We start from the raw sequence: 56552 nt of genomic DNA, 5'->3' as shown, positions 1-56552 counted from the left end.
TTCCGTCAGCCGCCCCTCCAGTTCGGCAATGCCCTCGACGATGAAGGCGATGATCTCGTCGGGCATGGGGTAGGCATAGATCGTGCGAACCTGCATCCGGATCTGCCCGACGAAGTCCATCATCGCCAGTTCGGCACTGCGTCGGCCGATCTTAAGGCCGAAGGAAAAGACGGCATCGGGGTTCAGCCGCATCGGCGTCGAGGGCTGGCCGACCTTGCCACGCGTCGGCTCGCCGCGGACCAGCAGGCCATCGGCTTCGAGGGCTCGCATGATGACGGTGACGGTCTGGGCGGAAAGGCCGCTGCGGCGGGCGATCTCGGCCTTCGACAACTCGCCGTGCCTGCGCACGAGCGACATGACCAGACGCTCGTTATAGGCCCGCACGCCCACCTGGTTCGCCCCGCCGGACGGGTCCAGTATTCCTCCCGGCGACATTGCCGGTGCGGCCCCTTGAGCCATGCCTGCCTCCTCCCGAAGCCCGGCTGCGGGCTTCAACCGAGCTTCGATCCGCGGCCCCGTGGGGCGGCGACCAAGCTCCGGAGCTATGCCCCGTTTGTGAAAAGCATGCCACATCGAATTAATAAATCAATTCGATTTATTTATTGACACAAACTTTCTTCGGTGCTTCTCTTAGATCCCGGAAGCACGGCCCGGCATGCCAAGGGCGGCAGCGGGCCCGGCCTCCGGATGGCAACGAGCCATACTTATTGTCCTTGGGAGGATTACATGAAGAAATCGATTGTGAGCGCCGCTTTCGGCGCACTCGCGCTCGGCGTGGCCTTCGCCTCGCCCGCCGCGGCTGAAGACACCACGGTCTGCCTGATTACCAAGACCGACACGAACCCGTTCTTCGTCAAGATGAAGGAAGGCGCGACCGCGAAGGCGACCGAACTCGGCATGACGCTGAAGGCCTATGCCGGCAAGATCGACGGCGACCACGACAGCCAGGTCGCCGCGATCGAGTCCTGCATCGCCGATGGCGCCAAGGGCATTCTGATTGCCGCCTCCGATACCAAGGCCATCGTCGACAAGGTGAAGAACGCGCAGGATGCGGGCATCCTCGTAATCGCGCTTGACACCCCGCTCGATCCGCCCAATGCCGCCGACGCCACGTTTGCCACCGACAACCTGTTGGCCGGCAAGCTGATCGGCCAGTGGGCGGCCGCCACCATGGGCGACAAGGCCAAGGACGCCAAGGTCGGCTTCCTCGACCTTACCCCATCGCAGCCGACGGTCGACGTGCTGCGCGACCAGGGCTTCATGATCGGCTTCGGCATCGATCCCAAGGACCCGAACAAGATCGGCGACGAGGACGACCCGCGCATCGTCGGTCACGACGTGACCAACGGCAACGAGGAGGGCGGCCGCCGGGCGATGGAGAACCTCCTGCAAAAGGATCCGGACATCAACGTCATCCACACCATCAACGAGCCGGCGGCCGTCGGCGCCTATCAGGCGCTGAAGGCGCTCGGCAAGGAGAACGACGTGCTGATCGTGTCGGTCGACGGCGGCTGCCCGGGCGTCCAGTCGGTTGCCGAAGGCGTGATCGGGGCCACATCGCAGCAGTATCCGCTGATGATGGCCGCGCTCGGCGTCGAGGCCGTCAAGACCTTTGCCGAGACCGGCGAGAAGCCGAAGCCGACCGAGGGCAAGGACTTCTTCGACACGGGAGTCGCCCTGGTTACCGACAGGCCGGCCGACGGCGTGGAGTCGATCGACGTCAAGACCGGCATGGACAAGTGCTGGGGCTGACGTTCCACCCTGTGCCGGCCAGACCAGCGAAGGGCGGCCTCGGCCGCCCTTCGCACAAGAGGACGGCGACTTTGACAACATCGCAAAAACCGCGCAGCGTCTAGCGGTTGGCGGCCCGTCCGTTGCGGCCGGCCGCCGAAAACGGCAGCTTTTGCACACCCCTCGGGAGCGGGGTCACGGGAGGAAGGTCCATGGGCGAGCCCAACGCCGCACAACCATCCCAGGAATTCGAAAAGGTCCTGGTCAACAGCTCGACGCAAGTGGCGTCGTTCGACACGCATGACAAGACAGCCGTCCAGAAGATCCAGCATTTTCTGCATTCGACACCGGCCGCGGTGCCGTTCATCGTGCTGGTCGCGGCGATCGTCGTCTTCGGACTTGCCATCGGCGGAAAGTTCTTCTCGTCCTACACGCTGACGCTGATCCTGCAGCAGATCGCGATCGTCGGCATCCTTGGCGCCGCGCAGACGCTCGTCATCCTGACGGCCGGCATCGACCTCTCGATCGGGGTGATCATGGTGTTCTCCGCCGTGATCATGGGCAATTTCGCCGTCAGCTACGGCCTGCCGGCGCCAATCGCCATCCTCAGCGGCTTCGCCGTCGGCGGACTGTGCGGCTTCCTCAACGGCTTCCTGGTCTCGCGGGTGAAGCTGCCGCCCTTCATCGTCACGCTCGGGACGTGGTACATCATCATGGCCACCAACTTCATCTACTCCGCCAATGCGACGATCCGCGAGGCCGATGTGACGGCGGTGACCTCGATGCTGCATGTCTTCGGCGTGAGTTTCAAGATCGGCGCGGCGGTGTTCACGCTCGGCGTGGTGATGATGGTCGCGCTGGTGCTCGGCCTCTGGTACGCGCTGAACCACACCGCCTGGGGACGGCATCTCTACGCCGTCGGCGACGATCCGGACGCGGCCGAGCTTTCCGGTATCCGAACCGACCGCGTGCTGCTCGGCGCCTATACCCTGGCCGGCCTGATCGCCTCGCTCGCCGCCTGGGTCTCGATCGGGCGCAACGGCTCGATCTCGCCCTCGGCCGCCGTCACCGACTACAATCTGCAGGCCATTACCGCAGCGGTCATCGGCGGCATTTCGCTGTTCGGCGGCCGCGGCTCGATCCTCGGCACGCTGATCGGCGCGATGATCGTCGGCGTGGTGTCGATGGGACTGAACATGCTCGGCGCCGACCCGCAATGGAAGGTGTTCCTCACCGGCCTCCTCATCATCACGGCTGTCGCCGTCGACCAGTGGATCAGAAAGGTATCAGGCTGATGGCAAACGAACCCATTCTCACCGCCCGCGGCCTGGTCAAGCGCTACGGCCGGGTTACCGCCCTCGACCGCGCCGACTTCGACCTCTATCCGGGCGAGATCCTCGCCGTCATCGGCGACAACGGCGCCGGCAAGTCGACGCTGATCAAGGCGATTTCCGGCGCCGTCACCCCGGACGAGGGCGAGATCAGGCTCGACGGACGGGCCGTGCATTTCCGCTCGCCGATCGAGGCCCGGCGCGCCGGCATCGAGACGGTGTACCAGAACCTCGCGCTGTCGCCGGCGCTGTCGATCGCCGACAACATGTTCCTCGGGCGCGAGCTCCGAAAGCCGGGCGTGCTCGGTCGCTGGTTCCGCAAGCTCGACCATTCGGCGATGGAGAAGTTCGCCCGCGACAAGCTGTCCGAGCTCGGGCTGATGACGATCCAGAACATCAACCAGGCGGTCGAGACCCTTTCCGGCGGCCAGCGCCAGGGCGTCGCGGTGGCACGCGCTGCAGCGTTCGGCTCCAAGGTCGTCATCCTCGACGAGCCCACCGCCGCGCTCGGCGTGAAGGAGAGCCGCAGGGTGCTCGAACTGATCCTGGACGTTCGCGCCCGCGGGCTGCCAATCGTGCTGATCTCGCACAACATGCCGCATGTGTTCGAGGTGGCCGACCGCATCCACGTCCACCGCCTCGGCCGACGCCTGTGCGTCATCGACCCGAAGAAATACACCATGTCGGACGCAGTCGCCTTCATGACTGGCGCGAAGGAGCCGGAAGAGGCAGTGGCCGCATGAACGCGACCGTGGCGGAGATCGCGCGCGAGACGGTCGGGCGCGCCGGCGCGGCGCGACGCTTTCTGATTGCCGTCGCCGGCCCCCCCGGGGCCGGCAAGTCGACCATGGCGGATGACCTGGCCGCCGCGCTCGGGGCCCTTGGCGAGACGGCCGCGGTCCTGCCCATGGACGGTTTCCACATCGATGACGCCATCCTCTCCGAGCGCGGCCTGCTTGCGCGCAAGGGGGTACCGGAAAGCTTCGACGTGCGGGGCTTCCTCGACATCATCCGCGCCGTCCGTCCCGCCGACCAGGAAGTCCTTGTCCCCGTCTTCGACCGCGCGCGCGAGATCACCATCGCCTCGGCCCGCGTCATCTCGCCAGCACATCGCTTCGTCATCGCCGAGGGCAACTACCTGTTGCTCGACCGCGGCCGGTGGGCGGAGCTCGCGGCGCTGTTCGACTATTCGATCCTGCTGGCGCCGCCGCCGGCTGTGCTGGAGGCGCGCCTGTGGGCCCGCTGGCGCGGCTACGGCCTGAGCGAGGACGAGGCCCGGGCCAAGGTGTACGGCAACGACCTACCGAACGGGCGTCTGGTCCTTGAACACCATCGACCGGCCGACCTGACGCTGGACGACGCCTGAGCAGCCGCACCTGGAGCATTGGCGTCGCTCGGCGTGCGTGGTCTGGCAACTGCCGCGCGTCGTCGGGCTCGCGGCGTTGAACCATCGGCGGCATGCGGTCACTCGCTCTGGCTAGAACCCGGCGGCTGCTCGATCATTGCGATCCACCGGCATGCGGGCGTCGGCCGGCCCGCTCTCTGGCGTTCCGCCAGCCGCCAAGGCCGTCGGCGGTAAAACGTTTGCCACGGTGCGCGTCGGGATGATAATGCGCGGCAATCCCATCCAGCCAGCCGCGGAGTCACAGCCCATGCAATCGATCACCCTTCGCCGCCCCGACGACTGGCACCTGCATCTGCGCGACGGCGCGATGCTGAAGGGCGTGATCGGCGACACCAGCCGCCATTTTGCCCGCGCGATCATCATGCCGAACCTTGTCCCGCCGGTCGTCACCACCGCCGATGCGCGCGCCTATCGCGAGCGGATCATGGCGGCGCTGCCGGCCGGCGACCGTTTCCAGCCGCTGATGACGCTCTACCTGACGGAGCAGACGAGCCCCGACGACGTTGCAGCGGGCAAGGACAGCGGGCTGGTCACCGCGGTGAAGCTGTATCCCGCCGGCGCCACCACGAATTCGCACGGCGGCGTGCGCGACATCGAAAAGGCCATGCCGGTGCTGGAGCGAATGGCCCGCATCGGCCTTCCGCTCTGCGTCCACGGCGAGGTGACGACGCCGGAGGTCGACATCTTCGACCGCGAGGCGGTGTTCATCGAAACAGTGCTCGATCCGCTGCGCCGGCGGCTGCCGGAGCTGAAGGTCACGATGGAGCACGTGACGACGAAGGATGGCATCGACTACATCAAGGCGTCGAAGGCCAACCTCGCCGGCACGATCACCACGCACCACCTGATCATCAACCGCAACGCCATCCTCGTCGGCGGAATCCGGCCGCACTATTATTGCCTGCCGGTGGCCAAGCGCGAACATCATCGCCTGGCGCTGCGCGCCGCAGCCGTCTCCGGCGATCCGCGCTTCTTCCTCGGCACCGACTCGGCCCCGCATGTCGACCCGCTGAAGGAATGCGCCTGCGGCTGCGCCGGCATCTATACCTCGATCAACACCATGAGCTGCCTGGCCCACGTGTTCGAGGACGAGGGTGCGCTGGGCCAGCTCGAGGCATTCACCTCGCTGAACGGCCCTGCCTGGTACGGCCTGCCAGTCAACGAGGCGACGATCCGCCTCGTACGCCGGGACGCCCCGGTCGCCTTCCCCGCCAAGATCGATACCGGTGCCGGGCCCGTCACCGTCTTCGACCCGATGTTCCCGCTGCACTGGGACGTTGACTGAACGCCCCGTTCAAATAAACGGGCGGGGCGTTTCCTGCGGTCCTTCCCACCCGGCGACCTGCAGCAACTCGCTGGCCTCCAGCACCTCGCAGCCGCCGTCCTGCCATCGGACCAGCTTGCGGTCGGAGAGCTTCTTCAGCGTCTTGTTGGTGTGAACCAGTGACAGGCCGAGCGTGTCGGCCAGATGCTGCTGCGTGACCGGAATGACCTTCTTCGTCCCGTTGAGGACGCCGACGGCGCTGGCCCGCCGGTGGATGTAGGACAAGAGATAGGCCGTGCGCTCGATCGCCGAGCGCCGGCCGATGCTCAGGAGATGCTCATCAAGGATGCGTTCCTCGTGCGCGGCGATCCAGGTCAGGTCGTAAGCGAGCGAGGCATGGCGCTCGAACAGCCGTCCCAGCCGCGAGCGCTCGAAAACGCAGAGCGTGACCGGGGTCATGGCCTCAACGGAATGGTCCAACTCGCCCATCAACACACCCTGCAGGCCGAGCAGATCCCCGGGAAAGACAAAGTTCATGATCTGCCGGCGCCCGTCAGCCAGAAGCTTGTAGCGAAAGGCCAGCCCGGCGAGCACGGTGTAGATGTGCGGACTGTGGGTCCCCTCGACGAGCACCGTCGCGCCCCGTTCCACCGACAGCTCGCCGACCTTGAACTTCGAGACGAACTGCAACTCGTCGGAGGAGAACTCCCGGAAGTGCTTCAGCCCCCGCAAGGGACACTTGCTGCAAGGTGTCTGCCACTTTCCGGCCTCACCCGGAGACTGCACTGTCGGCATGAATCCCCTCCCTTTTCCGGCGGCGGCACTTCACCAGCGCCATTCTCCCCGCTCCGGTTGTATCGGCTCGAAGGACAACGCCCGTGGCTCCGCGCGGTTCCACATTGGACGGCTATGTCTTTTTTAAATGACGCTGGCCGTCGGTGGTACCACATTGACGCGCCGGTGGAGCCGAGCGGCCCTGCCGGAAGCTCGCCGGGCGAATCCCATGCCCATCGGAAGGCGCGCCGAATGACAGACACAAATCCGCATATCGCCATCGTCGAGGAAGAGTTCCTCATTGCCGTCGATGCCGAGTATCTGATCCGCGAGAAGATGGCGTGCCGAACGACCCTGGCCCGGCCGGACCAGCTTGCGCGCTGGACGGATCGCGAACTTTCGGGGCTGGATCTGTGCCTGATGGACGTGCCCATGCGGGCGGAGCGCGTGCTCGCAATCGCCCAACGGCTGCGAGCGCTTGGCAAACCGCTGCTGTTTACTTCGGTCTCCGAACTGCATCGCCACGGCATCGAGACATTCGAGGGCGTTCCGGTCATCATGAAGCCCTATGACGGCGAGCACCTGCTCGCCGTCATCGCAGCAATGCTGTCGGCGACGAGCGAACGTCAGAACTGACGCCCGATCCGCGCATCGACCGACTGGCCGTTGGCGCCGCGAACAGCGAAGTAGAGCATGATCGCCGCCCACAGGATCGACTTCTCCGCGCCCATCAGACCTTCTGCCTTGACCACGGCGTGGAAATAGATGGTCACGCAAAGGACAATGGCCGACGCCACGGCCGCCGGCCGGGTGAGGAGGCCGACCGCAAGCAGCAAGCCGCCGAAAAACTCCGTCGCGGCCAAAAGCGGCGACCAAAGCACGCCGGGATAGAAACCGAGGCTCTCCACCAGCCCGGCGGCGCCAAATGGGTCGAGGATCTTGCCGTAGCCGTGGGTGACAAGCAGCAGGCCGGCGACAACACGGAGCAGGGTCTCGGCGCTCTGGCCCAGGGACGCATAAGCGGGACCGAGGGCGGGCAGCAGCAGGCGGGTGCGTGGCGTCGTAAAGTCGCTCATGAATTTCTCCGGGAATGTTGCGCCGCACCATTTCCGTGCTCCAGCCGACGGAAGCAAGGGGCGCTCCGGTCAATACCTGATGAAATCAGTTGACATATCCGTGAGCGGCGCGCCATCGAAGATGGGGGTGCGTCCGGTCGGACGCGCGGCGCAAAGCGGCGGCCGCCGCCACCGGAACAGGTCTAGCGATGAACGAGACAAAACCGCGGATAGCGATCCTCTACTGCACCCAATGCAACTGGCTGCTGCGCGCCGGCTGGATGGCGCAGGAACTGCTGCACACCTTCGGCGACAGCCTCGGCGAGGTCGCGCTCATCCCAGGAACCGGCGGCAATTTCGAGATCCGCGTCGACGACGCGGTCATCTGGGAACGCAAGCGCGATGGCGGCTTCCCGGGACCGAAGGAACTGAAGCAGCGGGTACGCGACGTCATCGAACCGGGCCGCGATCTCGGCCACGTCGACCGCAGCTGACCGAGACCCGGGCCACCGCCATTTTCCGGCCGTGGCGTTCCTCAGCGATAGGGCGAGAGGCAGTATCGATAGATACCGCCGCCGGCATGGTACTGGTTGGTGGCCGGATTGTAGGTGCGGTAGCGGCTCAGGCAATAGCTGACATGCGCGCTGCGGGCGGTGTAGGCCGGCACCGTCGAGCGGTAGTAGGGGCTGTCCTCGCCGATATAGAACGGCCGATAGGGCGGGTAGTACGGCATCCGATAGGGGCCGTTGTAGGAAGGCCGGTAGTAGGGGCGGTAGGCCGGCCAATAGTAGGGCCGGGTATAGGGACTGTAGAGCGGCGCGTAGTAGGGTCGATAGACCGGGCTGTAGCGCGGCCCGTAATTCCAGCAGCTATAGGCATTGCAGGCAACGCCGATACTGAGAACGCCGGCCCCCGCGAAGGGCGAGGCCAGGGCCAGCGGCATCGCGGCACCGGAAACCGGCACCAGGGCGGCGACGAGGCCCGTTGCACCAGCGAAGGCGAGACTGCTGAACCTGGACATTTCCATCCCCCTTTGTCTCTCGGTGAACACCGTCGGCTTGCGTCCCATGGCGATTCGACGCAGTTTGAGGCCGCTTTATTCGCAGCGCGGGCGGGAGGCCGGGACCTATGGCCCGATCCTCGGACGGACAGGCCGTCAGCAACGCGCACGCGCAAGGATACTACAACTCGGAGCATGGCATGAGTCTGAAATTCGGTACCAGCGGACTGCGGGGACTCTCGCGCGACCTCGAGGGCCGCGCGGCCGCCCTCTATGCCACCGCCTTTGCCCGCTACCTGCAACAGTCGGGTCTGGCCGCGCCCGGGGATGCGGTGCTGGTTGGCCGCGATTTCCGGCCGTCCAGCCCGGCGATCGCCGCCATCGTGATCGGCGCGCTGCGACGGGCCGGGCTGAAGCCGCTCGACGGCGGCGCGGTACCGACGCCGGCGCTGGCCCTCTTCGGGTTTGACCGCGGCGCCGCGAGCCTGATGATCACCGGCTCGCACATTCCCGCCGACCGCAACGGCATCAAGTTCTACCGGCCCGACGGCGAGATCGGCAAGGCCGATGAAGCGGCCATAACGACGCTTGCCGAGGCCATCGCCACCGAGGACAGCATCGCGGCCGACCCGGCCGCGGCCGTCGATGTGTCGCGGCAGGTCGAGGCCCTGTTCGTCGAGCGCTGCATCGGCCTGCTGCCGGCGAACGCGCTCAAGGGGCTCCGGATCGGGGTCTACCAGCACAGCACGGTGGCGCGCGACCTGTTCATCACCGTGCTTTCCGCGCTCGGCGCCGATTGTATCGCGCTCGGCCGTTCGGACCGTTTCATCCCGGTCGACACCGAGGCGGTCCCGGCCGCGACGATCGAGCAACTGCGCGGCTGGGCCGGCGGGCAGCGGCTGGACGCGATCGTCTCGGCGGACGGCGACGGCGACCGCCCGCTCGTCGCCGACGAGACCGGCACCCCGCTGCGCGGCGACCTGATCGGACTGATCGCGGCGAGCTTTCTCGGCGCCGACACGGTGGCGACCCCCGTCACCTCCAATTCCGGCATCGAGGCCGCCGGACGCTTCAGGGTGCTGCGCACCCGCGTCGGCTCGCCCTACGTGATTGCGGCGATGAACGGGGCGGTCGTTGGCGGCGCGCGCTGTGTGGTCGGCTTCGAAGCGAACGGCGGCACGCTGACGGGCACGCCCGCCACGGTCAACGGCCAGACGCTGGCCGCGCTGCCGACGCGCGACAGCTTTCTGCCGGCACTCGCCGCCCTCGCCCTGATGGTCGAGCGCGGGCAGCCGCTGTCGGCTGCCGCCGCCGCATTCCGGCTCAAGGTCGCGGCCGCGGACCGGCTCGAAGACTTTCCGGGCGAGACGAGCGCGGCACTGATGGCGCTGCTGCGCTCCGGCCCGCAGGCGCTTGCCGGTTTCCTCGCGCCGATCGGCACGCCGAAGGAGACCAGCAACATCGACGGGCTACGGGTGACGCTGACGGACGGACGGGTCATCCACTTCCGCCCCTCCGGCAATGCGCCGGAGATGCGCTGCTATGTCGAGGCCGGGGACGAGGGGGCGGCAGAGGCGCTCCTCGACCACGGCCTGAAGCTGATCCGGGACTGGGCCGCGAGCCACAGCTGAGGAAAACGGCGGACCGTTGCAAAAACTTCAAAAAGCCAGTTGACACCAACGGCGGCGCCCCTTACACCCGCCTCCGTCGCCCAGATGGCGGAATTGGTAGACGCGCAGGTTTCAGGTACCTGTGCCGCGAGGCGTGGAGGTTCGAGTCCTCTTCTGGGCACCATTTCCCTTCCCTTCCGGATGCTGCAGAGCAGCCGGAGCAGTTCGAAAAACCCCGGTCTTCCGGGGTTTTTTCGTTTGCGGCGGCACGATCTTCCTGCGCCTCCTTCAGCTCTCCAGCCCGTACGGCACGATGCGGCGGACGTGATGATCCACGTTCAGCCGGCGCTTGAACGGCGGGACGGCGCGGCTGGCGCAGTTCGAGCGCTCGCAGATGCGGCAGGAGATGCCGATCGGGTCGAAGGCGCCGGCGTTCTCCAGGTCGAGGCTGTCGGCGTAGACGAAGGCGGGCGCATAGGAGACCTCGCAGCCGAGCGCGAGCGCGTATTCGGGGCGGGCGGCGCGATAGCCACCGCTGCCCTTCGAGGCGTGGGTGGCAAGGCAGAGATAGCGCACCCCGTCCGGAGTTTCGGCAAGCTGGCGGAGGATGCGCCCCGGCCGCTCGAACGCCTCGTGCGCGTTCCAGAGCGGGCAGGCGGCGCCGAACCGGGCGAACTGGAACTTGGCGGCGCTGTGCCGCTTGGTGATGTTGCCGGCGCGGTCGATGCGGGCGAAGAAGATCGGCACGCCCTTGCGGCCCGGGCGCTGCAACGTGCTGAGGCGGTGGCAGACCTGTTCGATCGAGGCGCCGAAGCGGGCGGCCAGCAGTTCGAGATCGTGGCGCAGCTCCTGTGCCGCCTCGAGGAAGGAGCCATAGGGCAGAAGCAGCGCGCCGGCAAAATAGTTCTGCAAGCCCATGCGGCAGATCTCCAGCGCCTCCTCCGAGCGGAAGCCGGCGCCGCGCGCGACCGCATCGATGTCGCGGCCGGCCCCCAGCTGGGCAACCTGCAGCGCCAACTGGAAATCCCGGGTAGAAGCGGCGGCATAGGGATTGATGGTCAGCACCCGCGCGTCGGGATCGTAGCGGCGGATCGCGTCGTCGCCGGCGGCGCCGCGGGCGATGCGCACGCCAAAGGTCTTTTCCAGGTGCTCCGACAGTGCGGCGTGGTTGTCGCCGCGGCCGATGCCGAGGCCGCCGGCCAGCTGCTCGGCGAGGAGATCGAGCTCGTGGATGTAGTTGTCGACGAAATGAAAGAAGTCGCGCACCTCCTCGTAAGGCGTCGTCTCCGCCGGCCCCCCTGCCCTTCCCAGCGTCGCGTCGAAGCTCGCGAGCCGCTCGCTGTTGCGGCGATAGGCCTGGTGGCAGGCGATCAGCGCGTGCGCCAGGCCGGGCGCGTTCTGGGTGACGAGCTTCAGTTCCTGCAGGCTCGGCGTGTAGGTCTCGAACAGCGGATCGGTGAGCGCCTCCGACAGGGCCGAGAGCAGCCGGTCGCTCTCGCCGACCGACAGCTCGGAGAGATCGAGGCGGAACTTGTCGGCAAGCGCGAGCAGCACGGCGGCGGAGACCGGCCGCTGGTTGTTCTCGATCTGGTTCAGGTAGCTGGTCGAGATGCCGATGCGCTCGGCGAACTGGCTTTGCGTGGCATTGCTTGCCTGCCTCAGATCACGCACCTTGCGGCCGATGAAGAGTTTGCCGATCGCCATGTTCGCAATATCGCAATTTCAACTTTGCTATTTTATATTTCCACCTTTGCACATCTTCAACTGTTTTCAATGGGCAAAGATCGGCATAATGCGCGCCGACACCGAATTCAGGGAGGAAGCATGCGCCCCATACTCGAGCAACTGCAGGCGCGCCGCGACGAAGCCTATCTCGGCGGCGGGCAGAAGCGGATCGACGCGCAGCACGGCAAGGGCAAGCTGACGGCGCGCGAGCGGCTCGAGGTGCTGCTCGACCCCGGCTCGTTCGAAGAATACGACATGTACGTCACCCACCGCGCGGTCGACTTCGGCATGGCCGAGCAGAAGATCGCCGGCGACGGCGTCGTCACCGGCTGGGGCACGATCAACGGCCGCCAGGTCTATGTGTTCTCGCAGGACTTCACCGTGCTCGGCGGTTCGCTGTCGGAGACGCATGCGCAGAAGATCTGCAAGATCATGGACATGGCCGTGCGCAACGGCGCCCCGGTGATCGGCCTCAACGATTCCGGCGGCGCCCGCATCCAGGAGGGCGTGGCCTCGCTCGCCGGCTATGCCGAGGTGTTCCGCCGCAACGCCGAGGCCTCCGGCGTGATCCCGCAGATCTCGGTCATCATGGGCCCCTGCGCCGGCGGCGCGGTCTATTCGCCGGCCATGACCGACTTCATCTTCATGGTGCGGGACAGCTCCTACATGTTCGTTACCGGCCCGGACGTGGTGAAGACGGTGACGAACGAGATCGTCACGGCCGAGGAACTGGGCGGCGCTGGCACGCATACGAAGAAGTCCTCGGTGGCCGACGCGGCCTACGAGAACGACATCGAGACGCTCGAGCATGTGCGGCTGCTGTTCGACTTCCTGCCGCTCAACAACCGCGAGAAGCCGCCGGTGCGGCCATTCCACGACGATCCGGCCCGGCTCGAGGCCCGGCTCGACACGCTGATCCCGGACAGCTCCAACAAGCCCTACGACATGAAGGAACTGATCCTGGCGATCGCCGACGAAGGCGATTTTTTCGAGCTGCAGGAGAACTTTGCCCGGAACATCGTCACCGGCTTCATCCGCCTCGAGGGCCAGACCGTCGGCGTCGTCGCCAACCAGCCGATGGTGCTCGCCGGCTGCCTCGACATCGACAGCTCGCGCAAGGCGGCAAAGTTCGTGCGCTTCTGCGACGCCTTCAGCATTCCGCTTCTGACGCTGGTGGACGTGCCGGGCTTCCTGCCGGGCGTGGCGCAGGAATATGGCGGCGTCATCAAGCACGGCGCCAAGCTGCTCTTCGCCTACAGCCAGGCCACGGTGCCGATGGTGACCCTGATCACCCGCAAGGCCTATGGCGGCGCCTATGACGTCATGGCGTCGAAGCATATCGGCGCCGACGTCAATTACGCCTGGCCGACGGCCGAGATCGCGGTAATGGGCGCCAAGGGTGCGACCGAGATCCTCTACCGCTCGGAACTGGGCGACCCGGACAAGATCGCGGGGCGGACGCGGGACTACGAGGAGCGCTTCGCCAACCCCTTCATCGCCGCCGAACGCGGCTTCATCGACGAGGTGATCATGCCGCATTCGTCGCGCAAGCGCATCGCCCGCGCCTTCGCCGCGCTGCGCAACAAGCAGGTGGACACCCGCTGGCGCAAGCACGACACGATTCCGTTGTGAGGGAAGGTCCGGATCATGGCCAAGCTTCCCGACATGACAAAACACCGTGGCTTCCCGTCCGGCATGCCGGGCACGGGCGTCCAGTTCACCATCCGCCGGGCCAATCCGAAGGGCGTCACGCCGGTCAAGGCGCTGCCGCGGCGCGCCCGGCCGGGTTCGGCCGAGCACAAGATCGATGCGGCCTTCTTGCATGCGCTCTGGCATCAATTCGGCGCGGAACCTTTCGAGCGCGGCAATCTCGATGCGGCCCGGCTCAACCTGCTCTTCGGACGCGAGGTGGTGGCGGCGGAAAAGGACTTCGACCCGACCTCCTACGAGGCATTGCTGGTCATTGACGAGAAGGTGGCCCGCGCCTCCTTCCCGGAATCGTTTGAAGACGTGATGGAGATCTAGCCTTGGCGATCAACAAAATCCTCATTGCCAACCGCGGCGAGATCGCCTGCCGGGTCATCAAGACGGCGCGGAAGCTCGGCATTGCCACCGTCGCGGTCTATTCGGACGCGGATCGCGACGCGCTGCATGTGCAATTGGCCGACGAGGCGGTGCATATCGGGCCGGCGCCGTCGAGCCAATCCTATATCGTCATCGACCGCATCCTCGCGGCTGTCCGCCAGTCCGGGGCGGACGCAGTCCATCCCGGCTACGGCTTCCTGTCGGAGAACGCCGCCTTCGCCCGGGCGCTGGAAGAGGAAGGCATCGCCTTCATCGGCCCTCCGGTCGGCGCGATCGAGGCGATGGGCGACAAGATCACCTCGAAGAAGATCGCGGCCGAGGCCGGCGTCAACACCGTGCCCGGCCACATGGGGCTGATCGAGGACGCCGAGGACGCGGTCAGGATCGCCACCTCGATCGGCTATCCGGTGATGATCAAGGCGTCCGCCGGCGGCGGCGGCAAGGGCATGCGCATCGCCTGGAACGACCGCGAGGCGCGCGAGGGCTTCCAGTCGTCGAAGAACGAGGCGAAGAGCGCGTTCGGCGACGACCGCATCTTTATCGAGAAGTTCGTCACCCAGCCGCGCCACATCGAGATCCAGGTGCTGGGCGACACGCACGGCAACACGCTCCACCTCGGCGAGCGCGAGTGTTCGATCCAGCGCCGCAACCAGAAGGTAATCGAGGAGGCTCCCTCGCCGTTCCTCGACGCGGCGACCCGACGCGCCATGGGCGAACAGGCCGTCGCACTGGCCAGGGCCGTCGGCTACCACTCGGCGGGAACCGTCGAGTTCATCGTCGACGGCGAGCGCAACTTCTATTTCCTCGAGATGAACACCCGCCTGCAGGTCGAGCACCCGGTGACGGAACTTGTCACCGGCATCGATCTGGTCGAGCAGATGATCCGGGTGGCGGCGGGCGAGACCCTGTCCTTCGGACAGGACGACGTGACGCTGACCGGCTGGGCGATCGAGAGCCGGCTCTATGCCGAGGACCCGTATCGCAACTTCCTGCCCTCGATCGGTCGGCTGACGCGCTATCGCCCCCCGGCGGAGGGCCGGCACGAGGATGGAACGGTGGTCCGCAACGACACCGGCGTCTACGAGGGCGGCGAGATCTCGATGTATTATGACCCGATGATCGCCAAGCTCTGCAGCTGGGGCGCGGACCGCGCCGCCGCCGTCGCGGCCATGGGCCGGGCGCTCGACGACTTCGAGGTCGAGGGCATCGGCCACAACCTGCCCTTTCTGTCGGCGGTGATGCTGAACGAGCGTTTCCGCGAGGGACGGCTGACCACCGCCTTCATCGCCGAGGAGTTTCCGGACGGGTTCGGCGGCGTGGAGGCGGACGAGGCGTCGCGCCGAAAGCTCGCCGCGGTCGCGGCCCTGGTCAACGACCGCCTGCAGCGCCGGGCGACGAAGATCTCCGGCACGATCGGCAACCATCGCCGCCGCATCGGCCAGCAATGGGTCGTCGCCCTCGGACGCGAGCCTGTCGCCGTGACGCTGGCGCAGGAGGGCGAGGCCTGGCGCACCACCTTCGACAATGGCGACGCGGTCATGATCCGCAGCGACTGGCTGCCCGGACAGACGCATGCCATCTTTGTCGTCGACGGCGCGCCGATGGGCGTGAAGGTCAACCAGACCGGCCAAGCGCTGCGGCTGCGCTGGCACGGCATCGACGTCACCGCCCGTGTGCGCGAGCCGCGGGTGGCCGAGCTTGCCGGACTGATGCCGGTCAAGCTGCCGCCCGACACCTCGAAGATGCTGCTCTGCCCGATGCCGGGACTGATCACGGCGATCGCGGTCGCGGCAGGCGAGACCGTCGAGGCGGGCCAGGCGCTCGCCACGGTGGAGGCGATGAAGATGGAAAACATCCTGCGCGCCGAGAAGAAGGCGGTGGTGAAGCGGGTCCCGGTCTCCGTGGGCGCCAGCCTCGCCGTCGACGAGATCATCATGGAGTTCGAATAGCACCCCCGGCCCGACGTCGGGTGTAGGATGGCTTCAGCACGACGGCTGCCGGCGATCGCCGCGGCGGCAACGCAACAAATGACAGGACAGCGACGATGACGACCAAGATCTTTCCGGAACGCTGGAGCAAGCTGGCCGAGCGCGAACTGAAGGCCGCGCCGGAGAGCCTCGTCTGGCGCACGCCGGAAGGGATCGACGTCAAGCCGCTTTATACCGCCGCGGATCTCGCGGGCATCGACCATCTCGATGCGCTGCCGGGCGAGGCGCCGTTCGTGCGCGGACCGCGCGCCACCATGTATGCCGGCCGCCCGTGGACGATCCGGCAATATGCCGGCTTCTCGACGGCCGAGGAATCCAACGCCTTCTATCGCAAGAATCTCGCCGCAGGCCAGAAGGGCCTCTCCGTCGCCTTCGACCTCGCCACCCATCGCGGCTATGACAGCGACCATCCGCGCGTCGTCGGCGACGTCGGCAAGGCCGGCGTCGCGATCGACTCGGTCGAGGACATGAAGATCCTGTTCGACGGCATTCCGCTGAACGAGATGTCGGTGTCGATGACGATGAACGGCGCGGTGATCCCGATCCTTGCCAGTTTCATCGTCGCCGGCGAGGAGCAGGGCGTGCCGCGGGCGGAACTGTCCGGAACCATCCAGAACGACATCCTCAAGGAGTTCATGGTCCGCAACACCTACATCTACCCGCCCGAGCCCTCGATGCGGATCGTCGCCGACATCATCGAGTACACGGCAAGAGAAATGCCGAAGTTCAACTCGATATCGATCTCCGGCTACCACATGCAGGAGGCAGGGGCGACACTGGTGCAGGAACTGGCCTTCACGCTCGCCGACGGGCGGGAGTATGTGCGCGCGGCGCTCGCCAAGGGGCTCAACGTCGACGAATTCGCCGGCCGCCTGTCCTTCTTCTTCGCGATCGGCATGAACTTCTTCATGGAGGCCGCCAAGCTACGGGCGGCACGGCTGCTCTGGAGCCGGATCATGGAAGAGTTCGAGCCGAAGAAGGCGTCCTCGCTGATGCTGCGCACCCATTGCCAGACTTCGGGCGTGTCGCTGCAGGAGCAGGATCCCTACAACAACGTCATCCGCACCGCCTTCGAGGCGATGTCGGCCGCGCTCGGCGGCACGCAATCGCTGCATACCAATTCCTTCGACGAGGCGATCGCGCTGCCGACCGAATTCTCCGCCCGCATCGCCCGAAACACCCAGCTGATCCTGCAGCACGAGACGGGCGTGACCAAGGTGGTCGATCCGCTGGCCGGCTCCTACTATGTCGAAAGCCTGACCAACGAGATGGCCGAGAAGGCCTGGGCGCTGATCGAGGAAGTCGAGCGGCTGGGCGGCATGACCAAGGCGGTCAACGACGGGCTGCCAAAGCGGCTGATCGAAGAAGCAGCCGCGCGACGACAGGCGGCGGTCGACAAGGGCGAAGAGGTGATCGTCGGCGTCAACAAGTACCGGCTCGAGAACGAGCAGCCGATCGACATCCTGGAAATCGACAACAGCGCCGTGCGCGCGGCACAGATCAGGCGGATCGAGGACACCCGGCGCCGGCGCGACGGCACGAAGGCGAGCGAGGCGCTGGCGGCGCTGGCCGAGGTCGCGCGCAGCGGCAAGGGCAACCTGCTCGCCGCCGCCGTCGAGGCCGCCCGCGCACGCGCCACCGTCGGCGAGATTTCCGACGCCATGCGCGGCGCCTTCGGCGACCACGCGGCGACGCCCGAGGTGATCCGGGACGTCTATGGCGAGGCCTATCGCGACGAGCCGGAGCTCGCGGTGCTGAAGGAACGCATGTCCGGCCTGTCCGGCAGGCTCGGCCACGCGCCGAAGATCATGGTCGCCAAGCTCGGCCAGGACGGGCACGACCGGGGCGCCAAGGTGATCGCATCGGCCTTCGGCGACATCGGCTTCGAGGTGCTTGCCGGGCCGCTGTTCCAGACCCCGGAAGAGGCGGCGTCGATGGCGCTGTCCGAGAAGGTCAACGTCATCGGCGTGTCCTCGCTCGCGGCCGGCCACAAGACGCTGCTGCCGCAATTGGTCGAGGACCTCAAGAAGAAGGGCGGCGGCGAGGTGATCGTCGTCTGCGGCGGCGTCATCCCGCGCCAGGACTACCGCTTCCTCGAAGAGCACGGCGTCGCCGCCGTCTTCGGCCCCGGCACCAACGTCATCGACGCCGCGAACTCCGTTCTCGACCTGCTCGAAGGGCGGCGGCGCAACGTCTGACGCGCGGCTCAGCCCGCCCTGACGTACTCCACATGGCGGGCCAGCCAGCAGCCGACGCTCAGGCCACACACCGCGCCGGCGGCATCCCTGCGCACCAGCAGCGTCCAGTCGCCGGGCGCCGGCGCGTCCAGCGAGCGACGGCAGGACAGCCGCCACACGTCCTCCCCGACCGGATGGATCGGGTGCATCGCGCCCTCGCCGAGAAATCCGGCGAATGCGCCGTACCAGGCGCCGCCGGCAAAGACGATCTCGAAGGACGCATCCAACTCGCTGGAAACGTATCGGCCGGCGATGTCGTCGCGTAGCCCGGGGCGGACGCGGCTGGCGGTGACGCGCAGGTTCTCCGCGGGCCGCTCCATCACAACCCTGTCGCCGTCGCGCACAAGCGACACGGCCGGAGACCGCGCCACGCCGTCTGCCCCCATCGCGACCGGATCGGGCGCGGTGGCGAAACGTACCCTCAGGCCGCTATGAACGGAGGCAATCCGCAACAGCAGCCCGGTCGACGGGTCGACATAGTCGCCCGCCCATCCGGACGCCGGGCGCCGCGTCGCCGCCGGGCGCTCGGACCGGCCGAGGGCGGCCCGCAGCACGGCCAGCGCCGCCGCATGGGCGTCCGCCTCGTGGTTGAACATGACGATCACGGAAAGGCGCTCGGAGGCCGCGTGCAGCCGGCGGGCACGAAAACCGCGCAGCGCGCCGCCGTGGCCGGTCAGCGCAATCCCGTCGAGCATTTCGTGCGACAGGCCGAAGCCGTAGCGCGACGCCGTTCCATCGGCGAAGGACTGCGGCGCCGCGATCCGGTTGTAGAGGCCGCCCGGATCGTCGCGCGTGCGGTCGATGTAGCGCTCCCAGGCGAGCATGTCATCCAATGAAGCGGCGATCCCGGCGTCGCCCGACCAGTAGATGCGGTTGGTCGCCGGGAAGAAGCCGGTCCCCTCGTTGCCCTCGTAGCCGACGACCCCGTTCAGCGGCGCTGCGGTGTCGGCCGCGAGCATGGCCGTCCCCATGCCGGCCGGGGCAAACAAACGCTCGCGGTAGACCTCCGCCATCGACGCCCCAGCCGCCTCCTCGATCAGATCGGAGAGAATGCGGAAATTGCCGTTGGAATAGGAATAGTGACGGCCCGGTTCGAACTGGGTCTTGCGCATGCGGGCAAACAGCCGCGCGGCATCCTCGCGGGCAAAGACGCCATCGGCCAGCGCGCCGTGGAGGACCGTCAGCGCCCAGTAATCCCGGAGGCCCGACTGGTTGTGACACAGGTCGGCGACCGTCGGACACCGGCCTTCCAGGTTCGGCAGGCGGTGTGCGAGCGCGCCATCGAGCAGGGCCGGATCGCCGACGACATCGAGCAGCGCGGCGCAGGTGAATTGCTTGGTGATCGAGCAGACCGGCATGAGCGTCCCGGCGGTCATCGGAACGCGCCGGTCGAGATCGGCAAACCCCCAGGCCTGGCGATGGAGCACCTCTCCATCCTTGACGATGCCGACGACGCCTCCGGGACCGTTGAAGCGACCGGGAAGCGACCGGATCATGGCCTCGAGGGCGGCGGAATCGAAATCGGACATGGACGAGCTCTCGGCTGGAGGCGGATCGTGGCGCCGATTGCTACCGCGACCCGGCGGCACTGACAACGGATGGCGGGCAGGTACGGACGCCGCCGCCAACAGATATCTTTCCGCGGCCGATGCGAGCCAATAGAGTTGCGCCTATCCGGCCCGCTTGCCCGGGCTCTTTGCCGAGGGGTACCGACATGGAACGCGCACACGACCCAAGCCAGCTCGAAATGGTGGTGCTGATGACGCCGGACATGGCGAATTTCTCCGGCAAGGTGCATGGCGGCGCGCTGCTCAACCTGCTCGATCGCGTAGCCTATTCCTGCGCCTCGCGCTTCTCGCAGCAATACGCGGTGACGCTGTCGGTCGATCAGGTGGTGTTTCGCCAGCCGATCCATGTCGGCGAACTCGTCACCTTCAGGGCCTCGGTGAACCTTGCCGGGCGTACCTCGATGGAAATCGGCGTCCGGGTGGAGGCGGAAAACATCCGCACCGGCGAGCGGCGCCACACCAACTCCTGCTACTTCACCATGGTGGCGGTCGATGCCGAGGGCAGGCCGACGGCGGTGCCAACGCTGGCGCTCGACACGGACACCAAGAAGCGGCGGGCGCGGGCGGCAGAGGAGCGCCGCGCACTGCGCCACGAATTCGAGACGCGCTTCAGGGATGTCACCGAGGCCCCGGAGTGAGTGCGGCTGTCATCCCGGCCTGCCCGCGCCCGGTGAACGGCACCACGCCCGCCCAACCCGGCCGCGCCGATGGCCCATTGGCTCAGCCGCTCTGTTTGCGCAGAAAATCGTAGTACGCCATGCCCAGCGTCAATGCGACGACGATGGTCAGGTCGAGGCGGTAGACCTTCCAGAGGAGAATGCCGAGAAAGGCGGTCAGCACCGCCAGGGCGAAGACGCAAAGGCCCAGGTTTCGCATCTCATGTCTCCTTCTTCGGTGCAGCGAGGAAGCGGCCGAGCCAGTTGGCCGTCCGGAGCAGCCGGCCGTCGTCGCCGCGGCGACCGACCAGTTGCACACCCATCGGCAGGCCGACGTCCGACAGCAGCGGCAAGGTAACCGCCGGCAGGCCACAAAGGGTCCACAACCCGTTGAAGCTGGGTGACCCCGTCGTGGCCCGGCTGGCCGGCGCGGGGCCGGGCGCCGCCGGCGTCAGGATCGCGTCACAGCGGCCGAATATCGCGTCAAGGCCGGCATTGAGAACATCCGGCCAGTCGAGCGCGGTGATGTAGTCGCGTGCCAGGATGCCATTGCCGCGTGCGAGCGCCTGGCGAAGCGTGTCCGACAGCCCGGCGCCCTCGTCGCGGCCGTAGCGATGGTAGCACTTCGCCATCTCCGCGAGGTTGATGGTCTCGCGGACGGAGAGCGCCTCGGCAAACGGCGCCGGCAGTTCGGCCTCGAAGCAATGCCGCCCCAGCAGCCCCGCCACCTCTTCCAGGCCGGCCCGCATCGCCGGTTCGGCCTCGCTCCAGAACGGGGTGCGCACGAAGGCGAACGCCGGAGGGACCGGCGCGTCCGCCTGGGCCCGTTCCAGCAGCCGCGGCGGCGGCGGCGCCGGCACGGCCGAGCGGTCCTCCGGATCGTCGCCGAACAGCACGTCGACCAGCAGGGCGACATCGGCGATGCTGCGGGCGAATACGCCGACCGTGTCGAGCGCTGGCGACTGCATCAGGATGCCCGCTCTGGCAATCGTCCCGAAACTCGGCTTGAAGCCGACCACGCCGCAATAGGAAGCGGGCCGGATCACCGAGCCGCCCGTCTGCGTGCCGACCGCCAGCGGCACCATGCCCGCGGCAACCGCGGCCGCCGAGCCGACCGAAGAGCCGCCGGCCGTGTGATCTGGATGATGCGGATTGCGGGTGACCGCCGGCTCGAGATAGGCGAGCTCGGTGGTCACGGTCTTGCCCATGATGATCGCCCCCGCCGCCTTTAGCCGGCGAACGACCGCGGCATCCTTGGCCGGGATGCGCCCCTTGTCGGCAGCCGCGCCGTTCTCCGTCGGCATCGCGGCAGTGTCGATGATGTCCTTCAGGCCGACCGGGACGCCGTGCAGCGGGCCCAGCGGCCGACCGGTGGCGCGATAGGCGTCGAGCGCACGGGCCTGGTTGCGCACGTGATCGGCGTCAAGATGGGCCCAGGCGCGGATTTGCGGCTCCCGTGCGGCGGTGACCGCGAGAAGGGCCTCGGCGACCTCGACGGCCTTCAACGCGCCCGCGGCGATCCTGTCGCGCAGGACTACCGCCTCCAGTGCGGCGATCGACGGATCAACGGCCATAGAACAGCTCCGGGAGGTAGAAGACGATCTGCGGGAAGGCGTACATCAGCGCCATGGCGATGAACACCATGCCGACATAGGGAAGAACGCCGGAGAAGATCTGCGTCAGGCGCACCTCCGGCGGCGCAATTCCCTTCAGGTAGTAGGCCGACATCGCCATCGGCGGCGTCAGGAACGACGTCTGCAGGTTGAGCGCCACCAGAATGCCGAAGAACAGCGGATCAATATCGAACAGGCCGAGCAGCGGCAGGAAGATCGGCACGAAGATGATGATGATCTCCGACCACTCCAGCGGCCAACCCAGCAGGAAGATGATGATCTGGGCCAGTATGAGGAACTGGAAGGGCGTCAGGTCAAGCCCCTGGACGAACTCGGATATCAGCTGCTCGCCGCCGAGATAGGAAAACACCGAGGAGAACGTGTACGAGCCGACGAACAGCCAGCACACCATTGCCGTCGTGCGCACCGTGAGATAGACGCTCTCGCGCAGCCGCTGCCAGGTCATGGCCCGATAGGCAACCGCCAGCGCCATGCCCCCGAGCGCGCCGATCGAGGCGGCCTCGGTCGGCGTGGCCAACCCGAGAAGGATCGAGCCGAGCACGGCCAGGATGAGGAAGGCAAGCGGGAAGAACGACACCACCAGCATTGCCAGGACCTTGACCAGCGGCACGTCCGGCACCTCGGCCGCGGTCGGGCGGGGCGCGACCGCGGGCTGGAGTATCGATCGGCCGACCACATAGGCCAGATAGAGGCCGACCAGGGTCAGGCCGGGCAATAGGGCACCGGCATAGAGCTTGACGATCGAGACGCCCGAGCTTGCGGCATAGACGATCAGCATGATCGACGGCGGGATCAGGATGCCGAGCGTTCCGCCGGCGCAAATGATGCCGGAGGCGAAGGACTGGTCGTAGCGCGCCTTCAGCATCGCCGGCAGCGCCAGCAGGCCCATCAAGGTGACGACCGCCCCGACGATGCCGGTTGCGGTCGCAAACAGGGCACAGGTGACGAGCGCTGCGACCCCCATCGAGCCCGGCACGTTCTTGGAGGCGATGTTGAGCGTTGTGAACAGGCGATCGACGATGTTGGCGCGCTCGACGATGTAGCCCATGAACAGGAACAGCGGCACCGCCGTCAGCACGTCGTTGGACATCACCGTGTAGGTCTGGTTGACGAACAGGTCGAAGATCCGGTTGTTGAACAGACCCTCGACCCATAACCGCGCGCTATCCCACCAGCCCGCCGTCTCGTCGAGGCGGTTGTAGGCGCGCCACATGCGGCTCGGATCGTAGTAGGCGTAGTAGCCGAAGCCGATACCCAGCGCCATCAGGTTGAAGGCGATCGGGAAGCCCAGGAAAACAATCAGGATGAAGATGCCCAACATGAACAGGGCGACCTGGGGATCGGTCATTTGCCGGGCTCCTGTTCGTGCAGATGTTCCTTGATGAGACGCGTCTCGGTCTCCTCGATGTCCTCTTCGGCGACCAGCCAGTAGCCGTCGCGCATGCACAGCACGCAGCGGAACAGCTGGGCGATCCCCTGGACGAAAAGCAGCAGTCCCGCGGCCACGATGACCGTCTTGAACTGGAAGATCGGGATCCCGGCCGGACTGTTGACACTGACCTCGCCGTATTGCCAGGAGCGGGCGGCATATTTCCAGCCCGCGAGGATCAGCGCGGTCACGCCGGGAAAGAAAAAGAAGAGATAGAGAAAGAAGTCGACCATCGCTTGGGTGCGCGGCCGCCAGAGCCGGTAGAGAAAATCGCCGCGCACATGGCCGCCGCGCGAGAGCGTGTAGGCGCCGCCCATCATGAAGAGCGTGCCGTACATGATGAAGGAGACGTCAAGCGCCCAGGGGGTGGGGCTGTTCAGCAGGTAGCGGACGAAGACCTCGTAGCCCGTGCCGAAGGTCATCAGCACGATCAGCCACGCGAAGGCCTTGCCGAACCACGCCGACAGGGCGTCTGCAAAGCGGATGAAGGAGATCATGAAGGCGCTTCTCTCTTGGCGAACAGCAACCCGGCGGGCGGAATACCCGCCGGGATCTCATCGACCTTGCCCGCCTGCTCAGAGCGAAAGCTTGCCGGGGAAATAGTGCTCATAGGCGAGCGCGTAGTCAGGCGAGTTCATCAGCTCGTAATAGGTGACGCGCTCGACCCACGCCCGCTGGCTGTCGAGCACCTTCTTCATGAACTCGTCCTTCTCCAGCTCGACGATGAGGCCATCCCAGGCCTTGATCTGCGCATCGAGGATATCCTTCGACGTGCGCCGCACGGTGACGCCGCCGTCGTTCTGCAGCTTCGCCAGATCGGCCGAGTAGTTGTCCATGGCCGAAGCCGTGTTGGCGGTCGACGCCGCCTCGACGCCATATTTCAGGATCGCCTGCAGGTCCGGATCGAGGTCATCGTAGAAGTCCTTGTTGAACAGGAACTCGAAGCTCTCCGACGCCTGGTGATAGGACGACAGATAGTAGTTCTTGGCCACGTCCTGGGCGCCGAAGCGCATGTCCGAGGAGGGGTTGTTGAACTCGAAGGCGTCGATGACGCCGCGCTCCATCGCCGGAACGATCTCGCCGCCGGGCAACTGGGCGACCGACATGCCCATCGCCTGCATCAGGTCAGCTGCCAGCCCAACGGTGCGGTACTTGAAGCCCTGAACGTCGGCGACCGTGTTCACCTCGTTCTTGAACCAGCCGAACGGCTGGGCAAACATCGGGAAGCCGAGAAAGCCGACCACGTTGAGGCCGAGGACGTCCTGCGTCAGCTCGCGGTAGAACTCCGCGCCGCCGCCGGCATTGAACCAGGCCAGCATCGTCGTCGCCGAGCCGCCGAACACCGGCCCCGTGCCGAAGAGCGACGCCGCCTTGGACTTGCCGTACCAGTAGACCGGCACCGAATGGGCCGCATCCAGGATGCCGTCATTGCAGGCGTCCAGCACCTGGAAGGCACCGACGACGGCACCGGCCGGCAGCAGGTCGACCTTCAACCGGCCGCCCGACATCTCCTCGACCCGGGTCGTGTACTCACGCGCGAAATCCATCCAGATGTCCGATGCCGGCCATGACGTCTGCATCTTCATGACGAGTGGCGCTTGCGCCAGCACCGCCGGCGCCGCGAGGCTGCCGGCCGCGGCCGCGCCGCCGGCAAGAACGCCTTTCGCAAGAAACGAACGGCGTGAAACGGTTCCCTGTTCTTTCATTGCATCCTCCCAGTCATAAAAACGGCAGTGTTACTGCCTTTGTTTTGCCATGGTATAATTCCGGAAATTCGACGACATGGCAAGCATCATACGGATTTTGTTCACCATTTCGCCGGGTGATTTCGCCTGTCGGATGCGGTTCTCAAATATTGTTGATCGCCTGCAAGGAAATATTGCGTCGCAATACTATTGATGCACTGCACTATTAATCGATTTGCGGGCACGACCCGACGCCGCGCGAGCAGGTCTGCCTACGCTTGATTCCAAGCCTGCGATATTCATGAGGTCAGGGGACGAGGTCCGTCGGCCCGGCGCTTTCCGGGCCGCAAAATGCTGCCGGCACGCGGCGCATCGCGCCGGCCTTGATCCAGGCCGGACGGCTCGGTCACGAGCGCCAATCCTGCCGGAATCTTGCGCCCGTCTCGTGTATCTTCGCGACCTATTCGTCGCCCATCTTGAGCGCAGCGATGAAGGCTTCCTGCGGAATCTCCACCTTGCCGAACTGGCGCATGCGCTTCTTGCCTTCCTTCTGCTTTTCCAGCAGCTTGCGCTTGCGGGTGGCGTCGCCGCCATAGCACTTGGCGGTCACGTCCTTGCGCAGCGCGCGCACCGTCTCACGGGCGATGATGCGACCGCCGATCGCGGCCTGGATCGGGATCTGGAACATGTGCTGCGGGATCAGGTCCTTCAGCTTCTCGCACATGACGCGGCCGCGCTTTTCGGCCGCGGAGCGGTGGACGAGCATGGACAGCGCGTCGACCGGTTCGGCGTTGACGAGGATTGACATCTTGACGAGGTCGCTCTCCCGATAGTCCGCCAGGTTGTAGTCGAACGAGGCATAGCCCTTCGAGATCGACTTCAGCCGGTCGTAGAAGTCGAAGACGACCTCGTTGAGCGGCAGGTCGTAGGTCAGCATGGCGCGGTTGCCGACATAGGTCAGCTCCGTCTGGATGCCGCGCCGGTCCTGACAAAGCTTCAGGATACCGCCGAGATAATCGTCCGGCGTCAGGATCGTCGCCTTGATCCAGGGCTCGCGGAACTCGGAGATCTTGACGACGTCCGGCATGTCGGCCGGGTTGTGCAACTCCATCTCGGTGCCGTCCGTCATCGTCAGCTGGTAGACGACCGAGGGGGCAGTGGCGATCAGGTCGAGGTCGAACTCGCGCGACAGCCGTTCCTGGATGATCTCGAGGTGCAGCAGGCCGAGGAAGCCGCAGCGGAAGCCGAAGCCGAGCGCCGCCGAGCTCTCCATTTCAAACGAGAAGGAGGCGTCGTTCAGCCGCAGCTTGCCCATCGCCGAACGCAGTTCGTCGAAGTCGGCGGCGTCGACCGGGAACAGGCCGCAGAAGACCACCGGCTGGGCGGGCTTGAAACCCGGCAGAGCGGCGGCGGTCGGGCGCTTGTCCTCGGTGATGGTGTCACCGACGCGGGTGTCGGCCACTTCCTTGATCGAGGCAGTGATGAAACCGATCTCGCCGGGGCCGAGGCTGTCCATCGCCACCATCTTCGGCGTCAGAACGCCGACGCGCTCGACCGAGTACTTGGCGCCTGTGCCCATCATGCGGATGGTCTGCCCCTTGCTGAGCCGGCCCTCGATGATGCGCACCAGCACCATGACGCCGAGATAGGTGTCGTACCAGCTGTCGACCAGCAGCGCCTTCAACGGCGCGCTTTCGCCGCCGGGGCTCTTCGGCGCCGGCAGCTTGTGGACGATCGCCTCGAGCACGTCGGGAATGCCAAGGCCGGTCTTGGCCGAGATCAGCACGGCGTCGGAGGCGTCGATGCCGATCACTTCCTCGATCTGGTCCTTGATGCGGTCGGGTTCGGCCGCCGGCAGGTCGATCTTGTTCAGCACCGTCACCAGTTCGTGGTTGTTATCGATCGCCTGGTAGACGTTGGCGAGCGTCTGGGCTTCCACGCCCTGGCTGGCATCGACGACCAGCAGCGAACCCTCGCAAGCCGACAGCGAGCGCGAAACCTCGTAGGCGAAGTCGACATGGCCGGGCGTGTCGATCAGGTTGAGGACATAGGTCTCGCCATCCTTCGCCTTGTAGTGCAGGCGCACGGTCTGCGCCTTGATGGTGATGCCGCGCTCGCGCTCGATCTCCATGTTGTCGAGCACCTGTTCGCTCATCTCGCGCTCGGCAAGGCCGCCGGTCGACTGGATCAGCCGGTCGGCCAGCGTCGACTTGCCGTGGTCGATGTGGGCCACGATCGAGAAGTTGCGGATATGGTCGAGGGGCGTGGAGGAATTGGTGCTCATGGGCGCCATATAGCAGCGGCTTCAACGCCCGCAAAGCGGTAAATGCGCCGCGGTTTACCATGTTTTCATCCGGACGTGGCGGGACCGGACTCCTGGTCCGGCACCTCCACCAGCGCGCCGGCATTCGGCACCTGCGCGCTCTTCAGCTCGAACTGCTCGCGCTCCTCGACCGGCACGGTCTCTCGGCTGCGCAGCCGCAACAGCACGAACACGGCATAGGCCGCCGCCACGATCATCACCGCATAGACGAAGGTCTGGGGACCGAGGACGGGGGTCAGCAGGGTAACACCAAGCGGAACCACGGTCGCGGACGCCGACCACGCCACCAGCAAGGTCGAGGCCAACGGCACGAACTCGGCCGGGTCGGCGCGATCATTGGCATGGGCGTTGGCGACCGAATAGACGCTCTCCACCGCGCCGGCCCAGATCGCGAACACCACGATCAGCAGCGTGAGGTTGGAAAAGGAGGTGCCGAGCACCACCACCGCCGTGGCCGCGATGATCAGGCAGGTGAGGACCAGCACGAGGCGCCGGTCGATCCGATCTGACAGGATGCCGAGCGGGTACTGGACGAAGAACAGGCCGAACTGCATCCCGAACATCAGGGCGGCCACGTCCTTCTGCCCGACATTGCTGGCGGCCGCATAGATCGGGGTGAAGCCCTGCACAACCATCGACAGGCCGCCGGCCGCAAGCACGCCGACGAAGCCGACCGGCGAATTGCGCCAGACCATGCCGATGTCGATCCTGGCGCTGGCCGGGGGCGGCGGCGTGGCCAGGCGCGTCAGCCCGATCGGCAGCAGCGCGATCGCGGTGAAGAAGATCGTGGCGACCGGCACGAGGTTGCCCTCGGCCGGAATCCGGCCGAACAGCCAGGCACCCAGCCCGAGGCAGATGACATAGCTCATGTAGAAGAACGACATGGCCTTGCCGCGCCAGCTGTTTTCGGCTGCATGGTTGAGCCAGCTCTGAGCAATGATGAAGTTGATGCTACTGGCCGTGCCGTAGAGCCCGCGGGCGAAGATCCAGACCAGCGGATCGACGCCGAGGCTGACGAGGACGGCGGAGATGGTGACGAGCGCGAGCGAACAGGAGAAAGCGCGCGCGTGGCCGACACGGCGGATCAGAGGGCCGGCCACGACGCAACCGACGAGTCCGCCGAAGGCGATCGCGGTCACGGCTGCGCCGGGGGCCCATTCGGCTCCGCCCGTGCGCGACAGGACGAACGGCACGTAGGCGAACATCAGCCCGTTGCCGACGGCGACCCCTGCCATCGACGCGACGATCGCCATGATCGAGAGCAGGGAGTTGGCCGATGCCTTCCGGACATGCATTTTAACCGCTCCCGCCCTTCGTTCCTGCTGCAACCATAGCGACAGATGACCGCTGTTATTGTCGTCTTGGCGCCATGGCAAGGACATAATCCGCCCTCGGCAGGGGCTCGCTTGACTCTATTATGATTTCCAATATTTCTATCATAATGGAACATTCAATTGATGCGATCGATACCGCGGTTGCCGAGCGGCTGCGCGCCCTGCGAACCCGGGGCGGCCTGACCCTGGACGAACTCGGAAACCGCTCGGGTGTGAGTCGGGCGATGATCTCGCGCATCGAACGCGGCGAGGCCAGCCCGACGGCACAGTTGCTGTCGCGGCTCTGTGCGGCGCTGGGTGTCACGCTGTCAGATTTTTTTGCCCCCGGCGACGACATGGCGTCGCCGCTCTCGCGCCGCGCCGAGCAGCCGGTCTGGCGCGATCCCGAAACCGGGTACCGGCGCCGCGCCGTCTCGCCGGCGGGCAGCCCATCTCGCGTGGAGGTGATCGAGGTGGAGTTTCCGGCCGGCGCCCGCATCGCCTATCCGCCGGAAACGGCCAGGGAGGGCATGACCCAACATGTCTGGCTGTTCTCCGGTCGACTGGAGATGACGGTCGGCGCGGCCATGCACAAGCTTGAACCGGGCGACTGCCTGTTCATGAGCATCACCGAGGGCCACATCTTTCACAATCCGGGTCCCGAGCCGGCGCGCTATGCCGTCCTGCTCGACCGCGGCCGCAACTGAGAATGGCGAGGAATACGAATGGACGGCATCTGGATGTTGGAACGGGCGGAGGCGGAACAGCGGATCGGCGAACTGGCCGAGGTGCTGGTCGACTGCGTCATGGGTGGCGCGTCGGTGGGCTTCATGGCGCCCTACGGACTCGACGACGCGATGGCCTTCTGGAGCGGTGTGATCGACACGGTGGAGGATGGCTCGACCCTGCTGTTCGCCGCCGCGGTGGATGGCCGAATCGTCGGGACAGTACAGGTCGGCATGCGACAGATGCCGAATCAGGGCCATCGCGCCGACATCAAGAAGCTGCTGGTCAGGGAAAGAGCTCGTGGCCGGGGATTGGCCCGCCGACTGATGGATCGGGCCGAGGCCGAGGCGGCGTCGCGCGGCAAGACCGTGCTCGTGCTCGACACGGCGACGGGCAGTCCCGCCGAAACCGTTTATCGCAGACTCGGATGGTCTCGGGTCGGGACAATCCCGGACTATGCGCTCAATCCCGATGGCAGCTTCTGTGCCACGACGCTGTTCTACAAGCGCGTCGGCGCCGGGAAGGTACCAGCCTAACCGGCGCCGCCGGTGCTACTCACTATCGGCGTTGCGCAGCGTCGCCAGCGTCGGCATCGAGGTGATGTTGTAGCCGGCATCGACGTAATGGATCTCGCCGGTGACACCGCTCGACAGGTCAGAGAGCAGATAGAGCGCCGAACTGCCGACATCGTCGATGGTGACCGTGCGGCGTAGCGGCGAGTTCTTCTGCTGCCAGGACAGCATGGCGCGCGCATCCGAGATACCAGCGCCCGCCAGCGTGCGGATCGGGCCGGCGGAGATCGCGTTGACGCGAATGCCGCGCGGGCCGTAGTCCCCGGCGAGGTAGCGTACCGACGCCTCCAGCGCCGCCTTCGCCACGCCCATGACGTTGTAGTTGGGCATGACGCGCATCGAACCGCCATAGGTCAGCGTCAGCATGGCGCCGCCCTCGTCCATCAACTCGGCGGCGCGGCGCGCGATCTCGGTGAAGGAAAAGCAGGAGATCACCATCGTCCGCGTGAAGTTCTCGCGCGAGGTGTCGGCGTAGAGCCCCTTCAGCTCGTTCTTGTCGGAGAAACCGATGGCATGGACGACGAAGTCGAGCTTGCCCCAGCGCTCCTTGACGGCAGCGATGACGGCGTCGACGGTTGCGGCGTCCTCGACGTCACAGGGCAGCAGAAAATCCGATCCGAGTTCGGCGGCCAGCGGCTTGACGCGCTTGCCAAGCGCCTCGCCCTGGTAGGTAAAGCACAATTCGGCGCCTTGCCCCGCCAGCGCCTTGGCGATGCCCCAGGCGATGGAGTGGTTGTTCGCGACCCCCATGATGAGGCCGCGCTTTCCGTTCATGATCCCCGTCATCTGCCGTTATCCGTTGTAGCGCTGGAACACCAGCGTGGCGTTGGTGCCGCCGAAGCCGAAGGAGTTCGAGAGCGCGATGTCGATCTTGGCGTTGTCGATGCGCTCGCGCACGATCGGCATGCCCTCGAACTCGGGGTCGAGCGTCTGGATATGCGCGCTCTCGCCGATGAAGCCGGCCTGCATCATCAGCAGGCTGTAGATCGACTCCTGCACGCCGGCCGCGCCCAGCGAATGACCGGTCAGCGACTTGGTCGACTGGATATGCGGCACCTTATCGCCGAAGACCTCGCGGATCGCGCCGATCTCCTTCGAATCGCCGACGGGTGTCGAGGTGCCGTGGGTGTTGATGTAGTCGACGTCCCCCCTCACCGTCGCCAGCGCCTGGCGCATGCAGCGCACCGCGCCCTCGCCCGAGGGAGCCACCATGTCGTAGCCGTCGGAGGTGGCGCCGTAGCCGACGATCTCGGCGTAGATCTTGGCGCCGCGCGCCTTGGCGTGCTCCAGTTCCTCGAGCACCAGCACGCCGGCGCCGCCGGCGATGACGAAGCCGTCGCGATCGACGTCGTAGGCGCGCGAGGCGGTGGACGGCGCTTCATTGTACTTCGAAGACATCGCCCCCATGGCGTCGAACAGGTTCGACATCGACCAGTCCAGATCCTCGTGGCCGCCGGCGAACATCACGTCCTGCTTGCCCCACTGGATCATTTCCGCCGCGTTGCCGATGCAGTGCGCCGAGGTCGAGCAGGCCGAGGAGATCGAATAGTTGACCCCGTGGATCTTGAACCAGGTGGCGAGCGTGGCCGACGCCGTGGACGACATCGCCTTCGGCACGGCGAACGGGCCGATGCGCTTGGGGCTGCCGTTCTTCAGCGTGATGTCGGAGGCCTCGACGATCGTGCGGGTGGACGGACCGCCCGAGCCCATGATGATGCCGGTCCGCTCGTTGGTGATGTCGCCCTCCTCCAGCCCGGAGTCGGCAATCGCCTGCTTCATCGCAACGTGATTCCAGGCACCGCCCTGCGACAGGAAGCGCATGGCGCGACGGTCGACCAGATCGGAAGTGTCGATGTTGGGAGCGCCCCAGACCTGGCACTTGAAGCCATGGTCGGCGAAATCCTTGGAAAAGCTGATCCCCGACCGGGCTTCGCGCAGCGACGCCGTGACCTCTTCCGCATTGTTCCCGATGGAGGACACGATCCCAAGACCCGTGACAACAACCCGTCTCATTGATTCTGACCTTTTCTTTTTCTGTCGCTCGATACGCGCTTTGGCCTTACTCGACCTTGTCCTTCGACAGGCCGACCCGCAGGTCGCTCGCCTGGTAGATGACCTCTCCGTCGGCCTTCAGCCAGCCGTCGGCCGTGCCGAGCACCAGACGCCCGCGCATGACGCGCTTGAAGTCGATACCGTATTCCAGAAGCTTCGTGTCGGGGCGCACCATGCCCTTGAACTTCACCTCGCCGGTGGACAGCGCCATGCCGCGGCCCGGCTCGCCAAGCCAGCCCAGGAAGAAGCCGGTCAACTGCCACATGCCGTCGAGGCCGAGGCAGCCCGGCATGATCGGGTTACCCTGGAAGTGGCAGGGAAAGTACCAATCGTCGGGGCGCACGTCGTACTCGGCGCGCACATAGCCCTTATCGAAGGCACCGCCAGTTTCGGAGATGTCGGTGATGCGATGGACCATCAGCATCGGCGGCAACGGCAACTGCGCATTGCCCGGGCCAAAGAGTTCACCGCGGCCGCAGGAGAGGATTTCTTCGTAGGTGAAGCTGGACTGCCTGGTGGTCATGGACTGTTTCTTCCCCGGTCCCAAAGTTCTTATCTGCTAGCATTTAGGGCAGGATGGGGCCGTTTTGAAGGATCGGCCCGATCCCGCACCGCTTTTGCAACGCCCGCACCCCACGGGACGCCGGCGCCATTTTCGCGTTTCGCATACATGATGACCGGCGCCACAGCTAGCCCAAAGTGCCCTCCGACGCGTCAAAGCCTTGGTTTTCCGCATGCGCCCATGGTCCGGCGGCAGCCAAACCTATTGAATCCGCCAGTTCCTAAAGTTATATCGGAGTGTCAAGATTGTTGCGGAAGATCAGCCGAGTGGATCGGGAACCCATGGCGCACACGAGAGAAATGAACATCGAAGGGCGACTGCGCGACTGCGGCCTGCGCCCGACGCGTCAGCGCATTGCGCTGGCCGATCTTCTCTTCGCCAAGGGCGACCGGCACCTGACCGTCGAGGAACTGCACGAGGAGGCGGTCGAGGCGGGCGTTCCGGTTTCGCTGGCGACGGTCTACAACACGCTGCACCAGTTCACCGAGGCCGGGCTGGTGCGGGTGCTCGCGGTCGAGGGCTCGCGCACCTATTTCGACACCAACATCTCCGACCACCACCATTTCTTCATCGAGGGCGAGAATCAGGTCCTCGACATTCCGCTCAGCAGCATCGAGATCGGCAATCTGCCGGAACCGCCCGAGGGCAAGGAAATTGCCCATGTCGACGTCATCATCCGGTTGCGCGACAAGAAGCGCTGAGCGGCGCCGATCCGCCACAGCCGATAATGCCACCTTTGCGGCAAGGGCTCACATCACATCGTCGGGATGGCGCCCCGGGCGCGGCTTGTAGACGGGAATGCGCCAGCCGTACCGCAGCGCGCCGCCGCGGACAATGAAGGCCGCCAGCAGGCCGACGGTGGAGGCCAGCGCCAACGGCACGGCCGCCATGGTCGCAATGGTGAAGACTGCGGCCCCGGCCAGCGCCGCAGTCACGTAGATCTCCGGGCGCAGCAGCACCGACGGTTCGCCGGCGAGCAGGTCGCGCAGAATGCCGCCGGCGCTGGCCGTCATCACCCCGGTAACGATGGCGACGGCCGGCGACCCGGTCGCCGCCAGCCCCTTGGCCGCGCCCATCACGCTGTAGGACGCCATGCCGACCGCGTCGAACCACAAAAGCAACCGGTAGCGCGATTCGAACAGGTGCGCGGTGAAATAGAGAACAAGACCGACACAGGCGCAAACGAGCAGATAGACCGGATTGACCACCCAGAAGACCGGCGTCGCACCGAGGACGACGTCGCGAAAGGTCCCTCCGCCGATTCCCGTCGCGGCGGCAAGGAAGAGGAAGCCGATGACGTCCAGTTGCTTGCGGGAGGCCGACAACGCGCCGGTCGCAGCGAAGACTGCCACGCCCGCATAATCGAGCAGTTCGAGTATCGTCACACGCGTCCTCTTTCGCCAATCTCCCAACCAGCCTCGCGACAGCTTGCCAGGATAGGGTGCTGCCTAGCTCCGTGTCGCCCAGACGGCGTTCCGGCCTACTTTTGCCAGATCCTGCCATCATGGAAAGGCCCTGCATGATGTTTTCCCGCCTCGTTCCCGGCATCGCCCTCCTGCTGACGGCGATGTCGCTGGCCAGCGCCGGTCGGGCGGCCGACATCATCGACGACGCGGTCGCCTACGAGAAGGCCGAGGTGGCGCAACAGTGCAGGATCGCGACCTATGGCGAACACTTCGCCACGGTCGTCGACTTCAACAATGACGGCCTCGACGACGTCATTGCCGATCTTGGCGCGGTCAACTGCGACGGAACCGATGGCAAGCTCTGCGGCAATGTCGGCTGCCCGCACAATTTCTACGTCGGCGTCGCCGAGGGGGGCTACGTCTTCATCGCCAATGCCGACCTCTATGGCTACGAGTTGAAGAAGCGCTACGGCAACCTCGTGTTCGAAATGAAGGCCGACGCTGCCTCCTGCGGGCGTGACGACGACGAGTACTGCATCATCACCAGTCGCGTGCGCGGCCTGCGCTTCGACACGATCTCCAGAAAATAACGGCGCTCAGCCCGGCAGAAGGGCGCTCGTGCGCCCGGTCAGGTAATAGGCCAGAAGCCCGGTCCATTCCCTCAGCGCGGTGGTCGTCAGCTGCGCATTGGACGACGGCTGGGTGAAGTCCAGCCGCAGACGGACGAGGCCGCTGGTGCGATAGTCGGCGGGCCAGGGCCACACCGCCACGCCCGCCTTGCGAAACAGGCCGACCGCCCGCGGCATGTGAAACGCGGAGGTGACAAGGACACAGCGCTCGAGCGCGATTTCCGCGAGCAGGGTTCCGGTGTTCTCGACGTTCTCAAAGGTGTTGCGCGAACCGGTTTCCTGGACCAGACTGTCGCCTGAAACGCCGAAGGCCCCGAAGAAGCCCGCCGAGACGGCGGCATCGCCGGCGTACCGCCCGCTGAATGACCCGTCGCCGCCGGACACCAGGATGCGCGCATCCGGGTGGGCACGCGCCAGCCGGAGCGCCTCGACGAAACGGTCGCCGGCCTGGTTCATCTCGATGCCGCCACGCGCGGCGATGACCTCAGCTTCGAACCCGCCGCCGAGCACGATGATACAGTCCGGCGCGGCGGGCAGGCTCGCCCGCGGGAAGCGGCTTTCCAACGCCTGCAGCATGACCGAGCCGGCACTGGTGTACAGGGTGACGAAGAGAACCGCCGCCGACAGCGCCATGGACAGCAGTTGGAGCCGGCGCCGGCCCAGAAAGGCAAGTACCAATCCGATGACGATGAGAAGGAAGGCCAGCGACAGCGGCTGCGCTACCAGCCAGAAGATCTTCGATGCCAGATAGCTCACACGCGCCCCTTTGCCCTACCGCCGGCGAATCGCCGCGGTCGAGGGAAACACGACGCGTCTGCCAAGAAAAGCCCTGCCGGAGGACCGGCTCCAGCGGACGCAGGCAGCCGATCGCCTAGCGACGGCCCCACAGCACCTTGAAGCGGGCGTTGCGGCAGGCCTCGCCGCACTCCTTGAACGCCTCCGTCAGGACCGGCTCGTAGGGCAGGCCGCGATTGGCGACGAGCATCAACCGGCCGCCCGCCTTCAGCGACCGCGCCGCCATGCGGATCATCGCGGCGCCCAGCCCGTGATCGGCGGCATGGCCCTCATGAAACGGCGGGTTCATGACGATCAGGTCGTAGTGGTCGCGCGGAACTTCGCTGGTGAGGTCTTGCCAATAGAAGCGGGCCGGAACGTTCGCACTGTTTTCGGACATGTTCTCCTTGGCCGCCTGCAGCGCGTTGAAGTCGGCCTCGAACAGGTCGATGCCCCTCAAACCCGGCGCCCGCTCGGCAAGCAGCACCGAGAGATAGCCCCAGCCAGCGCCGAAGTCGGCGGCGTGTCCACGGAAATCGGTGGGGATGCGGCTCGCCAGGAGTTCCGAGCCCTCGTCCACGCGGTCGTGCGAGAACATGCCGGGAGCAGCGACGAACCGGTCATCCACGCGGACCGGGCGCGCCGCCAGGGCCCTGATCGGCTCCTCGACATCGGCGGGGCGGGTGAACCACAGCGCGACGCCATGATACTTCGGGGCGTGATCGCCATCGAAACCGTACCGGTCGAGCCGCTTGCGCAGCGACTGGATGCCATCCTCCTTGCCGCCGGCGATCAGGACCAGCCCGCCTTCACGCACGCGCCGCAGCGCTTCGGCGATGCGGCCTTCGTTCTCGCCCTTGTGCTTGCCGCACAACACCAGCGCGCCGTCGTAGCCATCGCCCTCCACCGTCGGCGTCACCGTCACGCGGGAGGCCTCGAGCGCGCGATAGTGCGACCGTAGCGGTTGCACCGCGTCAATCACCGCGGAAAAGCCCTCGGGGGGCCGTTGCCCGGCCTCGGCGCCGAGAAAGAGGTAGCGCTGGCCGTCGGCAGGCATTTCCACCAGCCCGGAGGCAAAGGGGTGGAACAGGGTCTTAAGCGCGTCGCGGCTCATAGGCGTACTCTCGTGGCGTGCGCGGGCGCCCGCGCTGTCAAAGAAAAGGGGCGCGGAACATGCCGCCCCGCGCCCCGTCAATCGGTAAGGCTAGCCTTACTCTGCGGCTTCGCCGCCGTCGCTCTTCTTCTCGGCGACGTGTTCCTTGCCGGTCGCCTGGTCGACAACCTTCATCGACAGGCGAACCTTGCCGCGCTCGTCAAAGCCCATCAGCTTGACGTACACCTTGTCACCTTCCTTGACGACGTCGGTGGTCTTGGCGACGCGCTCGCCGGACAGCTGCGAGATGTGCACCAGGCCGTCACGCGGGCCGAAGAAGTTGACGAAGGCGCCGAAGTCCGCGGTCTTGACGACCGTGCCCTCGTAGATCTGGCCGACTTCCGGCTCGGCGACGATCGAGTGGATCCACTTGCGGGCGGCCTCGATCTCCTTGCCCGAGGCGGAGGCGATCTTGACGGTTCCGTCGTCCTCGATGTTGACCTTGGCGCCGGTCTTCTCGACGATCTCGCGGATGACCTTGCCACCGGAGCCGATGACTTCGCGGATCTTGTCGACCGGGATGTTCATCACTTCGATGCGCGGCGCGAACTCGCCGAGTTCGGAGCGGCTCTCGGTGATGGCCTTGGCCATTTCGCCGAGGATGTGCAGGCGACCGCCCTTGGCCTGGTCGAGGGCGACCTTCATGATCTCCTCGGTGATGCCGTCGATCTTGATGTCCATCTGCAGCGAGGTGATGCCCGCCTCGGTGCCGGCGACCTTGAAGTCCATGTCGCCGAGGTGGTCCTCGTCGCCCAGAATGTCGGACAGAACGGCAAAGCGCTCCTCTTCCTTGATCAGGCCCATGGCGATGCCGGCGACCGGCTTTGCCAGCGGAACGCCGGCGTCCATCAGGGCCAGCGAGGTGCCGCAGACGGTGGCCATCGAGGACGAGCCGTTGGACTCGGTGATCTCGGACACGACGCGCAGCGTGTAGGGGAACTGCTCCGCCGTCGGCAGCATCGGGTGGATCGCGCGCCAGGCAAGCTTGCCGTGGCCGATCTCGCGCCGGCCCGGGGAACCCATGCGGCCCGTCTCACCGACCGAGAAGGGCGGGAAGTTGTAGTGCAGCATGAAGTTTTCCTTGTACATGCCGGTCAAGGAATCGACGTACTGTTCGTCTTCGCCGGTGCCAAGCGTGGCGACGACGATGGCCTGGGTTTCGCCGCGGGTGAACAGCGCCGAGCCGTGGGTGCGCGGCAGCAGGCCGACCTCGGCGACGATCGGACGGACGGTGACGAGGTCACGGCCGTCGATGCGGCTCTTGGTGTCGAGAACGTTCCAGCGAACGATCTTGGCCTGCAGGTGCTTGAACACCGCACCGATTTCCTCGGCGCTGTACTGCGGGTCCTCGACGCCCTCGGGCAGGAAGTGCTCCTTCACCTTCGCCTTGACGGCGTCGACGGCAGCGTAGCGCGCGGTCTTCTCGGTGATCTGGTAGGCGGCGCGCAGGCCGGACTCGGCGATCGCCAGCATCGCCTTCTCAAGATCGGCGTAGTCCTTCGGCTCGAATTCGCGCGGCTCCTTGGCGGCAACCTCGGCGAGCTTGATGATCGCGTCGATTACCGGCTGGAAGCCCGTGTGGCCGAAGGTGACGGCGCCGAGCATGATGTCTTCCGGCAGTTCCTTCGCCTCGGACTCGACCATCAGCACCGCTTCCTGGGTGCCGGCGACGACGAGGTCGAGGGTCGATTCGTCCATCTCGTCGAGATGCGGGTTCAGCACGTATTCGCCGTTGATGTAGCCGACGCGCGCACCGCCGACCGGGCCCATGAACGGAATGCCCGACAGCGTCAGCGCGGCGGAGGCGGCGACCATGGCGACAACGTCCGGGTTGTTCTCGAGGTCATGCTGCATGACCGTGATGATGACCTGGGTGTCGTTCTTGTAGCCCTCCGGGAAGAGCGGGCGGATCGGGCGGTCGATCAGGCGCGAGACGAGCGTCTCGTTCTCGCTCGGGCGGCCTTCGCGCTTGAAGTATCCGCCGGGGATCTTGCCGGCCGCGTAGGTCTTTTCCTGATAGTTGACGGTCAGGGGGAAGAAGTCCTGGCCCGGCTTCGGCGCCTTGGCCGAGACGACGGTGGCGAGAACGACGGTCTCACCGTAGGTGGCCAGAACGGCGCCGTCGGCCTGGCGGGCGATCTTGCCGGTCTCGAGCTTGAGCGGACGACCCGCCCATTCGATTTCAACCGTATGGGTATCGAACATGTCTTGTCCTTACTTGTTGCGGAGAAACGCACCGCCGCCTTGTCGGCGCGGGTGGCTCTATCCGCATTCGTGACGCATCATGGGCAAGACAACGGGAGGCTTCGCATCGCGTCGGCTTCCGCCGTCCAGGCCGGGCGCTTCCGGCCCGCCAGGCTCAGGCGGGCGCCTGAAGCATCCTGCAATCCTGCCCCATGACAAGTCATCGGTTGCTCCGCAGGTCCGGCCCATCCGGCCTGCTGGAAAAGTGGGTTCCGATCATCGGAACGGCACGGAAGATCCTTCCGTGAATGCGACTGGCGGGCGCCCCGCAAGGAACGCCCGCCAGCAAAACTCAGCGGCGGATGCCCAGCGCAGCAATCAGCTTGCTGTAGCGGGATTCGTCCTTCTTCTTGAGATAGTCAAGAAGCGAGCGTCGGCTCGAAACCAGCGTCAGAAGACCACGGCGAGAGTGATTGTCCTTCTTGTGGCCCTTGAAGTGTTCCGTCAGGTTGTTGATGCGCTCGGTCAGGATGGCAACCTGGACTTCCGGCGAACCGGTGTCGCCTTCGGTGGTGGCGTATTCCTTGATCAGCGCAGCCTTGCGCTCAGCAGTGATCGACATCGGATGATCCTTTCTTGGAACTGAGGACTTGGGTCGCCGGTTGCCGGGATGTCGTCCAGCAACGGCCATGAAAGCAGACGGATACAAGCCGCGTGCTGGCGCTGCCTATAAACCATTCACGGGGGAAAGGGAAGGCCCGTCGATCAGCCCCACCCGGCACGCCGATCCCGGGCCGTCAGACGGCCCTTACCCGGCCCCATCAGCGGCTTCGCATGCCTCATCCTTCAACCGCGACAGCGGAATCGAGACCCGCCACTCGATGCCGTCCGCATGCATGTTGCGCTCGAGGTTGGCCTGCAGCGCGATGCCGAGCATGCGCTCGAGAACGATGCTGCCGAAGCCTTTTCGGCCGTGCTCGACCTGCTCCTGGTCGATATCGGCGCCGCGCTCACGCCAGACCAGCAAGAGCCTGTCACGAGCGATGGACCAGGACAGGTCGACCACGCCGCGCTCGTTGGCGAACGCGCCGTACTTTGCAGCATTGGTCGCCAGCTCGTGCAACGCCATGCCAAGCGTCTGCGAGGTCTGGCTGTCGAGGCGCACGGACGGTCCGGCGATGCGCACGCGATCGGCATCGTCGGGCATGAACGGCTTCAGCTGGTTGCCGGCCAGTTCGGCCAGCTCAACCCCCAGCGCCGCGTTCGCGATCATCAAGTCGGTGGAACGGGCCAGCCCCGCGACCCGCTTGCGGAACGCCTCGGCAAATGCGGCGGCGGATTCGGCCGAATTGGCCGATTGATTCAGCATCGCCTGGATCACCGTCAGCTGGTTCTTCGAGCGATGCGCCACCTCGCGCATCAGGAACCGGATCTCGTTCTCGGCCTTCGCCCGGGCATCCGCCGCCTCGGAGAGCGCCTTGGACACGGTCTCCAACTCGGCAATGACCTGCTGGCGCGGCGGAACGGCTTCGCCCAACCCGAGCCGCATCGCATCGCGCGCCAGCTGCCGTACGTCGCGCGAAACCAGCCTGGCGATCAGGACGGCCGCCCCGGCGGCCAGCCCGGCGAGAATGGCGCCGCCACCGACCAGCCAGATGAAGGACGCCGTGGCCGGAGCCTCGACGTCGGCGGACCTGGCCCAGGCCACCATCTTCCAGCCGGACAGGGCGGAGAAGTCGGTCACGACGTCATAGTCGGTATCCTGGAACCGGGTATGACCGACGCCGATGCGCAGGGCCGGCACGACGGAAAGAAAGAACGGCTTGCCGACCGCGGCGCTCGGATCGGTCGAAACGACTACCGTATTGGCCTCGTCCAGCACCGCGGCATTCCAGCCCGGCGGCAGGATTCCGGGGTTCAGCGCGCGGCTCAGGTTGTCCGCGTTCTGGGTCAGCGTCAACAGGACCTGTTCGCCGGAGGCCAGCGACACCGGCAGATGAACGTTGAAGACCCATTTGCCCGCGGTCTTGCCGAAGAACAGGCCGGACACCATTGGCCGGCCGCTGACGAACGCCTTTTCCGCAGTAACCGGGTCGGACGTCGGCCCCAGCGGCGTGCCGTAGGGCACGCGCGTATTGAGCAGCTGGCGGTGGTCCCGCGCGATCACCAGCAGGAAAGCCTCCGACCCCGCCAGGGTCTTTTCTGCCTGCTGCTGCAGGCTGCGGAAATCACCGGGCGGGAGATGCTCCGAGGTGGAGATGAAGGAGAGCGTCGACAGCATCGTCGAAATCTCGCGCTCGACCACGCGCCCGACGGCGCCGGTGGAGGTCCGCAGCAGCGCATCCTGGATCCGCTCCTGCGCCTCGTTCGTGCGGTGCAGCACTATCGCGGCGAACACGAAGGCGGGGACAACCGCGAGCAGGATCAGGCTGACCAGATAGAGGGCGACCGGACGGCGCAACCGCGCCGACCAGCGCACTGCCCTGCCGGGCGAGGAGGATCGCGCGCTTCCGCCCTTCGTTTCCATGACCGTCAACCGCTGCCCTTTCCGCTCTGGCGTTGCCCTCGATCCTTTGTTGCCGATCGAATCGGCAGCCGGCCGCGGTGGGCGCCCGCTCGCCTCATTGAGCGCTCGCGGAGGGGCGAAATCAAGGTTCGGGACCAACAATACCAGACATTTAGGCCATTCCGCCCGGGACTGTTGCAATCAGGGCAACCCGGTCAGCCGGCAAACACCCGCTTCGGCCGGAACTCGCCGCCGCCGATTTCGCCGATCGCGACCAGTCGCCCGCGTGCCGTCGCATAGGCCTCGTCGGCCGAGACCGGCGCATCGCGGCCGCGCAGGATAATGGGATTGCCCATGCGCAGCCGGTGGGCCTGGTCGTCGTTGACGACGATCTGCGGCAGGCTGGAGAGCGCTTCGCTGGTATCGATCAGGAACGCGTCGAGCGCCGCCAGACGCTCGGCCTCGTCCTCGACCCCTTCCAGTGCGGACAACTCGGCCAGGGACACCATATCGTCCTCGCCAAACGGCGCCACATAGGTGCGGCGCAGTTCCGAGATGTGGCCGTAGCAGCCGAGATCGCGACCGAAGTCGCGCGCGAGCGAGCGCACATAGGTGCCCTTTCCGCATTCGACCTCGAACTTCGCCGTACCGGCGTCAGGGCAGCCGAGCAGGGTGAGCCGATGGACCTCGACCTCCCGCGCCGGGATCTCGACGGTGTCTCCGTCGCGGGCAATGTCATAGGCCCGCTCGCCGTCGATCTTGATCGCCGAGAACTGCGGCGGCACCTGCTGGATGACGCCGGTATAACGCGGCAGTAGCGCCTTGATGGCGTCGGCGCCCGGGCGTGCGTCCGAGGCGCGCGTCACCTCGCCCTCGAGGTCGTCGGTGGAGCGTTCCTCGCCCCAGGTGACGGTGAACTCGTAGATCTTGCGCCCGTCCATCACGTAGGGAACGGTCTTGGTGGCATCGCCGAGGGCGATCGGCAGCATGCCGGAGGCGAGCGGATCGAGGGTCCCGGCATGGCCGGCCTTCTGCGCCTTGAACAGCCACTTGATCTTGGAGACCGCTTCCGTCGAACCGAAGTCGAACGGCTTGTCGAGAATGAGCCAGCCCGAGATCGGGCGGCCCTTGGGCTTACGTGGTTTGGACATCGCTTCTTCTGTTATTGGTCGTCGGTGTCGTCGAGGTCGCGCGCGACCTCTGGCGAGCGGAGCAGTTCATCGATCTTCTTGTAGTTGTCGAAGCTCGTGTCGTCGCGGAAACGCACGTCCGGCATGTACTTCATCTGGCGCAACTGCGGGCCCAGCCGGCCACGGATGAATTTGGCGTTGCGATTCAACGCCTCGATGACGGAATCGTGGTCCGGCACGCCGAGCGGCGTGACGTAAGCGGTCGCGTGCTTCAGATCCGGCGACATCCGAACTTCGGAAATGGAGATCACGGTCCGCTCGAGCAGCGGATCACGCACTTCCCCGCGCTGCAGCACCTGCGTGATGGCAGCCCGGACCTGCTCGCCGACACGCAGCATGCGCTGCGAGGGGGCGGAAGAAGTTGCTCTGGTCATCGTCGTTACCTTCAAAAAAAACGAGCGCCGAAGACCGTCCGGCGCCCGCATGATAGCTGAATGAGCGAGCCGCTACAGCGTGCGCGTCACGTGCTCGACGCGGAAGCACTCGATCGTGTCGCCGGCGCGGATGTCCTCGTAGTTCTCGAAGGCCATGCCGCATTCCTGACCGGAATTCACTTCGCCGACTTCGTCCTTGAAGCGCTTCAGCGTCTTGAGCTTGCCCTCGTGGATAACGACGTTGTCGCGCACCAGGCGGACACCGGAACCGCGCTCGACCTTGCCCTCGGTGACCCGGCAACCCGCGACCTTGCCGACCTTGGTGATGTTGAACACCTCCAGGATCTCGGCGTTGCCGAGGAACGTCTCGCGCCGCTCCGGGGAGAGCAGGCCCGACATCGCAGCCTTCACGTCATCCACCAGGTCGTAGATGATGTTGTAGTAGCGGATTTCGATGCCGGCACGCTCGGCGGCCGAACGGGCCTGGTTGTTGGCACGGACGTTGAAGCCGATGATCGCGGCGTTCGACGCCTCGGCGAGCGAGATGTCCGACTCGGTGATGCCACCCGCGCCGGAGTGGACGATGCGAGCGCGGACCTCGTCGGTGCCGAGCTTCTCCAGCGCACCGGCAATCGCCTCGATCGAACCCTGGACGTCGCCCTTGATGACGAGCGGGAACTCCTTGACGCCGGAGGTCTGTAGCTGGCTCATCATCTGCTCCAGCGAACCGCGCGAACCGGACTGGCGCGCGACCTGCTTTTCGCGGGCAAGACGCTGGCGGTACTCGGAGATCTCGCGGGCGCGGCTTTCGCTGTCGACCACGGCGAACCTGTCACCGGCGGCCGGCGTGCCGGACAGGCCGAGCACCTCCACCGGCGCCGACGGCCCGGCGGCCTTGACGTGCTCGCCCTTGTCGTTGACGAGCGCGCGCACGCGCCCCCACTGGTCGCCGGCGACGATGATCTGGCCGGGGGTCAGCGACCCCTTCTGCACCAGCACCGTGGCTACGGCGCCGCGACCGCGATCCAGTTCGGCCTCGACGACGACACCCTCGGCCGTCCGGTCCGGATTGGCCTTGAGGTCGAGGATCTCGGCCTGCAGCAGAATCGCCTCCAGCAGCTTGTCGAGGTTGGTGCCGTTCTTCGCCGAAACCTCGACGTCGAGCACCTCACCGCCCATCGATTCGACGAACACCTCGTGCTGCAGCAGCTGCGTGCGCACCTTCTGCGCATCGGCCGCCGGCTTGTCGATCTTGTTGATCGCCACGATCAGCGGGACGTTGGCCGCCTTGGCGTGATTGATGGACTCGATCGTCTGCGGCATCACACTGTCGTCGGCAGCGACCACGAGGATCGCGATGTCCGTCGCCTGCGCGCCACGGGCACGCATCGCGGTGAAGGCGGCGTGGCCGGGCGTATCGATGAAGGTGATCTTGTTGCCGTCGTGCTCGACCTGATAGGCGCCGATATGCTGGGTGATGCCGCCGGCTTCGCCGGCCACCACGTTCGCGTGGCGGATTGCATCGAGCAGCGAGGTCTTGCCGTGGTCGACGTGACCCATGATCGTGACGATCGGCGGACGCGGCTGCAACTCGGCCTCGTCGTCGGCGACATTGAAGATGCCCTCCTCGACGTCGGACTCGGAGACGCGCTTGACTGTGTGGCCGAACTCGCCGGCGATCAATTCGGCCAGATCGGCGTCGATCAGGTCGCCCGGCTTCATCATCTGGCCTTCCTTCATCAGGAACTTGATGACGTCGACGGCGCGCTCGGACATGCGCTGCGACAGCTCCTGAATCGTGATGGTCTCGGGCAGGACGACCTCGCGCGAAATCTTCTCGCGCGTCTCCTGCATCATCGAGCGCTTGAACTTCTCCTGGCGGCGACGCATGGCCGCCAGCGAGCGACCGCGCGGCGCGCCGTCCTCGTCGGATGCCGTGGTGAGCGTCAGCTTGCCCTGACGACGGCCCTCGTCGCTCTTGGGACGGGCCGGAACCTTGGCCGGCTCGGGCCGGGTGAGCTTGCCGCGCGCCGGAGTGCTGGGGCCGCGTGCGGTGCGCGCCTCGCTCTCCTCGGTCTCCGGCCGGCGTGCACGGGCACCAGCGGCGGCAGCGGCCGCCGGGACCGCCGGGCGGGCAGCCTGCGGCTGCGGCGCGGCGACCGGCGCAGCTACGGAAGCCACGGCCGGCTCTTCGACCTGCGTCTCACCGCGCGCCTCGGCGGCGGCGCGGCGCTCGGCCTCTTCCTTCTCGCGCTGAACGCGGGCCTCTTCCTCGGCCTTGCGCCGGGCCTCTTCCTCGACCTTGCGACGTGCCTCCTCCTCGGCACGGCGGCGCGCATCCTCGACTTCACGCACCTGGGCGTCGGCCAGCGCCTTGCGGCGGGCCTCGATCTCTTCCGGCGAAAGCTGGTTCAGCACGACGCCGACGCGCGGGCGCTGCGTTTCCTGACGCGGCGGCTGCGCCGGCTGCTGACGCACCGGCTGCTCGGCAACGCGCGGCGCGGGCGCCGGCGTGTGGACCGGCGCACGCTCGTCCTCCGGACGCGACGGACGCCGCTTGCGGGTCTCGACCACGACGGCTTTCGTGCGGCCGCGGCCCATGTCCTGACGCACCGTACCCTGCTGAACGCCCGAGGGCTTCAGGGTCAGCGTCTTCTTGCCCGCTACGCTGATCGTCTTGTCGTCTTTGTTGTCGGTCATTCGTTTCCGTTCCGTTGGATCAGGATCGAATGCGTATCATCCGACCCCGTCGTTCAAAATGTACCTGACGCGCCTGGCGCCGGTTTCGGCCGGTCACCCGCGTCATGGCTCTGGCTGGTGAGCGTCGCCTGTCGCCCGAACCGAGCCGTTGCCCCGGTATCTTTCGAGCATGATTGCGCGCTTCACTACACCCTCACCCGCCTGCCCTGCAAGCGCGCAAGCATGGATAAAAGCATTCTGGCCCAAAAGCCCCTCCATTTCCGCCTCGGTTGCGAAGCGGAACGAGGGAATCTCGGTTTCCTCATCGGCGGCAAACATTTGTGCCCGCCGCGCCTGGTCGATCTTGCGCACGCCGTCGGCCGCCGCGTCGGCGGCGTGGAAGACGGCGATCGCCGCACCGGCGCGCACCGCCTTGTCGACGTTCATGCCGCCAGTGACAAACTGGCCGGCCTTGCGGGCCAGGTTCATCATTCCCGACAGCTGCGCCAGCAGCAGCCTGTCGACCTCCTGGCCGAGATCGGCCGGGGCCGTGACCTCTGCCTTCAGCGCCCGGGCGAAAGCCTTCTTCGCAACGGCCCGGTCGACCAGCGCCCGCTCCGCCTTGACCCAGCAGCCGCGTCCCGGAAGCTGGCGCTTCAGGTCGGGTACGATGCGACCGCCGGGACCGGCGACAAAACGGATCATCGCGTCGGGATCGCCGCTCTCGCGGGTCACGATGCACATGCGGCCGTTGTCGCCGTCATCCTTCTTCCTGTTTTCGGGCAACGGCATCTGGCTGCTGCTTCCCTCGAGCGAGGACGCCGGTCAGGCGTCCTGCTCCGCCCCTTCCACGACTTCCACCGGGGCGTCCTCGACGGCGAGATCCTCTTCGGTGATCCAGCCTGCGGCGAGCCTGGCTTGTACGATCATCGCCTCGGCCTCGGCACGCGAGACCTCGAACTTCGAGAACAGGCCCTCGAACTTCTTGGTCTCGCCGTCCTTGCGCTCCGTCCAGCCAACGAGGTCGTCGGCGGCGCAGCCGGCGAAATCCTCGATCGTCCTGATGCTGTCCTCGCCGAGGGCGACCATCATCGGCGAGGTCATGCCGTCGATGCCGCGCAGGTCATCGGAGACGCCGAGCTCCTGGCGCCTTGCGTCGGCCTCGGCCTCCAGTCGATCGAGATACTCACGCGCGCGGGTCTGGATTTCCGTCGCCGTGTCCTCGTCGAAGCCGTCGATCGAACTGATCTCGTCGAGGTCGACATAGGCCAGTTCCTCGACCGCGGCGAAGCCTTCGGACGCCAGCACCTGACCAACCATCTCGTCGACGTCGAGCGCGTCCATGAACAGCGCGGTCCGCTCATTGAATTCCTTCTGGCGGCGTTCGCTCTCCTCCTGCTCGGTCAGGATGTCGATGTCCCACCCCGTCAACTGCGAGGCGAGACGGACGTTCTGGCCGCGGCGGCCGATCGCCAGCGACAGCTGCTCGTCCGGCACGACCACCTCGATGCGTTCGGCGTCCTCGTCGAGCACGACCTTGGCCACTTCGGCCGGCTGCAGCGCGTTGACGATGAAGGAGGCAGGATCCTGCGACCAGGGAATGATGTCGATCTTTTCGCCCTGCAGCTCGCCGACCACGGCCTGGACGCGGGAACCGCGCATGCCGACGCAGGCGCCGACCGGGTCGATCGACGAATCGTTGGAGATGACGGCAATCTTGGCGCGCGAACCCGGGTCACGGGCGACCGACTTGATCTGGATGATACCGTCGTAGATTTCCGGCACCTCCATGGTGAAGAGCTTCACCATGAATTGCGGATGGGTGCGCGACAGGAAGATCTGCGGACCGCGCTGCTCGCGGCGAACGTCGTAGACAAAGGCTCGGACCCGGTCGCCATAGCGCATGTTCTCGCGCGGGATCATCTCGTCGCGACGGATGATGCCTTCGCCACGACCGAGGTCGACGATGACGTTGCCATATTCGACGCGCTTGACCGTGCCATTGACGATCTCGCCGACGCGGTCCTTGTACTCCTCGTACTGGCGGTCCCGCTCCGCCTCGCGCACCTTCTGCACGATCACCTGCTTGGCCGACTGCGCGGCGATGCGCCCGAAGTCCATCGGCGGCAGCGGGTCGGCGATGAAGTCGCCGATCTTGGCGTCGGGATTGCGGTCGCGGGCCAGCTCCAGCGGAATCTGGGTGGAGTAGTCCTCGGCGTGCTCTACGACCTCCAGCAGGCGCTGCAGCCGGATCTCGCCGGTCTTGGCGTTGATGTCCGCGCGGATGTTCGATTCCGAGCCGTAGCGCGAGCGGGCGGCCTTCTGGATGGCGTCGGCCATCGCGGCCAGAACGATTTCGCGATCGATGACCTTCTCGCGGGCCACGGCATCCGCGATCTGCAGAAGTTCGAGCCGGTTAGCACTGACTGCCATTGTCTCAAGTCTCCGTTGTCGTGCCGGGCTCCGTCGCCGGCTTCAGGGGAGCGCCGGGCGCTCCATTTTCGTCCTCTCCGCCACACCTCGCGGGCAAGAGACCCGCAAGCCACGGCGCACTCACATTCTACTCGGCTTCGTCGCCGTTCTGATTGGCAACCTCGGCCTTGGCAAGCTTGTCGGCCCGCAGCGCGTCGCGGATCAGGTCGTCGGTCAGAATCAATTTCGCCTCGGCCAGCGCCGTGAACGGGATCGACACCGTCGGCTCCTCGCCATAGGCCGGCTGGTCGCGCTCGATGGTGAACCCTTCGGCATCGGCAGCGACGATCTTGCCGCGGAAGCGCTTGCGGCTGCCGACCATGATCGACGTCTCGCATTTGACCAGATGACCAAGCCAGCGGGAAAAGTCGGACTTGCGAACCATCGGGCGGTCGATGCCCGGAGACGACACCTCGAGATGATACGCCTTGTCGATGGGATCCTCAACGTCGAGCACCGGCGAGACCGCCACCGACACGGCCTCGCAATCCTCGACGGTCATCGTGCCGTCGCCGCGCTCGCACATGATCTGCAACGTCAGACCGTTCTGGGCCGAGAGCCGTACGCGTACCAGCCGATAACCGAGTTGCTCCAGCGTCGGCTCGATGATCTCGGCCACCCGCCGGTCGAGGCCCGTCTCCACGATCAACCGCGGCTCGCTTTGTTGTTCCGTCATTGTCGCAACCCCTACCGGTGACAATCCCGCGACGAGACGATCCGGTGTTCAGGCCCCGGGACGCCAGCCTATCAGGGCGGCGCGACGCTCCGGAGCAACGTTCATCATGCGCTTGACCGGGGCAATAAAAAAGAGCGGGTCCCCGGGGGCCCACTCTTCATCTGTCCGATCAAGAATATGGGGCTGATATATACAGGATCGGGCGCAATTGCAAGATCGGCACGCCGCACGACGGGATCCGGCCATTGCTGCGGTTTTTCTTGCCGACTCTTTGCACCTCGCTATCTTGGTCGCGCGAGCAAATCAGCATAGGTGAGACCGGACGGTGCCCGACCGCAAATCCCCCCTCGCGCCGTTCAGGCACGGAACCTTCCGGCTTATCTGGTCGGCCAGCCTGATCTCCAATTTCGGCGGACTGATCCAATCGGTCGGCGCGGCCTGGATGATGGCCTCGATCTCCAGCTCCGCCAATATGGTGGCGTTGGTGCAGGCCTCGACCGCCCTGCCGATCATGCTGTTCTCGCTCGTCTCGGGCGCGCTGGCCGACAGCTTCGACCGCCGGCGGATCATGCTGGTCGCGCAAACCTTCATGCTCGCCGTTTCGGTGACCCTGACGTTGTGCACCTGGTCCGGACTGGTCACGCCCTGGCTGCTGCTCGCCTTCACCTTCCTGATCGGCTGCGGCACGGCGTTGAACAATCCCGCCTGGCAGGCCTCGGTCGGCGACATGGTGCCCCGCGAGGACCTACCGGCGGCGGTCGCGCTCAACTCGATGGGCTTCAACCTCACCCGCAGCGTCGGCCCCGCGGTCGGCGGCGCCATCGTCGCCGCGGCCGGCGCGGCGGCCGCCTTTGCAACCAATGCCCTGAGCTACATCGCGCTGCTGTTGGCGCTGCTGCGCTGGCGGCCGCAACGCCCGGAAAGCCCGTTGCCGCGCGAGACCTTCGGACGGGCGATTTTCGCCGGCCTGCGCTACGTGTCGATGTCGCCCAATATCGGCAAGGTGCTGCTGCGCGGCTTCGCATTCGGCCTGTCCAGCAGCGCCATCCTCGCTTTGCTGCCGCTGGTCGCGCGCGACCTCGTGGCAGGCGGCCCGCTCACCTACGGCGTCCTCTTCGGCTGTTTCGGCGCGGGCGCGATCGGCGGGGCTCTCGCCAGCGCGCGGCTGCGCGAGACCATGTCGAGCGAGACGATCGTGCGCGGCGCCTTCGCCGGTTTCGCCATCAGCGCCACCGTCGCCGCGATCAGCGGCCATGCGCTGCTGACCGGCCCCGCCCTGATGCTGGCCGGGGCGTGCTGGGTAATGGCGCTGGCGCTGTTCAACACCACCGTGCAGCTCTCGACGCCGCGCTGGGTGGTGGCGCGGGCGTTGTCGCTGTACCAGACCACCACATTCGGCGGCATCGCGGCGGGCAGCTGGATCTGGGGTGCGGTCGCGGACGCGCAAGGGGCCGCAAATGCCCTGCTCTGGGCCGCCGTCGCCATGCTTGCCGGCATGGCGCTCGGGCTGCGCTATCCCCTGCCGCAGTTCGAATCGCTCAACCTCGATCCCCTCAACCGCTTCAGCGAGCCGCAACTGCCGCTCGACCTCAAGCCGCGCAGCGGCCCGATCGTCGTCCTTATCGACTACGAGATCGCCGACGAAGACATCCAGGCCTTCCTGACGGCGATGACCGAGCGCCGGCGGATCCGCATTCGTGACGGGGCCGGCCAATGGACGCTGATGCGCGACCTCGAGAACCCCACGATCTGGACCGAGACCTACCACGTGCCGACCTGGATCGAGTATGTCCGCCACAACCAGCGGCGCACCCAGGCGGATGCGGAGAACGGCGACCTCCTGCGCGCCCTGCACCGCGGCCACCAGCCGCCGCGCGTGCACCGCATGATCGAGCGGCAGACCATTCTGCCGACCGAATACGAGCGTTACAGGCGGGACGTCGACCTGCACCACTAGCGTCGCAGGAGGGACTAGCGCAGTCGCGCTTTCAGCGACGCGTCGGGGAAGCAGGTCGGAGCCAGACCCGCCTTGGACTGCCAGTCGCCCAGCGAACGGCGGGTCTTGTAGCCGGGCAGCCCGTCGACCTTGCCGACGTCGTAGCCCTTGACCACGAGCGCTTCCTGCATCGAAAGAACGTCGGAGCGCAGCATCTTGCCGACGTCGCCCCAGGGGGCGCGGAACGCGCCGCTGCCATAGGCTATGCGGTCGGCGAGGTTGCCGATGTAGAGCGCGTAGAGATCGGAATTGTTGTATTCCTTCAGCACGTAGAAGTTCGGCGTAACAATGAACTCCGGACCGTGCGTGCCGGCAGGTACGAGCATCATGCCGGGGGCGCGCTCCTCCGCCTGCGGAAAGGGTTTCCCCGAGACCCGGCTGATGCCGGCCGACGCCCACTCGCCGATCGGCCTGGCGCGGTCCGGGCCCTCCTGCGCACAGGAGACTCCGGCCGGGATCACGACTTCATAGCCCCAGTCGCGACTGGGCTCCCACCCCTTCCGGCTCAGGTAGTTGGCGATCGAGGCAAGGCTGTCCGGAACCGAGTCCCAGATGTCGCGCACGCCGTCGCCGTCGAAGTCGACGGCAAACTGGAGGTAGCTGGTCGGCATGAACTGGGGCTGGCCCATTGCCCCCGCCCACGACCCCTTCAGCTGCGCCGGCGTGCGGTCGCCGCCGTCGATGATGTGCAGGGCCGCGATCAGCTCGCGGCGGAACATGTCCTTGCGCGTCGACATGAAGGCCTTGGTCGCCAGCACCTCGACCGCGGAATGCGGGATCGCGGCCCGTCCGAAACCGGATTCCCGCCCCCAGACGGCCAAGATGATCTCCCCGGGCACGCCATAGGCCCGCTCGACCTTCTGCAGGGTGGCCGCGTGGGTCTTGGCCAGCGTACGCCCACTCGCCGCCAGCCCCTGCAACCGCTTTTCGGAGAAATAGGCGCCGGGCGAGGAGAATTCCGCCTGGCTCTGCTTCTTCTCCTTCTTCGGCGCGGCGCCGGGCGGGACAAGGTCGGGCAGATCCCAGTTCAGTTGCACACCCTTGAGCGCGGCCGTGAAAGCGGATCTGGACACGCCGGCCTTGGCCGCCTCCGGCCAGAGGTCCGCCTCCAGCCAGGCCTGAAACTGGCGCGCGACATCCGCCTTTCCCTGCGCCCCCGCCGGCAGGGCCGGCAGCACGGCAAGGACGAAGGCCAGCGCCATGCGGGCGGTCCAGGGTAAGAGGTTCGTCTGCATCGCCGCTCCTTCGGTCAGATCGTCGTGCGTGCCCGCAGCGCCGCCGTCAGCGTGCCCTCGTCGAGATAGTCGAGTTCGCCACCGACCGGCACGCCATGCGCGAGTCGGGTGATCTTCACCTCCAACCCCTGCAACTGATCGGTGATATAGTGGGCAGTGGTCTGGCCCTCGACGGTGGCGTTGACGGCTATGATGAGTTCGCGCACACCGCCTTGCGAGACGCGGTTGACCAGGCCGCGGATATTGAGGTCTTCGGGCCCCACCCCGTCCAGCGGCGACAGCGTGCCGCCGAGCACGTGATAGGCCGCGTTCATGGCGCCGGCGCGCTCGAGCGCCCAGAGGTCTGAAACGTCCTCGACGACGATGATCACCGACTGGTCGCGGCGTTCGTCGGTGCAGACAGTGCATGGGTCAACCGTGTCGACATTGCCGCAACTGGAGCAGATGCGCACTTTGCGATGGGCCTCGCCCATCGCCTCGGCGAGCGGACCGAGCAGTTGGTCCTTCTTCTTCACCAGATGGAGCGCGGCGCGCCGCGCAGACCTCGGCCCGAGCCCGGGCACCTTGGCCAGAAGCTGGATGAGTTTTTCGATTTCCGGGCCGGTGACTCGTTTTGCCATGCGCGGTTTCTACCGCATATCCCTTTCGAACGGAAACCGCGAATTTGGAGCGCCGACGCGTTTTGGCCCCCGGCCGCCTCGACACCCCATCGACGTCAATCAGGTCGCGGCGCGCGCCGTTCGGCGGCGCAAAGGGGCCAGCGTGGCAACGCTCCCAGCGCCAGACGGAATGGGTCGGGCTGAACGCAGCGTCAGAACGGCATCTTGAAGCCTGGCGGGATCGGCAACCCGGCCGTCAGCGCCTTCGTCTTCTCGGCGGCCACCGCCTCTGCCTTGTCCTTGGCGTCCTTGTGGGCCGCAACGATCAGGTCCTCCAGGATCTCGACGTCGTCCTCCTTGAACATGGACGGGTCGATCTTCAGCCCCTTCATGTTGCCCTTGCCGTCGAGCGTGACGGTGACGAGCCCGCCTCCGGAGGTACCGTCGACGGAGAGCGCGGCGATTTCCTCCTGCATCTTCTCCATCTTGGCCTGCATTTCCTTGACCTTGCCCATCATGCCCATGATGTCGCGCATCGGCCGCTCCTTCCGTTCTTGTCTGACTGTCAAAACTCGATGTCGTCGCCGGGCAGAATGTCGCCTTCGGCCGATTCCGCCGCCGAAGCGACTTCGATCGTTTCCTCGTCCATCTCCGGCGCCTTGATTCGCACGTCCGTGATCCTGGCGCCGGGGAAGCGCTGCAGGATTGCCGCTACGTCGGGATCCTGGCGCGCATCGGCGACGCGCTCTTCCTGCGCCTTGGCCTCGGCCTCGGCCAGCGTCAGCCCCGCGGCCTCGCGCGAGACGATCACCATCCATCGGATGCCGGTCCATTCCTCCAGCCGCCGCTGCAGGTCCCCGACCAGCGCCTTCGGCGCGTCGTCGGAAAGGCCGATCTCCGCACGGCCCGGCTCGAACTTTCCAGGGCGCACGAAGGTGCGCACCAGCGCCCGCAGGCGAATGTCGCGATTCCTGGTGCAAAGCTCGGCAATGTCTTCGAGCGACCGGACCGGAACCTTCGGGGTCGGCGCAGGATCGGCCACCTCCGTCCGCTGTTCGATCGCCGGCGACACCTGCCGATCGGCATCGCCGGCCGGAACGGCGCGCAACATGGTGGCCGCGCCGCCGGCGCGCATCGTCGGCTGGTCGCGCTGCGGCGCAACCGCCGAGACCGGGGAACCTGTGGTCGCCTGCGGACCGCCGGCAGGGGTCCTGCCGGCCGGTGCGCGCTGGCCGTTTCCGCTGTCGGGCGCGCCGTTGGCCAGTTCCGCCAGACGCCGGGCCGCGTCTTCCGGCGCCGGCAGATGGGCGGCATGCGCCAGCCGGATCAGCACCATCTCCGCCGCGCCGGCCGGCCGGCTCGACGCCTCGGCCTCGGGAATGCCCTTCAACAGCATCTGCCAGATGCGCGACAGCGCGGACACGGCAACGCTCTGCGCCAGCTCGGCGCCACGCACGCGCTCGATCTCGCTGAGCGACTGGTCGCCGGCCGCGTCCGGCACGTATTTCATGCGGGTCACGAGATGGGTGAAGTCGGCGAGATCGGTCAGCACGACCGGCGGGCTGGCTCCGGCCTCGTACTGGGACGCGAACTCGGCCAGGGCGGCGGCCACGTCGCCGCGGACAATATGGGTGAACAGGTCGACGATGCGGGCGCGGTCGGCGAGGCCGAGCATGGCGCGCACGGCGACCGCCTCCACGACGCCACCGCCATGGGCGATCGCCTGGTCGAGCAGCGACAGCCCGTCACGGGCCGAGCCTTCGGCGGCGCGGGCGATCATGGCCAACGCGTCGGGCTCGGCCTGAATGCCTTCCTTCTGCAGGATAGTGGTGAACAGTCCGACGAGGTCGGTCGCGGCGATCCGGCGCAGGTCGAAGCGCTGGCAGCGCGACAGCACGGTGATCGGGACCTTGCGGATCTCCGTCGTGGCGAAGATGAACTTCACGTGCTCGGGCGGCTCCTCGAGCGTCTTCAGCAGGCCGTTGAAGGCCTGCGTCGAGAGCATGTGCACCTCGTCGATGATGTAGACCTTGTAGCGCGCCGACACCGGTCGGTAGCGCACCTGCTCGATGATCTCGCGGATGTCGTCGATGCCGGTATGGGAGGCCGCGTCCATCTCGATGACGTCGACGTGCCGGCCCTCCATGATGGCCTGGCAGTGCTCGCCGGGCACCCTGAGGTCGATCGTCGGCCTGTCGACCTCCGGCGTCCGATAGTTGAGCGCCCGCGCCAGGATGCGCGCGGTCGTCGTCTTGCCGACGCCGCGGACGCCCGTCAGCATGTAGGCCTGGGCGATGCGGCCGGTCTCGAAGGCGTTGGTCAGGGTGCGGACCATCGGCTCCTGGCCGACCATCAGGTCCGTGAAGTCCTTGGGACGGTACTTTCGCGCCAGGACGCGGTAGGCAGCGGGCTTTTCACCTGACGGAAGTGGAATGTCGTCGCTCATCGCCCCTGCCGCATCGACTGAAATCGCGTCCCGACAGGACGTTAGGTGGGAGGCTGGCACGATGACCCGTGCCGGGGCTCGTTAGGGCTGCTTCCTTCCGGACCTGACCCGGTTGGCGAGTGGCTCGTCCACCACCAACCTCCCGGCCTCCATATCGGCAATAATGCGCCAGAATGCAAGCAGGATCGCCAAAAAACTCTTGGAGCGGAACGCGAAGCCGTGGCATGACTCCAGCGGGGCGAAATGACGGGAGCGGGAACTTGAACGCATTCGAGGCCGACGAGCGGCTGGCACGCGACAGCGAGCTTCTGACCAGGATCGGACTTTGCGAACTTCGCCTGATGAAGGATGCGCGCTGGCCCTGGCTGGTGCTCGTGCCGCAACGGACGGATGTCTGCGAGATCTTCGAGCTCACCCCGCTCGACCAGACCATGCTGACCTTCGAGATCAACCTCGTTTCGGACGCGCTGAAGCGGGCGACCGGCGCGGCCAAGATCAATGTCGGCGCGCTCGGCAACATCGTGCGGCAACTGCACGTGCACGTCATCGCCCGCAGCGAGGGCGACCCGAACTGGCCCGGGCCGGTGTGGGGCTTCGGGACGGCGGAGGCATGGGACGAGAACCACAAGGCGAGCTTCACGACCAAGCTCCTGGAAAACCTTAGCTCATGACGTTATCGATCTTCGACCTGCATCTGCCGCACGCCGAACCCAGCACGATGGTCGCCTTTGCTGAGAACAGCCTCGACCGGCGCTCGGAACACCGCGCGGACGACTGCGTCGCTCGCGCCTACGCTGCCGACGGCGTGCACGTCTTCGCCTTCGCCGGCAACCGGCTGGTGGTCAAGCACGACGAGAAGATCATCGACCCGCTGTTTTCCCCCTATGAACTCGCCGGCCTCAACCCGATCCCCGAGGAGACGATCCTGCTCGGCTACCTGAAGAACGGCGAACCGCGGCTGGCGGTGCCGGTCCGGGCCGATCCCGATGCGTTGCACGAGCCGCTGAGGGCGGCGGACGGCCGGACGCTCTATCGCCAGCAGATGCTGGGCGACGATCTGCTCGGCCAATTCGCGCAGGCCTCGAGCCTTCTCACCTGGAACGCGAACAACCGCTTCTGCGGGCGCTGCGGCGCCGCCACCCGCATGGAGATTGGCGGCTATCGCCGCGTCTGCACGGACTGCGGCCACCAGATCTTTCCCCGTACCGATCCCGTCGCGATCATGCTGGTGGTCGACGTCGAGCGGGATCTCTGCCTGCTCGGCCGGTCCCACCATTTTCCGGAAGGCATGTACTCATGCCTCGCCGGGTTCGTCGAACCGGGCGAGACGATCGAGCACGCGGTGCGCCGGGAGACGTTCGAGGAGTCCGGCATCCGGCTCGGACGGGTGCGCTACCACGCCTCGCAGCCGTGGCCCCTGCCGCATTCGCTGATGATCGGCTGCTTTGCCGAGGCCAAGACCTTCGACATCCATCGCGACGAGCAGGAACTCGAGGATTGCCGTTGGT

52 protein-coding genes, 1 tRNA gene and 1 other RNA gene (2 of these 54 running past the window's edge) are annotated in these 56552 nt (G+C 66.4%); 21 read left to right on the top strand and 33 right to left on the bottom strand.

Annotated features, from left to right (window positions below):
- Positions 1-459 carry the 5' portion of an ROK family transcriptional regulator gene (locus ACXAGF_RS01055; RefSeq protein WP_475013809.1) on the bottom strand. 768 nt of this gene lie to the left of the window's left edge, so 459 of the gene's 1227 nt are visible here — the first part of the coding sequence; it begins with the start codon at positions 457-459; the stop codon falls past the left edge of the window.
- Positions 460-726: 267 nt separating this feature from the next.
- On the opposite strand from ACXAGF_RS01055, the gene ACXAGF_RS01050 reads away from it, so the two are divergent.
- The 5 genes from ACXAGF_RS01050 to pyrC all read left to right on the top strand — a co-directional run bounded on the left by ACXAGF_RS01050 (position 727) and on the right by pyrC (position 5752).
- Positions 727-1752, top strand: a complete 1026-nt coding sequence (locus ACXAGF_RS01050) for a substrate-binding domain-containing protein (RefSeq protein WP_475013808.1) — start codon at positions 727-729, stop codon at positions 1750-1752.
- Between the two features lie 191 nt (positions 1753-1943).
- Complete coding sequence (locus tag ACXAGF_RS01045) at positions 1944-3026, top strand: ABC transporter permease (protein WP_475013807.1); 1083 nt, start codon at positions 1944-1946, stop codon at positions 3024-3026.
- Positions 3026-3805: an ATP-binding cassette domain-containing protein gene (locus ACXAGF_RS01040; RefSeq protein ID WP_475013805.1), complete on the top strand. Its 780-nt coding sequence runs from the start codon at positions 3026-3028 to the stop codon at positions 3803-3805. Before ACXAGF_RS01045 ends, ACXAGF_RS01040 begins: the two co-directional genes overlap by 1 nt.
- Complete coding sequence (locus ACXAGF_RS01035) at positions 3802-4428, top strand: nucleoside triphosphate hydrolase (protein WP_475013803.1); 627 nt, start codon at positions 3802-3804, stop codon at positions 4426-4428. Before ACXAGF_RS01040 ends, ACXAGF_RS01035 begins: the two co-directional genes overlap by 4 nt.
- Before the next feature lie 286 nt (positions 4429-4714).
- Positions 4715-5752 (top strand): dihydroorotase, encoded by a 1038-nt coding sequence (gene pyrC / locus ACXAGF_RS01030; RefSeq protein ID WP_475013802.1) that lies wholly within the window; start codon positions 4715-4717, stop codon positions 5750-5752.
- Positions 5753-5761: 9 nt separating this feature from the next.
- Here the strand turns inward: pyrC and ACXAGF_RS01025 are convergent, their stop codons facing one another.
- Complete coding sequence (locus ACXAGF_RS01025; RefSeq protein ID WP_475013801.1) at positions 5762-6526, bottom strand: Crp/Fnr family transcriptional regulator; 765 nt, start codon at positions 6524-6526, stop codon at positions 5762-5764.
- A 231-nt stretch (positions 6527-6757) separates the two neighbouring features.
- On the opposite strand from ACXAGF_RS01025, the gene ACXAGF_RS01020 reads away from it, so the two are divergent.
- The gene (locus ACXAGF_RS01020; protein WP_475013800.1) at positions 6758-7141 is read left to right on the top strand and encodes a response regulator; all 384 of its coding nucleotides are present in this window, start codon (positions 6758-6760) and stop codon (positions 7139-7141) included.
- On the opposite strand, the gene ACXAGF_RS01015 is transcribed toward ACXAGF_RS01020, so the two are convergent.
- Complete coding sequence (locus ACXAGF_RS01015; RefSeq protein ID WP_475013798.1) at positions 7132-7581, bottom strand: DoxX family protein; 450 nt, start codon at positions 7579-7581, stop codon at positions 7132-7134. The genes ACXAGF_RS01020 and ACXAGF_RS01015 overlap by 10 nt on opposite strands.
- Positions 7582-7769: 188 nt before the next feature.
- Here ACXAGF_RS01015 and ACXAGF_RS01010 point away from each other — a divergent pair, with 188 nt between their 5' ends.
- Positions 7770-8054: an Rdx family protein gene (locus ACXAGF_RS01010; RefSeq protein ID WP_475013797.1), complete on the top strand. Its 285-nt coding sequence runs from the start codon at positions 7770-7772 to the stop codon at positions 8052-8054.
- A gap of 41 nt (positions 8055-8095) precedes the next feature.
- On the opposite strand, the gene ACXAGF_RS01005 is transcribed toward ACXAGF_RS01010, so the two are convergent.
- On the bottom strand, positions 8096-8581 hold the full coding sequence (locus ACXAGF_RS01005) for a BA14K family protein (protein WP_475013796.1): 486 nt from the start codon (positions 8579-8581) through the stop codon (positions 8096-8098).
- Between the two features lie 179 nt (positions 8582-8760).
- On the opposite strand from ACXAGF_RS01005, the gene ACXAGF_RS01000 reads away from it, so the two are divergent.
- The gene (locus tag ACXAGF_RS01000) at positions 8761-10191 is read left to right on the top strand and encodes a phosphomannomutase (RefSeq protein ID WP_475013794.1); all 1431 of its coding nucleotides are present in this window, start codon (positions 8761-8763) and stop codon (positions 10189-10191) included.
- 78 nt (positions 10192-10269) lie between these two features.
- Positions 10270-10354, top strand: a tRNA-Leu gene (locus ACXAGF_RS00995).
- 104 nt (positions 10355-10458) lie between these two features.
- Here ACXAGF_RS00995 and ACXAGF_RS00990 read toward each other — a convergent pair.
- Positions 10459-11874 carry a helix-turn-helix domain-containing protein gene (locus ACXAGF_RS00990; protein ID WP_475013793.1) on the bottom strand — a complete coding sequence of 472 codons (1416 nt, stop codon included), beginning with the start codon at positions 11872-11874 and terminating at the stop codon, positions 10459-10461.
- Positions 11875-11994: 120 nt separating this feature from the next.
- Between ACXAGF_RS00990 and ACXAGF_RS00985 the strand changes: the two genes are divergently transcribed.
- From ACXAGF_RS00985 to scpA, 4 genes are all read left to right on the top strand, one after another.
- Positions 11995-13527 (top strand): acyl-CoA carboxylase subunit beta, encoded by a 1533-nt coding sequence (locus ACXAGF_RS00985; RefSeq protein WP_475013791.1) that lies wholly within the window; start codon positions 11995-11997, stop codon positions 13525-13527.
- A 15-nt stretch (positions 13528-13542) separates the two neighbouring features.
- On the top strand, positions 13543-13920 hold the full coding sequence (locus ACXAGF_RS00980) for a hypothetical protein (protein ID WP_475013789.1): 378 nt from the start codon (positions 13543-13545) through the stop codon (positions 13918-13920).
- A gap of 2 nt (positions 13921-13922) precedes the next feature.
- On the top strand, positions 13923-15929 hold the full coding sequence (locus ACXAGF_RS00975) for an acetyl-CoA carboxylase biotin carboxylase subunit (RefSeq protein ID WP_475013787.1): 2007 nt from the start codon (positions 13923-13925) through the stop codon (positions 15927-15929).
- Between the two features lie 95 nt (positions 15930-16024).
- Positions 16025-18166, top strand: coding sequence for a methylmalonyl-CoA mutase (gene scpA / locus ACXAGF_RS00970; protein WP_475013786.1), 2142 nt, complete (start codon positions 16025-16027; stop codon positions 18164-18166).
- Positions 18167-18174: 8 nt separating this feature from the next.
- On the opposite strand, the gene ACXAGF_RS00965 is transcribed toward scpA, so the two are convergent.
- Entirely contained in the window at positions 18175-19734 is a 1560-nt protein-coding gene (locus ACXAGF_RS00965) for a D-aminopeptidase (protein WP_475013784.1), read from the bottom strand.
- A 185-nt stretch (positions 19735-19919) separates the two neighbouring features.
- Here ACXAGF_RS00965 and ACXAGF_RS00960 point away from each other — a divergent pair, with 185 nt between their 5' ends.
- Positions 19920-20411, top strand: coding sequence for an acyl-CoA thioesterase (locus tag ACXAGF_RS00960; RefSeq protein ID WP_475013783.1), 492 nt, complete (start codon positions 19920-19922; stop codon positions 20409-20411).
- A gap of 82 nt (positions 20412-20493) precedes the next feature.
- Here the strand turns inward: ACXAGF_RS00960 and ACXAGF_RS00955 are convergent, their stop codons facing one another.
- The 7 genes from ACXAGF_RS00955 to ACXAGF_RS00925 form a co-directional block, all read right to left on the bottom strand.
- Positions 20494-20649 carry a hypothetical protein gene (locus tag ACXAGF_RS00955; protein ID WP_475013781.1) on the bottom strand — a complete coding sequence of 52 codons (156 nt, stop codon included), beginning with the start codon at positions 20647-20649 and terminating at the stop codon, positions 20494-20496.
- Position 20650: 1 nt separating this feature from the next.
- Complete coding sequence (locus tag ACXAGF_RS00950) at positions 20651-22003, bottom strand: amidase (protein ID WP_475013779.1); 1353 nt, start codon at positions 22001-22003, stop codon at positions 20651-20653.
- Positions 21993-23411, bottom strand: a complete 1419-nt coding sequence (locus ACXAGF_RS00945; RefSeq protein ID WP_475013778.1) for a TRAP transporter large permease — start codon at positions 23409-23411, stop codon at positions 21993-21995. Before ACXAGF_RS00945 ends, ACXAGF_RS00950 begins: the two co-directional genes overlap by 11 nt.
- Positions 23408-23989 (bottom strand): TRAP transporter small permease subunit, encoded by a 582-nt coding sequence (locus ACXAGF_RS00940; protein ID WP_475013776.1) that lies wholly within the window; start codon positions 23987-23989, stop codon positions 23408-23410. Before ACXAGF_RS00940 ends, ACXAGF_RS00945 begins: the two co-directional genes overlap by 4 nt.
- A 78-nt stretch (positions 23990-24067) precedes the next feature.
- Entirely contained in the window at positions 24068-25198 is a 1131-nt protein-coding gene (locus tag ACXAGF_RS00935; protein WP_475013774.1) for a TRAP transporter substrate-binding protein, read from the bottom strand.
- A 439-nt stretch (positions 25199-25637) separates the two neighbouring features.
- A complete protein-coding gene (gene lepA, locus ACXAGF_RS00930) occupies positions 25638-27470 on the bottom strand; it encodes a translation elongation factor 4 (RefSeq protein WP_475013773.1) in 1833 nt (610 codons plus the stop codon).
- Between the two features lie 56 nt (positions 27471-27526).
- Positions 27527-28795 (bottom strand): MFS transporter, encoded by a 1269-nt coding sequence (locus ACXAGF_RS00925; protein ID WP_475013772.1) that lies wholly within the window; start codon positions 28793-28795, stop codon positions 27527-27529.
- A 146-nt stretch (positions 28796-28941) separates the two neighbouring features.
- Between ACXAGF_RS00925 and ACXAGF_RS00920 the strand changes: the two genes are divergently transcribed.
- On the top strand, positions 28942-29520 hold the full coding sequence (locus ACXAGF_RS00920) for a helix-turn-helix domain-containing protein (protein ID WP_475013770.1): 579 nt from the start codon (positions 28942-28944) through the stop codon (positions 29518-29520).
- Between the two features lie 18 nt (positions 29521-29538).
- On the top strand, positions 29539-30075 hold the full coding sequence (locus tag ACXAGF_RS00915) for a GNAT family N-acetyltransferase (protein WP_475013768.1): 537 nt from the start codon (positions 29539-29541) through the stop codon (positions 30073-30075).
- 15 nt (positions 30076-30090) lie between these two features.
- Here the strand turns inward: ACXAGF_RS00915 and fabI are convergent, their stop codons facing one another.
- From fabI to fabA, 3 genes are read right to left on the bottom strand one after another with little or no spacing between them, the layout of a single operon-like run.
- Positions 30091-30897 (bottom strand): enoyl-ACP reductase FabI, encoded by an 807-nt coding sequence (gene fabI, locus ACXAGF_RS00910; RefSeq protein ID WP_475013766.1) that lies wholly within the window; start codon positions 30895-30897, stop codon positions 30091-30093.
- A 6-nt stretch (positions 30898-30903) separates the two neighbouring features.
- A complete protein-coding gene (fabB, locus tag ACXAGF_RS00905; RefSeq protein WP_475013765.1) occupies positions 30904-32124 on the bottom strand; it encodes a beta-ketoacyl-ACP synthase I in 1221 nt (406 codons plus the stop codon).
- A gap of 46 nt (positions 32125-32170) precedes the next feature.
- On the bottom strand, positions 32171-32686 hold the full coding sequence (fabA, locus tag ACXAGF_RS00900; RefSeq protein ID WP_475013763.1) for a 3-hydroxyacyl-[acyl-carrier-protein] dehydratase FabA: 516 nt from the start codon (positions 32684-32686) through the stop codon (positions 32171-32173).
- A gap of 320 nt (positions 32687-33006) precedes the next feature.
- Here fabA and irrA point away from each other — a divergent pair, with 320 nt between their 5' ends.
- A complete protein-coding gene (irrA, locus tag ACXAGF_RS00895; RefSeq protein WP_475013761.1) occupies positions 33007-33426 on the top strand; it encodes an iron response transcriptional regulator IrrA in 420 nt (139 codons plus the stop codon).
- A gap of 48 nt (positions 33427-33474) precedes the next feature.
- Here irrA and ACXAGF_RS00890 read toward each other — a convergent pair whose 3' ends face one another.
- Positions 33475-34110, bottom strand: coding sequence for a trimeric intracellular cation channel family protein (locus ACXAGF_RS00890; protein ID WP_475013759.1), 636 nt, complete (start codon positions 34108-34110; stop codon positions 33475-33477).
- A 134-nt stretch (positions 34111-34244) separates the two neighbouring features.
- Between ACXAGF_RS00890 and ACXAGF_RS00885 the strand changes: the two genes are divergently transcribed.
- Positions 34245-34721 carry a hypothetical protein gene (locus ACXAGF_RS00885; RefSeq protein WP_475013758.1) on the top strand — a complete coding sequence of 159 codons (477 nt, stop codon included), beginning with the start codon at positions 34245-34247 and terminating at the stop codon, positions 34719-34721.
- A 6-nt stretch (positions 34722-34727) separates the two neighbouring features.
- Here ACXAGF_RS00885 and ACXAGF_RS00880 read toward each other — a convergent pair whose 3' ends face one another.
- The 11 genes from ACXAGF_RS00880 to rimP form a co-directional block, all read right to left on the bottom strand.
- Positions 34728-35516 carry a YdcF family protein gene (locus tag ACXAGF_RS00880; protein WP_475013756.1) on the bottom strand — a complete coding sequence of 263 codons (789 nt, stop codon included), beginning with the start codon at positions 35514-35516 and terminating at the stop codon, positions 34728-34730.
- Between the two features lie 115 nt (positions 35517-35631).
- A complete protein-coding gene (locus ACXAGF_RS00875) occupies positions 35632-36648 on the bottom strand; it encodes a class I SAM-dependent methyltransferase (protein ID WP_475013755.1) in 1017 nt (338 codons plus the stop codon).
- 96 nt (positions 36649-36744) lie between these two features.
- Positions 36745-38892 carry a polyribonucleotide nucleotidyltransferase gene (gene pnp, locus ACXAGF_RS00870; protein ID WP_475013754.1) on the bottom strand — a complete coding sequence of 716 codons (2148 nt, stop codon included), beginning with the start codon at positions 38890-38892 and terminating at the stop codon, positions 36745-36747.
- Positions 38893-39223: 331 nt separating this feature from the next.
- The gene (gene rpsO / locus ACXAGF_RS00865; protein WP_475013752.1) at positions 39224-39493 is read right to left on the bottom strand and encodes a 30S ribosomal protein S15; all 270 of its coding nucleotides are present in this window, start codon (positions 39491-39493) and stop codon (positions 39224-39226) included.
- Positions 39494-39679: 186 nt separating this feature from the next.
- A complete protein-coding gene (locus ACXAGF_RS00860) occupies positions 39680-41398 on the bottom strand; it encodes a sensor histidine kinase (RefSeq protein WP_475013751.1) in 1719 nt (572 codons plus the stop codon).
- 194 nt (positions 41399-41592) lie between these two features.
- Positions 41593-42528, bottom strand: coding sequence for a tRNA pseudouridine(55) synthase TruB (gene truB, locus ACXAGF_RS00855; RefSeq protein ID WP_475013750.1), 936 nt, complete (start codon positions 42526-42528; stop codon positions 41593-41595).
- An 11-nt stretch (positions 42529-42539) separates the two neighbouring features.
- Positions 42540-42941 (bottom strand): 30S ribosome-binding factor RbfA, encoded by a 402-nt coding sequence (gene rbfA, locus ACXAGF_RS00850; RefSeq protein WP_475013748.1) that lies wholly within the window; start codon positions 42939-42941, stop codon positions 42540-42542.
- Positions 42942-43013: 72 nt separating this feature from the next.
- On the bottom strand, positions 43014-45641 hold the full coding sequence (gene infB / locus ACXAGF_RS00845; RefSeq protein WP_475013746.1) for a translation initiation factor IF-2: 2628 nt from the start codon (positions 45639-45641) through the stop codon (positions 43014-43016).
- Between the two features lie 102 nt (positions 45642-45743).
- Positions 45744-46412 (bottom strand): RNA-binding protein, encoded by a 669-nt coding sequence (locus ACXAGF_RS00840; RefSeq protein WP_475013745.1) that lies wholly within the window; start codon positions 46410-46412, stop codon positions 45744-45746.
- Between the two features lie 33 nt (positions 46413-46445).
- Positions 46446-48053, bottom strand: a complete 1608-nt coding sequence (gene nusA / locus ACXAGF_RS00835; protein ID WP_475013743.1) for a transcription termination factor NusA — start codon at positions 48051-48053, stop codon at positions 46446-46448.
- A gap of 127 nt (positions 48054-48180) precedes the next feature.
- Positions 48181-48768: a ribosome maturation factor RimP gene (gene rimP / locus ACXAGF_RS00830; protein ID WP_475013741.1), complete on the bottom strand. Its 588-nt coding sequence runs from the start codon at positions 48766-48768 to the stop codon at positions 48181-48183.
- Positions 48769-49093: 325 nt separating this feature from the next.
- Here rimP and ACXAGF_RS00825 point away from each other — a divergent pair, with 325 nt between their 5' ends.
- Positions 49094-50725 (top strand): MFS transporter, encoded by a 1632-nt coding sequence (locus tag ACXAGF_RS00825; protein ID WP_475013739.1) that lies wholly within the window; start codon positions 49094-49096, stop codon positions 50723-50725.
- 14 nt (positions 50726-50739) lie between these two features.
- Here ACXAGF_RS00825 and ACXAGF_RS00820 read toward each other — a convergent pair whose 3' ends face one another.
- From ACXAGF_RS00820 to ffs, 5 genes are all read right to left on the bottom strand, one after another.
- Positions 50740-51999: a lytic murein transglycosylase gene (locus tag ACXAGF_RS00820; RefSeq protein WP_475013737.1), complete on the bottom strand. Its 1260-nt coding sequence runs from the start codon at positions 51997-51999 to the stop codon at positions 50740-50742.
- Between the two features lie 14 nt (positions 52000-52013).
- Positions 52014-52619 carry a recombination mediator RecR gene (recR, locus tag ACXAGF_RS00815; protein ID WP_475013735.1) on the bottom strand — a complete coding sequence of 202 codons (606 nt, stop codon included), beginning with the start codon at positions 52617-52619 and terminating at the stop codon, positions 52014-52016.
- 191 nt (positions 52620-52810) lie between these two features.
- Positions 52811-53134, bottom strand: a complete 324-nt coding sequence (locus ACXAGF_RS00810) for a YbaB/EbfC family nucleoid-associated protein (protein ID WP_475013734.1) — start codon at positions 53132-53134, stop codon at positions 52811-52813.
- Positions 53135-53163: 29 nt separating this feature from the next.
- Entirely contained in the window at positions 53164-55044 is a 1881-nt protein-coding gene (locus tag ACXAGF_RS00805; RefSeq protein WP_475013732.1) for a DNA polymerase III subunit gamma/tau, read from the bottom strand.
- A gap of 45 nt (positions 55045-55089) precedes the next feature.
- Positions 55090-55187, bottom strand: an RNA gene (gene ffs / locus ACXAGF_RS00800) — signal recognition particle sRNA small type.
- 117 nt (positions 55188-55304) lie between these two features.
- Between ffs and ACXAGF_RS00795 the strand changes: the two genes are divergently transcribed.
- Both ACXAGF_RS00795 and nudC read left to right on the top strand, forming a co-directional pair.
- Complete coding sequence (locus tag ACXAGF_RS00795; protein ID WP_475013730.1) at positions 55305-55715, top strand: HIT domain-containing protein; 411 nt, start codon at positions 55305-55307, stop codon at positions 55713-55715.
- Positions 55712-56552: the 5' portion of an NAD(+) diphosphatase gene (gene nudC, locus ACXAGF_RS00790; protein ID WP_475013729.1), read on the top strand. The gene runs 137 nt beyond the window's last position; the window shows 841 of its 978 coding nt (coding positions 1-841); its start codon is at positions 55712-55714; its stop codon lies off the right edge, out of view. The genes ACXAGF_RS00795 and nudC overlap by 4 nt, the downstream gene beginning before the upstream one ends.

The sequence above is a fragment of the Mycoplana sp. ABR4_002 genome, assembly GCF_056159645.1.
This window is presented reverse-complemented; position numbering and strand designations above follow the sequence as displayed.

Coding starts and splice junctions, on each gene's coding strand:
- rbfA (WP_475013748.1), bottom strand. CDS start 42,941: ATGACCAGAGCAACTTCTTCCGCCCCCTCGCAGCGCATGCTGCGTGTC.
- rpsO (WP_475013752.1), bottom strand. CDS start 39,493: ATGTCGATCACTGCTGAGCGCAAGGCTGCGCTGATCAAGGAATACGCC.
- fabI (WP_475013766.1), bottom strand. CDS start 30,897: ATGACGGGGATCATGAACGGAAAGCGCGGCCTCATCATGGGGGTCGCG.
- ACXAGF_RS00950 (WP_475013779.1), bottom strand. CDS start 22,003: ATGGCCGTTGATCCGTCGATCGCCGCACTGGAGGCGGTAGTCCTGCGC.
- ACXAGF_RS00985 (WP_475013791.1), top strand. CDS start 11,995: ATGCGCCCCATACTCGAGCAACTGCAGGCGCGCCGCGACGAAGCCTAT.
- ACXAGF_RS00840 (WP_475013745.1), bottom strand. CDS start 46,412: ATGCCGTTGCCCGAAAACAGGAAGAAGGATGACGGCGACAACGGCCGC.
- pyrC (WP_475013802.1), top strand. CDS start 4,715: ATGCAATCGATCACCCTTCGCCGCCCCGACGACTGGCACCTGCATCTG.
- ACXAGF_RS00945 (WP_475013778.1), bottom strand. CDS start 23,411: ATGACCGATCCCCAGGTCGCCCTGTTCATGTTGGGCATCTTCATCCTG.
- ACXAGF_RS00885 (WP_475013758.1), top strand. CDS start 34,245: ATGATGTTTTCCCGCCTCGTTCCCGGCATCGCCCTCCTGCTGACGGCG.
- infB (WP_475013746.1), bottom strand. CDS start 45,641: ATGACCGACAACAAAGACGACAAGACGATCAGCGTAGCGGGCAAGAAG.
- ACXAGF_RS01010 (WP_475013797.1), top strand. CDS start 7,770: ATGAACGAGACAAAACCGCGGATAGCGATCCTCTACTGCACCCAATGC.
- ACXAGF_RS00915 (WP_475013768.1), top strand. CDS start 29,539: ATGGACGGCATCTGGATGTTGGAACGGGCGGAGGCGGAACAGCGGATC.
- ACXAGF_RS00940 (WP_475013776.1), bottom strand. CDS start 23,989: ATGATCTCCTTCATCCGCTTTGCAGACGCCCTGTCGGCGTGGTTCGGC.
- ACXAGF_RS01050 (WP_475013808.1), top strand. CDS start 727: ATGAAGAAATCGATTGTGAGCGCCGCTTTCGGCGCACTCGCGCTCGGC.
- ACXAGF_RS00860 (WP_475013751.1), bottom strand. CDS start 41,398: ATGGAAACGAAGGGCGGAAGCGCGCGATCCTCCTCGCCCGGCAGGGCA.
- ACXAGF_RS01035 (WP_475013803.1), top strand. CDS start 3,802: ATGAACGCGACCGTGGCGGAGATCGCGCGCGAGACGGTCGGGCGCGCC.
- irrA (WP_475013761.1), top strand. CDS start 33,007: ATGGCGCACACGAGAGAAATGAACATCGAAGGGCGACTGCGCGACTGC.
- ACXAGF_RS00810 (WP_475013734.1), bottom strand. CDS start 53,134: ATGCGCGACATCATGGGCATGATGGGCAAGGTCAAGGAAATGCAGGCC.
- ACXAGF_RS01005 (WP_475013796.1), bottom strand. CDS start 8,581: ATGTCCAGGTTCAGCAGTCTCGCCTTCGCTGGTGCAACGGGCCTCGTC.
- nusA (WP_475013743.1), bottom strand. CDS start 48,053: ATGGCAGTCAGTGCTAACCGGCTCGAACTTCTGCAGATCGCGGATGCC.
- ACXAGF_RS00935 (WP_475013774.1), bottom strand. CDS start 25,198: ATGAAAGAACAGGGAACCGTTTCACGCCGTTCGTTTCTTGCGAAAGGC.
- ACXAGF_RS01015 (WP_475013798.1), bottom strand. CDS start 7,581: ATGAGCGACTTTACGACGCCACGCACCCGCCTGCTGCTGCCCGCCCTC.
- truB (WP_475013750.1), bottom strand. CDS start 42,528: ATGTCCAAACCACGTAAGCCCAAGGGCCGCCCGATCTCGGGCTGGCTC.
- ACXAGF_RS00980 (WP_475013789.1), top strand. CDS start 13,543: ATGGCCAAGCTTCCCGACATGACAAAACACCGTGGCTTCCCGTCCGGC.
- fabA (WP_475013763.1), bottom strand. CDS start 32,686: ATGACCACCAGGCAGTCCAGCTTCACCTACGAAGAAATCCTCTCCTGC.
- ACXAGF_RS00955 (WP_475013781.1), bottom strand. CDS start 20,649: ATGCGAAACCTGGGCCTTTGCGTCTTCGCCCTGGCGGTGCTGACCGCC.
- ACXAGF_RS01025 (WP_475013801.1), bottom strand. CDS start 6,526: ATGCCGACAGTGCAGTCTCCGGGTGAGGCCGGAAAGTGGCAGACACCT.
- pnp (WP_475013754.1), bottom strand. CDS start 38,892: ATGTTCGATACCCATACGGTTGAAATCGAATGGGCGGGTCGTCCGCTC.
- ACXAGF_RS00925 (WP_475013772.1), bottom strand. CDS start 28,795: ATGCATGTCCGGAAGGCATCGGCCAACTCCCTGCTCTCGATCATGGCG.
- rimP (WP_475013741.1), bottom strand. CDS start 48,768: ATGACGGAACAACAAAGCGAGCCGCGGTTGATCGTGGAGACGGGCCTC.
- ACXAGF_RS00965 (WP_475013784.1), bottom strand. CDS start 19,734: ATGTCCGATTTCGATTCCGCCGCCCTCGAGGCCATGATCCGGTCGCTT.
- ACXAGF_RS00820 (WP_475013737.1), bottom strand. CDS start 51,999: ATGCAGACGAACCTCTTACCCTGGACCGCCCGCATGGCGCTGGCCTTC.
- ACXAGF_RS00960 (WP_475013783.1), top strand. CDS start 19,920: ATGGAACGCGCACACGACCCAAGCCAGCTCGAAATGGTGGTGCTGATG.
- ACXAGF_RS00990 (WP_475013793.1), bottom strand. CDS start 11,874: ATGGCGATCGGCAAACTCTTCATCGGCCGCAAGGTGCGTGATCTGAGG.
- ACXAGF_RS01040 (WP_475013805.1), top strand. CDS start 3,026: ATGGCAAACGAACCCATTCTCACCGCCCGCGGCCTGGTCAAGCGCTAC.
- recR (WP_475013735.1), bottom strand. CDS start 52,619: ATGGCAAAACGAGTCACCGGCCCGGAAATCGAAAAACTCATCCAGCTT.
- ACXAGF_RS00920 (WP_475013770.1), top strand. CDS start 28,942: ATGGAACATTCAATTGATGCGATCGATACCGCGGTTGCCGAGCGGCTG.
- ACXAGF_RS00805 (WP_475013732.1), bottom strand. CDS start 55,044: ATGAGCGACGACATTCCACTTCCGTCAGGTGAAAAGCCCGCTGCCTAC.
- fabB (WP_475013765.1), bottom strand. CDS start 32,124: ATGAGACGGGTTGTTGTCACGGGTCTTGGGATCGTGTCCTCCATCGGG.
- ACXAGF_RS01020 (WP_475013800.1), top strand. CDS start 6,758: ATGACAGACACAAATCCGCATATCGCCATCGTCGAGGAAGAGTTCCTC.
- scpA (WP_475013786.1), top strand. CDS start 16,025: ATGACGACCAAGATCTTTCCGGAACGCTGGAGCAAGCTGGCCGAGCGC.
- ACXAGF_RS01000 (WP_475013794.1), top strand. CDS start 8,761: ATGAGTCTGAAATTCGGTACCAGCGGACTGCGGGGACTCTCGCGCGAC.
- ACXAGF_RS01045 (WP_475013807.1), top strand. CDS start 1,944: ATGGGCGAGCCCAACGCCGCACAACCATCCCAGGAATTCGAAAAGGTC.
- ACXAGF_RS00875 (WP_475013755.1), bottom strand. CDS start 36,648: ATGAGCCGCGACGCGCTTAAGACCCTGTTCCACCCCTTTGCCTCCGGG.
- lepA (WP_475013773.1), bottom strand. CDS start 27,470: ATGGCGCCCATGAGCACCAATTCCTCCACGCCCCTCGACCATATCCGC.